Source organism: Microcoleus sp. bin38.metabat.b11b12b14.051 (assembly GCF_013299165.1).
Lineage (GTDB): Bacteria > Cyanobacteriota > Cyanobacteriia > Cyanobacteriales > Microcoleaceae > Microcoleus.
The window spans coordinates 115,343-169,121 of record NZ_JAAFKD010000015.1 but is presented as its reverse complement, the minus strand read 5'-3'; the positions used below and the strand labels follow the sequence as shown (position 1 = coordinate 169,121).

52 protein-coding genes (1 of these 52 only partly in view) are annotated in these 53,779 nt (G+C 45.0%); 19 read left to right on the top strand and 33 right to left on the bottom strand.

Annotation, left to right across the window (positions count from 1 at the left end):
- Positions 1-781: 781 nt before the first annotated feature.
- The 4 genes from QZW47_RS17570 to hsdR all read left to right on the top strand — a co-directional run bounded on the left by QZW47_RS17570 (position 782) and on the right by hsdR (position 6,358).
- Positions 782-1,153 (top strand): GIY-YIG nuclease family protein, encoded by a 372-nt coding sequence (locus QZW47_RS17570; RefSeq protein ID WP_293129110.1) that lies wholly within the window; start codon positions 782-784, stop codon positions 1,151-1,153.
- A gap of 7 nt (positions 1,154-1,160) precedes the next feature.
- On the top strand, positions 1,161-2,378 hold the full coding sequence (locus QZW47_RS17565; protein WP_293129114.1) for a restriction endonuclease subunit S: 1,218 nt from the start codon (positions 1,161-1,163) through the stop codon (positions 2,376-2,378).
- The gene (locus QZW47_RS17560; RefSeq protein WP_293129108.1) at positions 2,375-3,793 is read left to right on the top strand and encodes an ATP-binding protein; all 1,419 of its coding nucleotides are present in this window, start codon (positions 2,375-2,377) and stop codon (positions 3,791-3,793) included. The genes QZW47_RS17565 and QZW47_RS17560 overlap by 4 nt, the downstream gene beginning before the upstream one ends.
- Before the next feature lie 99 nt (positions 3,794-3,892).
- Positions 3,893-6,358 (top strand): EcoAI/FtnUII family type I restriction enzme subunit R, encoded by a 2,466-nt coding sequence (gene hsdR, locus QZW47_RS17555; RefSeq protein WP_293129106.1) that lies wholly within the window; start codon positions 3,893-3,895, stop codon positions 6,356-6,358.
- Between the two features lie 682 nt (positions 6,359-7,040).
- On the opposite strand, the gene QZW47_RS17550 is transcribed toward hsdR, so the two are convergent.
- Positions 7,041-8,033: a Rieske 2Fe-2S domain-containing protein gene (locus QZW47_RS17550; RefSeq protein ID WP_293129104.1), complete on the bottom strand. Its 993-nt coding sequence runs from the start codon at positions 8,031-8,033 to the stop codon at positions 7,041-7,043.
- 52 nt (positions 8,034-8,085) lie between these two features.
- Between QZW47_RS17550 and QZW47_RS17545 the strand changes: the two genes are divergently transcribed.
- Entirely contained in the window at positions 8,086-8,847 is a 762-nt protein-coding gene (locus QZW47_RS17545; RefSeq protein ID WP_293129102.1) for a TetR family transcriptional regulator, read from the top strand.
- A 696-nt stretch (positions 8,848-9,543) separates the two neighbouring features.
- Here the strand turns inward: QZW47_RS17545 and QZW47_RS17540 are convergent.
- The 7 genes from QZW47_RS17540 to QZW47_RS17510 form a co-directional block, all read right to left on the bottom strand.
- Positions 9,544-10,842 carry a response regulator gene (locus QZW47_RS17540; protein ID WP_293129100.1) on the bottom strand — a complete coding sequence of 433 codons (1,299 nt, stop codon included), beginning with the start codon at positions 10,840-10,842 and terminating at the stop codon, positions 9,544-9,546.
- Between the two features lie 176 nt (positions 10,843-11,018).
- A complete protein-coding gene (locus tag QZW47_RS17535; protein ID WP_293129098.1) occupies positions 11,019-13,772 on the bottom strand; it encodes a hybrid sensor histidine kinase/response regulator in 2,754 nt (917 codons plus the stop codon).
- A gap of 81 nt (positions 13,773-13,853) precedes the next feature.
- Positions 13,854-16,100, bottom strand: coding sequence for an ATP-binding protein (locus tag QZW47_RS17530; protein ID WP_293129096.1), 2,247 nt, complete (start codon positions 16,098-16,100; stop codon positions 13,854-13,856).
- On the bottom strand, positions 16,097-17,164 hold the full coding sequence (locus tag QZW47_RS17525; protein WP_293129094.1) for an ABC transporter substrate-binding protein: 1,068 nt from the start codon (positions 17,162-17,164) through the stop codon (positions 16,097-16,099). Before QZW47_RS17525 ends, QZW47_RS17530 begins: the two co-directional genes overlap by 4 nt.
- Positions 17,165-17,394: 230 nt before the next feature.
- Positions 17,395-17,571 (bottom strand): hypothetical protein, encoded by a 177-nt coding sequence (locus QZW47_RS17520; protein WP_293129092.1) that lies wholly within the window; start codon positions 17,569-17,571, stop codon positions 17,395-17,397.
- A 22-nt stretch (positions 17,572-17,593) separates the two neighbouring features.
- Positions 17,594-17,728: a hypothetical protein gene (locus QZW47_RS17515; protein ID WP_293129090.1), complete on the bottom strand. Its 135-nt coding sequence runs from the start codon at positions 17,726-17,728 to the stop codon at positions 17,594-17,596.
- 26 nt (positions 17,729-17,754) lie between these two features.
- Positions 17,755-17,991, bottom strand: coding sequence for an ATP-binding protein (locus QZW47_RS17510; RefSeq protein ID WP_293129088.1), 237 nt, complete (start codon positions 17,989-17,991; stop codon positions 17,755-17,757).
- A gap of 333 nt (positions 17,992-18,324) precedes the next feature.
- Between QZW47_RS17510 and QZW47_RS17505 the strand changes: the two genes are divergently transcribed.
- A complete protein-coding gene (locus QZW47_RS17505; RefSeq protein WP_293129086.1) occupies positions 18,325-18,513 on the top strand; it encodes a hypothetical protein in 189 nt (62 codons plus the stop codon).
- Positions 18,514-18,683: 170 nt separating this feature from the next.
- Positions 18,684-18,821: a hypothetical protein gene (locus tag QZW47_RS17500; protein WP_293129084.1), complete on the top strand. Its 138-nt coding sequence runs from the start codon at positions 18,684-18,686 to the stop codon at positions 18,819-18,821.
- 21 nt (positions 18,822-18,842) lie between these two features.
- On the opposite strand, the gene QZW47_RS17495 is transcribed toward QZW47_RS17500, so the two are convergent.
- Complete coding sequence (locus QZW47_RS17495; RefSeq protein WP_293129081.1) at positions 18,843-19,694, bottom strand: NotI family restriction endonuclease; 852 nt, start codon at positions 19,692-19,694, stop codon at positions 18,843-18,845.
- 5 nt (positions 19,695-19,699) lie between these two features.
- Complete coding sequence (locus QZW47_RS17490) at positions 19,700-20,797, bottom strand: site-specific DNA-methyltransferase (RefSeq protein WP_293129079.1); 1,098 nt, start codon at positions 20,795-20,797, stop codon at positions 19,700-19,702.
- A 303-nt stretch (positions 20,798-21,100) separates the two neighbouring features.
- Between QZW47_RS17490 and QZW47_RS17485 the strand changes: the two genes are divergently transcribed.
- On the top strand, positions 21,101-21,271 hold the full coding sequence (locus QZW47_RS17485; RefSeq protein WP_293129077.1) for a hypothetical protein: 171 nt from the start codon (positions 21,101-21,103) through the stop codon (positions 21,269-21,271).
- Between the two features lie 7 nt (positions 21,272-21,278).
- Here QZW47_RS17485 and QZW47_RS17480 read toward each other — a convergent pair whose 3' ends face one another.
- The 9 genes from QZW47_RS17480 to QZW47_RS17440 form a co-directional block, all read right to left on the bottom strand.
- Positions 21,279-21,941 carry a Na(+)/H(+) antiporter subunit B gene (locus tag QZW47_RS17480; protein ID WP_293129075.1) on the bottom strand — a complete coding sequence of 221 codons (663 nt, stop codon included), beginning with the start codon at positions 21,939-21,941 and terminating at the stop codon, positions 21,279-21,281.
- The gene (locus QZW47_RS17475; protein ID WP_293129073.1) at positions 21,938-22,552 is read right to left on the bottom strand and encodes a DUF4040 domain-containing protein; all 615 of its coding nucleotides are present in this window, start codon (positions 22,550-22,552) and stop codon (positions 21,938-21,940) included. The genes QZW47_RS17480 and QZW47_RS17475 overlap by 4 nt, the downstream gene beginning before the upstream one ends.
- Entirely contained in the window at positions 22,549-22,851 is a 303-nt protein-coding gene (locus QZW47_RS17470) for a monovalent cation/H(+) antiporter subunit G (RefSeq protein ID WP_293129071.1), read from the bottom strand. The genes QZW47_RS17475 and QZW47_RS17470 overlap by 4 nt, the downstream gene beginning before the upstream one ends.
- The gene (locus QZW47_RS17465) at positions 22,848-23,099 is read right to left on the bottom strand and encodes a hypothetical protein (protein WP_293129069.1); all 252 of its coding nucleotides are present in this window, start codon (positions 23,097-23,099) and stop codon (positions 22,848-22,850) included. Before QZW47_RS17465 ends, QZW47_RS17470 begins: the two co-directional genes overlap by 4 nt.
- A complete protein-coding gene (locus tag QZW47_RS17460; protein ID WP_293129067.1) occupies positions 23,096-23,482 on the bottom strand; it encodes a Na+/H+ antiporter subunit E in 387 nt (128 codons plus the stop codon). Before QZW47_RS17460 ends, QZW47_RS17465 begins: the two co-directional genes overlap by 4 nt.
- Positions 23,483-23,621: 139 nt before the next feature.
- Positions 23,622-25,064 (bottom strand): cation:proton antiporter, encoded by a 1,443-nt coding sequence (locus QZW47_RS17455; protein ID WP_293129065.1) that lies wholly within the window; start codon positions 25,062-25,064, stop codon positions 23,622-23,624.
- 9 nt (positions 25,065-25,073) lie between these two features.
- Positions 25,074-25,409 (bottom strand): NADH-quinone oxidoreductase subunit K, encoded by a 336-nt coding sequence (locus QZW47_RS17450; RefSeq protein WP_293129063.1) that lies wholly within the window; start codon positions 25,407-25,409, stop codon positions 25,074-25,076.
- A gap of 249 nt (positions 25,410-25,658) precedes the next feature.
- The gene (locus QZW47_RS17445) at positions 25,659-26,840 is read right to left on the bottom strand and encodes a transposase (RefSeq protein WP_293129061.1); all 1,182 of its coding nucleotides are present in this window, start codon (positions 26,838-26,840) and stop codon (positions 25,659-25,661) included.
- 18 nt (positions 26,841-26,858) lie between these two features.
- Positions 26,859-27,026 (bottom strand): hypothetical protein, encoded by a 168-nt coding sequence (locus QZW47_RS17440; RefSeq protein WP_293129059.1) that lies wholly within the window; start codon positions 27,024-27,026, stop codon positions 26,859-26,861.
- On the opposite strand from QZW47_RS17440, the gene QZW47_RS17435 reads away from it, so the two are divergent.
- Complete coding sequence (locus QZW47_RS17435; protein WP_293129057.1) at positions 27,014-27,139, top strand: hypothetical protein; 126 nt, start codon at positions 27,014-27,016, stop codon at positions 27,137-27,139. The two genes, QZW47_RS17440 and QZW47_RS17435, sit on opposite strands and share 13 nt — an antisense overlap.
- Here the strand turns inward: QZW47_RS17435 and QZW47_RS17430 are convergent.
- The 3 genes from QZW47_RS17430 to QZW47_RS17420 all read right to left on the bottom strand — a co-directional run bounded on the left by QZW47_RS17430 (position 27,136) and on the right by QZW47_RS17420 (position 28,125).
- Complete coding sequence (locus tag QZW47_RS17430) at positions 27,136-27,483, bottom strand: DUF5615 family PIN-like protein (protein WP_293129055.1); 348 nt, start codon at positions 27,481-27,483, stop codon at positions 27,136-27,138. The genes QZW47_RS17435 and QZW47_RS17430 overlap by 4 nt on opposite strands.
- Complete coding sequence (locus QZW47_RS17425) at positions 27,473-27,856, bottom strand: hypothetical protein (protein WP_293129053.1); 384 nt, start codon at positions 27,854-27,856, stop codon at positions 27,473-27,475. The genes QZW47_RS17430 and QZW47_RS17425 overlap by 11 nt, the downstream gene beginning before the upstream one ends.
- A 146-nt stretch (positions 27,857-28,002) precedes the next feature.
- A complete protein-coding gene (locus tag QZW47_RS17420; RefSeq protein WP_293129051.1) occupies positions 28,003-28,125 on the bottom strand; it encodes a hypothetical protein in 123 nt (40 codons plus the stop codon).
- 233 nt (positions 28,126-28,358) lie between these two features.
- Here QZW47_RS17420 and QZW47_RS17415 point away from each other — a divergent pair, with 233 nt between their 5' ends.
- Positions 28,359-28,661 (top strand): DUF433 domain-containing protein, encoded by a 303-nt coding sequence (locus tag QZW47_RS17415; RefSeq protein ID WP_293129049.1) that lies wholly within the window; start codon positions 28,359-28,361, stop codon positions 28,659-28,661.
- Positions 28,658-29,026 (top strand): DUF5615 family PIN-like protein, encoded by a 369-nt coding sequence (locus QZW47_RS17410; protein ID WP_293129047.1) that lies wholly within the window; start codon positions 28,658-28,660, stop codon positions 29,024-29,026. Before QZW47_RS17415 ends, QZW47_RS17410 begins: the two co-directional genes overlap by 4 nt.
- Positions 29,027-29,203: 177 nt before the next feature.
- On the opposite strand, the gene QZW47_RS17405 is transcribed toward QZW47_RS17410, so the two are convergent.
- The 6 genes from QZW47_RS17405 to QZW47_RS17380 form a co-directional block, all read right to left on the bottom strand.
- Positions 29,204-29,509, bottom strand: coding sequence for a hypothetical protein (locus QZW47_RS17405; protein ID WP_293129045.1), 306 nt, complete (start codon positions 29,507-29,509; stop codon positions 29,204-29,206).
- A 148-nt stretch (positions 29,510-29,657) separates the two neighbouring features.
- Entirely contained in the window at positions 29,658-30,362 is a 705-nt protein-coding gene (locus tag QZW47_RS17400; RefSeq protein ID WP_293129043.1) for an MAE_28990/MAE_18760 family HEPN-like nuclease, read from the bottom strand.
- Between the two features lie 84 nt (positions 30,363-30,446).
- On the bottom strand, positions 30,447-30,956 hold the full coding sequence (locus tag QZW47_RS17395; RefSeq protein ID WP_293129041.1) for a DUF262 domain-containing protein: 510 nt from the start codon (positions 30,954-30,956) through the stop codon (positions 30,447-30,449).
- 202 nt (positions 30,957-31,158) lie between these two features.
- On the bottom strand, positions 31,159-31,413 hold the full coding sequence (locus QZW47_RS17390; RefSeq protein ID WP_293129039.1) for a hypothetical protein: 255 nt from the start codon (positions 31,411-31,413) through the stop codon (positions 31,159-31,161).
- Between the two features lie 68 nt (positions 31,414-31,481).
- Positions 31,482-34,619, bottom strand: a complete 3,138-nt coding sequence (locus QZW47_RS17385) for an Hsp70 family protein (protein WP_293129037.1) — start codon at positions 34,617-34,619, stop codon at positions 31,482-31,484.
- Between the two features lie 10 nt (positions 34,620-34,629).
- The gene (locus QZW47_RS17380; protein WP_293129035.1) at positions 34,630-35,004 is read right to left on the bottom strand and encodes a hypothetical protein; all 375 of its coding nucleotides are present in this window, start codon (positions 35,002-35,004) and stop codon (positions 34,630-34,632) included.
- Between the two features lie 165 nt (positions 35,005-35,169).
- Here QZW47_RS17380 and QZW47_RS17375 point away from each other — a divergent pair, with 165 nt between their 5' ends.
- On the top strand, positions 35,170-37,092 hold the full coding sequence (locus QZW47_RS17375; RefSeq protein WP_293129033.1) for an ABC-F family ATP-binding cassette domain-containing protein: 1,923 nt from the start codon (positions 35,170-35,172) through the stop codon (positions 37,090-37,092).
- 82 nt (positions 37,093-37,174) lie between these two features.
- Here QZW47_RS17375 and QZW47_RS17370 read toward each other — a convergent pair whose 3' ends face one another.
- Positions 37,175-37,780 carry an RloB family protein gene (locus tag QZW47_RS17370; RefSeq protein WP_293129031.1) on the bottom strand — a complete coding sequence of 202 codons (606 nt, stop codon included), beginning with the start codon at positions 37,778-37,780 and terminating at the stop codon, positions 37,175-37,177.
- Positions 37,734-39,188: an ATP/GTP-binding protein gene (locus tag QZW47_RS17365; RefSeq protein ID WP_293129029.1), complete on the bottom strand. Its 1,455-nt coding sequence runs from the start codon at positions 39,186-39,188 to the stop codon at positions 37,734-37,736. The genes QZW47_RS17370 and QZW47_RS17365 overlap by 47 nt, the downstream gene beginning before the upstream one ends.
- A gap of 76 nt (positions 39,189-39,264) precedes the next feature.
- Here QZW47_RS17365 and QZW47_RS17360 point away from each other — a divergent pair, with 76 nt between their 5' ends.
- A complete protein-coding gene (locus tag QZW47_RS17360) occupies positions 39,265-39,423 on the top strand; it encodes a hypothetical protein (protein WP_293129027.1) in 159 nt (52 codons plus the stop codon).
- A 51-nt stretch (positions 39,424-39,474) separates the two neighbouring features.
- Here the strand turns inward: QZW47_RS17360 and QZW47_RS17355 are convergent, their stop codons facing one another.
- Both QZW47_RS17355 and QZW47_RS17350 read right to left on the bottom strand, forming a co-directional pair.
- On the bottom strand, positions 39,475-41,478 hold the full coding sequence (locus QZW47_RS17355; protein WP_293129025.1) for an MASE1 domain-containing protein: 2,004 nt from the start codon (positions 41,476-41,478) through the stop codon (positions 39,475-39,477).
- A 345-nt stretch (positions 41,479-41,823) separates the two neighbouring features.
- Positions 41,824-42,027, bottom strand: a complete 204-nt coding sequence (locus QZW47_RS17350; RefSeq protein ID WP_293129024.1) for a hypothetical protein — start codon at positions 42,025-42,027, stop codon at positions 41,824-41,826.
- A 411-nt stretch (positions 42,028-42,438) separates the two neighbouring features.
- On the opposite strand from QZW47_RS17350, the gene QZW47_RS17345 reads away from it, so the two are divergent.
- The 4 genes from QZW47_RS17345 (at position 42,439) to QZW47_RS17330 (ending at position 46,374) form a co-directional block, all read left to right on the top strand.
- Positions 42,439-42,792 (top strand): hypothetical protein, encoded by a 354-nt coding sequence (locus QZW47_RS17345; RefSeq protein WP_293129022.1) that lies wholly within the window; start codon positions 42,439-42,441, stop codon positions 42,790-42,792.
- Positions 42,744-43,574: a hypothetical protein gene (locus QZW47_RS17340; RefSeq protein WP_293129020.1), complete on the top strand. Its 831-nt coding sequence runs from the start codon at positions 42,744-42,746 to the stop codon at positions 43,572-43,574. The genes QZW47_RS17345 and QZW47_RS17340 overlap by 49 nt, the downstream gene beginning before the upstream one ends.
- Before the next feature lie 768 nt (positions 43,575-44,342).
- A complete protein-coding gene (locus QZW47_RS17335; RefSeq protein WP_293129019.1) occupies positions 44,343-45,614 on the top strand; it encodes a hypothetical protein in 1,272 nt (423 codons plus the stop codon).
- A gap of 184 nt (positions 45,615-45,798) precedes the next feature.
- Positions 45,799-46,374, top strand: coding sequence for a TIGR04376 family protein (locus QZW47_RS17330; RefSeq protein WP_293129018.1), 576 nt, complete (start codon positions 45,799-45,801; stop codon positions 46,372-46,374).
- 281 nt (positions 46,375-46,655) lie between these two features.
- Here the strand turns inward: QZW47_RS17330 and QZW47_RS17325 are convergent, their stop codons facing one another.
- A complete protein-coding gene (locus tag QZW47_RS17325) occupies positions 46,656-51,869 on the bottom strand; it encodes an SdrD B-like domain-containing protein (RefSeq protein WP_293129017.1) in 5,214 nt (1,737 codons plus the stop codon).
- A gap of 461 nt (positions 51,870-52,330) precedes the next feature.
- On the opposite strand from QZW47_RS17325, the gene mtnA reads away from it, so the two are divergent.
- Both mtnA and QZW47_RS17315 read left to right on the top strand, forming a co-directional pair.
- Positions 52,331-53,392: an S-methyl-5-thioribose-1-phosphate isomerase gene (mtnA, locus tag QZW47_RS17320; RefSeq protein ID WP_293129016.1), complete on the top strand. Its 1,062-nt coding sequence runs from the start codon at positions 52,331-52,333 to the stop codon at positions 53,390-53,392.
- Positions 53,393-53,396: 4 nt separating this feature from the next.
- A protein-coding gene (locus QZW47_RS17315) for a type IV pilin-like G/H family protein (RefSeq protein ID WP_293129014.1) crosses the window boundary here: on the top strand, positions 53,397-53,779 show its 5' end (the start). The gene runs 517 nt beyond the window's last position; only the first 383 of its 900 coding nucleotides appear in the window; it begins with the start codon at positions 53,397-53,399; the stop codon falls past the right edge of the window.

The window sequence follows — 53,779 nt, the reverse complement described above, 5'->3', positions numbered from 1 at the left end:
TGAGATGAGATGAGATGAGATGAGATGAGATGAGATGAGATGAGATGAGATGAGATGAGATGAGATGAGATGAGATGAGATGAGATGAGATGAGATGAGATGAGATGAGATGAGATGAGATGAGGACTGAGCGAAGTCGAAGTCCGGTTTTTATAGGGGGGATGGCTTCGACTTCGCTCAGCCAGCTAGAGATGAGTTCAGTTCATTAGAGATCGGGATTAACAACAAAAGATAAGATAAGATGAGATGAGATGAGATGAGGACTGAGCGAAGTCGAAGTCCGGTTTTTACAGGAGGGATGGCTTCGGCTTCGCTCAGCCAGCTAGAGATGAGTTCAGTTCATTAGAGATCGGGATTAACAACAAAAGATAAGATGAGATGAGATGAGATGAGATGAGATGAGATGAGGACTGAGCGAAGTCGAAGTCCGGTTTTTACAGGGGGGATGGCTTCGACTTCGCTCAGCCAGCTAGAGATGAGTTCAGTTCATTAGAGATCGGGATTAACAACAAAAGATAAGATGAGATGAGATGAGATGAGATGAGGACTGAGCGAAGTCGAAGTCCGGTTTTTACAGGAGGGATGGCTTCGGCTTCGCTCAGCCAGCTAGAGATGAGCTCAGCCAGCTAGAGATGAGCTCAGCCAGCTAGAGATGAGCTCAGCCAGCTAGAGATGAGCTCAGCCAGCTAGAGATGAGCTCATCCAGCTAGAGCTCAGGATTAACAATAAAAGATGAGGACTGAGCGAAGTCGAAGTCCGGTGTTGAGAGGAGGTTATAACCATGCCCTATATGTATATTCTGGAATGTGCTGATAGCTCCTTCTATACGGGAAGTACAAAAGATTTACCAGGTCGTTTGTGGCAGCATCAAAATGGTTTGGGTGCAAATCATACGCAAAAACGACTGCCTGTAAAATTGGTCTATGCTGAGTATTTTGATCATGTAGCGGATGCTTTTTATCGTGAAAAGCAGGTTCAGGGTTGGAATCGAAGGAAAAAAATTGCTCTGATGGAGAGTAACTGGGATCGCCTTCATATTTTGGCAGAGTGTCAGAATGATTCGCATTATAAAAATGCTGGTTTTGACTCCGATTCGGCAAGCTCAGGGCAAGTCGCTCAACCAGCTAATAAACCTGAACTAGGAGAGGATTAAAAAGGTGATGAAAGAATGGAGAAACTTACAATTAGGTGATATTGCTGTAATCAGTTACGGATATACAGCAAAAGCTTCTGTTGAAAATTTTGGCTCAAAGTTTCTCAGAATTACTGATATTCAAAAGGATAGGGTTAACTGGTCTAGAGTTCCATACTGCCCAATTAGTGAAGATGATTTAAAAAAATATAGACTTATCGATCAAGATATTGTTTTTGCACGAACTGGAGCAACAACTGGCAAAAGCTATTTAGTCTGCAATCCACCAGAATCTGTAGCTGCATCTTACTTGATTCGACTAAGAGTACAAGATCCTACTATTTTAGCTAAATTTATTTCTAAGTATTTCCAGACTAGCGAATATTGGGACAGTGTATCTTCTGGCATCTCTGGTAGTGCTCAAGGGGGATTTAACGCTTCTAAGTTATCAGCATTAGTCATTAATATCCCTCCACTTCCAGAACAAAAACGGATTGTGGCGATTTTGGATGAGGCGTTTGAGGCGATCGATCGCGCGATCGCCAACACCGAAAAAAACTTAGCCAACGCCCGCGAACTCTTTGAAAGCTATCTGAACAACGTCTTTACCCAGAAAGGCGATGGGTGGGTAGAGAAGAAGTTAGAGGATATTTGCAGTATCACATCTAAACTCATTGATCCTCGCCAAGCAGAGTTCCTTGACCTACCACACGTTGGTGCAGGTAACATGATTTCCCTGACTGGCGAACTAATAGAGGTTAAAACTGCAAGGGAAGAAAAACTGAAATCAGGTAAATTTATTTTTGATGAAAATATGATTTTATATAGCAAAATTCGCCCTTACTTGATGAAAGCTTGTAGACCAGAATTTAGTGGGCTTTGTAGTGCAGATGTTTATCCATTATTACCTAATGATGGGCAACTAAACCGAGACTTCTTATTCCATCTTCTAATGAGTAGAAATTTTACAAAATATGCAATTGCAGGCTCAGATCGAGCAGGAATGCCGAAAGTGAACCGAGATCATCTTTTTCGATATAGCACATGGATTCCTAGTCTTTCACAACAAGTAAATATTGCACAAAAAATTGACGAGATAGCCACTGAAACCCAACGCCTCGAAGCCATCTACCGCCAAAAACTCGCCGCCCTCAAAGAACTCAAACAATCCATCCTCCAAAAAGCCTTTACAGGCGAACTCACCGCAGACACCCCGAAAACTGCTGAGGAGGAAATTGCCGCATGATTACCCTTGAAACCCTTGAACAATGGCTCGTTGTACCCACAGAGACAGAAAATCTTGAATTTAAAGAAGCCAAACTACAGTTTGATTCAACTAAGCTGCTGAAATATTGCGTAGCGCTGGCGAATGAAGGAGGTGGTTATATCGTTTTGGGCGTTACCGATAAGCGACCTCGCCAAGTAGTAGGTTCCCAAGCTTGGTCAACAGCAGAACATCTGAACAGTATTAAAGCGAAAATAGTTAATGAACTCAGATTTCGGGTTGAAGTAACAGAATTACAACATCAAAAAGGTCGAGTGCTAGTTTTTAAAGTGCCAACCCGTCCCGTCGGGCAACCATTAGCCTTTGATGGAGCCTACCTCATGAGAGCGGGAGAGGAGCTAGTGCCGATGACACCAGATGTACTCAAGACTATTTTTGCGGAAGACCAACAAGATTGGTTTTCTCAACCCGCCCGATGTAACGCTAGCCCTGACGATGTAATCGCTCTCCTAGATACTCAAACCTACTTTGAACTGCTAGAAATTCCCTATCCGACTAGCCGCGATGCTGTGTTAGAAAGATTGCAGACCCAAGAATTAATCAAACACACAACACAGTGTTGGACAATTAGCAATCTAGCCGCCATCCTTTTGGCAAAAAAACTGGAAGCCTTTTGCCCTGCATTGGCTCGTAAAGCACCCCGTGTCGTCATCTACGAAGGTATGAATAAGCTACAAACCCGTGACGATAAGACAGACAATCGAGGCTATGCCGTTGGCTTTGCGGGGTTAGTGGATTTTGTCCACTCAGCAGCACCGCAAAATCGCTTTATCGAGGAAGTTGTGCGAGAAGAAGTGAAGATGTTCCCGGAACAGGCTTTAAGAGAACTTATTGCTAATGCGCTGGTACATCAGGACTTTCTAGCAACAGGTACTTCAGTGATGATTGAGATGTATAGCGATCGCATAGAGATATCTAATCCTGGCATCCCGCCCATTAAGGTAGAGCGATTTATTGACGAATATCGCTCTCGCAACGAACAACTCGCCGATCTAATGCGACGTTTCGGTATATGTGAAGAAAAAGGCAGCGGCATTGACAAAGTTGTCAGCGCAGCAGAGGTGTTTCAACTACCCGCACCAGATTTTAGAGTAGGTGACACACGCACCACGGCAGTGCTGTTTGCTCATCAAGATTTCGCCGACATGAGCAAAACAGACCGAATTCGAGCTTGCTACCAGCATTGCTGTCTGCTGTATGTCAGCAATCAACGGATGTCTAACCAAACCCTGCGGGATCGATTTCGTCTCAGTGAGTCACAAACAGCAACCGTTTCTCTGATTATCAAAGCTACCAAAGAAGCTGGCTTGATCGAGACAGATGAATCAGAATCAACCTCTACCCGTTATGCTCGCTACCTGCCTTTTTGGGCATAAAAGTGCTTTAAAGCAAACCGAGATAGATGAATCTCAAAACCTGAAACCCTTGCAGCACAAACAAAAAAGTGTTTTAACGCAAACCGAGATGACCTAACCATGAACGAAGCTGAAACCCGCGCCGAACTAATTGACCCCGCCCTCAAAGCCGCAGGCTGGGGAGTTGTCCCCGACAGCTACATCCGTCGGGAAGTTACGATCGCCCCCGGTCGCCTAGTGGGTGATGGGAAACGAGGAAAGCGGAAGTATGCTGATTACGTTCTGGTGTATCGCAATCAAAAGCTAGCCGTCATCGAAGCCAAAAAACAGGATTCACCAGACACCGAAGGTGTGGGACAGGCGAAGCTATACGCTGAAAAGTTGCAAACCCGTTTCACCTACTCCACCAACGGCACCGGCATCTACCAAATCGATATGCACACTGGGGCAGAAAGCTACATCAGCCAGTATCCCAGCCCCGATGAACTGTGGGATGCTACTTTTGCCCAAACCAACGAGTGGCGCGATCGATTTTCTGCCATCCCCTTCGAGGATAAAAGCGGCACTTGGGAGGCGCGATACTACCAACACAATGCGATCAACAAAGTCTTAGAGGCGATCGCATCCGGGGGCGATCGTATTCTGTTAACAATGGCAACCGGAACGGGGAAAACCTTCGTCGCCTTTCAACTCGCCTGGAAAATATTCCACAGCCGATGGAACCTCAGCCACCGACCAACGGTTGCTGAGCGAAATCGAACCACCCGCCGCCCTCGAATTTTGTTTTTAGCCGATCGGAATATTCTCGCCAACCAAGCCTTTAACGCCTTCTCCGCCTTCCCCGAAGATGCTCTCGTCCGTATCGACCCCGACAGCATCCGCAAACGAGGCAGAGTTCCCAAAAATGGCAGCGTCTTTTTTACCATCTTTCAAACCTTCATGACTGGGAATGTTGATTTCGACTCCGCTCAATCAACAGAAAATCAAGCTCAATCAACAGAAAATCAAGCTCAATCAACACAAGAGATGAAAGCTCAATCAACACAAGAGATGAGAGCTGAGCGAAGCCGAAGCTCGGTAAAATACAACTTCAGCGACTATCCGCCTGACTTCTTCGACTTCATCATTATCGATGAATGTCACCGAGGCGGAGCGAATGACGAAAGCAACTGGCGCGGCATCCTAGAATACTTCTCGCCCGCCGTACAGCTAGGACTCACCGCCACCCCCAGAAGAAACAATAACGCCGACACCTATGCTTATTTTGGCGAACCTGTTTACACCTACGCCCTCAAAGACGGCATCAACGATGGATTTCTCACCCCCTTCAAAGTCAAGCAATTTGAAACCACACTTGATGAATATACCTATACATCGGACGATATTTTAATAGAAGGGCAAGCAGAAGAAAACAGACGTTACACCGAAGCCGATTTTAACCGCATCATCGAGATTGAAGAACGAGAAAAATATCGCGTCAGGCTGTTGATGGAAAGCATCGACCAAAATCAGAAAACCCTGGTTTTTTGTGCCAGCCAAGACCACGCGCTCGCAGTTCGAGACTTGATAAACCAGATGAAAATTAGCACCGCTCCAAATTACTGCGTTCGCGTCACCGCTGATGATGGCAAACTTGGCGAACAGCACTTGAGCACTTTTCAGGACAACGAGAAAAACATCCCCACCATTCTCACCACCTCCCAAAAACTATCAACTGGAGTTGATGCGCGGAACGTTCGCAATATCGTGTTAATGCGACCCATCAATTCTATGATTGAATTCAAACAGATTATCGGTCGCGGTACGCGGCTTTTTGAAGGAAAAGACTATTTCACGATTTACGATTTCGTAGAAGCCTATCAGCATTTTAATGACCCCGAATGGGATGGCGAACCGGAAACCCCGACACCGATTATCGCCAGAGAAACACGCCCCCGTTCAAACCGAGATGACGGAGAAATAGACAATTTTGGGGTGAGGGAACCAACCCGCCCTCAAAAAGTCAAAATTCAACTTGCAGACGGTAAAGAGCGCACCATACAGCACACAATGGCGACTACTTTCTGGAGTCCAGACGGCAAGCCTATATCAGCCGCAGAGTTTATCGAGCGCCTGTTTGGGGAAATCCCAGAACTATTTAAAAATGAAGACGAATTAAGAGCAATCTGGAGCCGCCCCGACACTCGCAAAGCTTTGCTGGACGGACTTGCAGACAAAGGTTACGGTAACGAACAACTTACCCAAATTAGTCGCCTGATCGACGCTGAAAACAGCGACCTTTATGACGTGCTAAGCTATATTGCCTATGCTGCTAAACCCGTTAGCCGTCGAGAGCGAGTTATCGCTCACAAGGCATTGATTTTCTCGCGTTATTTCGGAAAACAGCAAGAATTTATCGACTTTGTGCTGGATCAATATATCAAAGAAGGTGTCGGAGAACTCGATCGCTCGAAATTATCTCCACTACTGGAATTAAAGTATCATACTGTTGGCGATGCTCAGCAAGAACTAGGGAGCATTCGGCATATAATTGAAGTATTTACTGGGTTTCAGCAGTATTTGTATGCACAGGACAGGGCAGCTTGATTCGACAGATGGCTAGCCCTCGGATACAGTAGCCGATCACAGTATTTGTGTATTTCGATAGGCTGGGTTTAAGGTAACGCGATCGCCAAAACGATAAAACGATCGCTCTCAATGGCAAAAAAACCTTAATTGAACCGTATTGGGAATAATCGCTATTTCACCCATTTTGATAATTGAATTGAGGTGAAAGGGCACATTGTTAGGCTGTTGGAATTGCCTGATAATTTAATATTTACGCCTTGAGAACGCGCTCAATGGCTATTGGCTGCATCTCATACCATTTATAAAAAGTTGTGCTAGACAATAATTTTGTGGCTTGTTTGCTTAACTCGATGTGTAAGGTGCGTCACTCGCTTGAAAAAATCGATTAAATTTCAATACGGTTCACGATCGACTGCCCTGGGGGTAAAACCCTATGAAAAATAGATACGGAGATTGCTTTCCTTCGGATCGCTTCGCTAACGTTCCTCTCGAAGGACAGTCTTAAGTAAACCGTATTGGATTAAATTTAGGGATTTATTGAGCGATACACCCTACAAATACTGTTGCAAAAGTTTAAAAAAATGGTATCAGTTTTGTATGTCTAGTGCAAACTTCGCAAGCAATCGCGAGCTTCGCCCGTGCGATCGCAGTGTAAAAAAAATGAGTGAATATCAATATCTGGTGAAACAGTCGCCGAAATTTACTTAGAAAGGTTGGGTTCAACGACATTCGGAAAGCTGACAAAATTACGCCGCACCCAGTCCATCCCCACTTCGTTGTCGAGTTTAATTTTCTGTGGCGTATCCGCATAAATCTTGCCCAGAATATCTGCATCTTGCTCGACAATAACTTTAGCAAGATTGAGAAAATTTTGCTTCAGCAAGCTAAAGACTGGATGCTTCGCTTCACCAAACATCAATACATAGGTGCGCGTATGGGTTTCAGATTCTGGCACAAAAATATGACATTGCTTGGCTTTTCCTATCGCTATTTGACTGTGCAATACCACCAGCGAAGGAAAGAAGTTTTCCAAATGCGCTGAGAGTGTTTGTGGCAATGCCAATAGTGCCGGATTTTTCAGAATGTCTTGCAAACCTGGCTTTTTGCGCGGCATTTCGTAGTGCGCGTGAGAATGATGCCCGTCATCGACAAACTTTTGAAACTGCACTTCTTCAATCTCAAACATCGGTCGGTGGGTGCCGTTTTGGTGATTGTAATCGTGCATATTGAGCAGCATAGGCAACAGCTTGGTTTTGACGCTGACATCCGCTGTGTAGCCAATAAACTCAAATTCAGCCGCAAACTCATTCAATATCGTCGGGATGGGAATTTTCGGCTCGTATCCCCCATAAGACCAGATGAAATCTCCCTGAATTATCAGGTCTAATGGTTTCAGTTGAGGCAGTGTTTTCTTGTTCGATCCTGGTAAAACGGTGCAGCCTGCGGCATCAAACTTCAGGGCATGAAACGGACAAACAACCGCACTTGTGCGATCGCCCTGAGTTTCGCACCATCCTTCTGACAGCATCGCGCCCATGTGCGGGCAGGCATTTGGCAAGGCGTGGATGTCTCCAGCCGCGTCTAGCCACATCACGTAGTCGGTACCGTACAAAGACATTTTTCGGGGTTGATTCACTGTCAGCATCGATTTGTGCGCTAACAACCAGGGCGCACCGGGAAGCATAGACTGCATAAGGTTCTCCGCATTAGGTAAAATTGTGAAATATCCGTCGTGTTTCTAGAATATGACAGAACATTCACATTCGTCAAGAAATCTGCGCCGTCAGCCCAAACAGCAGCGAGGGAAAGAGCGGGTTGACAAAATTCTGGACGCAGCGGCAGCAGTATTTGACGAAATCGGCTATGCAGCGGCCACGACGCATCTGATTGCGGCAAAAGCAGGAACAGCGATCGGCTCTCTGTATCAATTCTTTCCCGATAAGGCCGCCATTTTTAAGGCGATGGAGTTGCGGCATATCGATCGCGTCAAGCGTTTTTGGGAGCAGACAAATACGCCGGAAATTGTCCAGTTACCGCTGGGCGAAATGATTCACGCGATCGCCTCTGCGGCGGCAGACTTATTTGAACACCCCGTGTCGCGCGTGGTTTTTGTGCAATTTTACACGACACGCCAAATTTTCCAGTCGATCGATGAAAGCATGACTCAGGAAGCGATTAACTTCATGGCAAGCCTATTGCAGCAGCGGAATTTGGCCTTGAGTCAAGGGCAGTGCAGTCTGTTGGCAGAGGTGTGCGTCCACAGCAGCAATGCGGTAATGCTGGCAGCACTGCGGACGCCCAATCTGCAACACCGCCAGCGGTTAATGGACGAGATTGAACCCTTGCTGGTGTCGTATTTAGAGCCATATGTTGGGGATGCTCAGTTCAAAGATGTAATGAAAGTAATGATATGCCCCCATTGTCGATCGGCGCAGCTATCGAAAAATGGGTATCGTAGGGGAAAACAGTGCTATCGCTGTAAGGACTGTGGGAAACAATTTGTCTAGAATGTCGGGCGATAGATCGCACACAACCCAATACGATTGGATTAACGCTTTGTTCGGATTTCAAACTTATGGGAACGTAATCGCGACGGGCGAGACGCCCATCCCACAATTTTTTGGGGTTGTGGGATGGGCGTCTCGCCCGTCCCAAAATTTGGTTAAAAGGAATGAGGCAAAAGGTATAGTCAGGAACTCAGGTCTAAAGACACGCTCGCTTGCAAGAGTAATCGAGTAAGCTATTCTGACGGGCCTAAGACTTTTGAGGTCTACGTTATTTGGGTCACGATACCGGAGAATGCGACGCTAGTTTTCCGCTCTATCGAAGCGTGGTTAAACAGTCTTAAAGTCACTCTCGTCAGTGCTGCTAGCCGGAAAAAGCCCTCATAACATTGACCGACAAGCGAACATTACCCCGCAAGGGATGCCCAACAAAGGCAACCATTATGCGATCGCGGATTGTGAAGCTTGAAATGGTAATTGTCCCATTGAGAGTACATTACAAAAGTACACAAGAGCCAAGCAATTCCCTTGCGCGGTGATGGAAAGATTCACGGTGGTTAAAACCACCCGTGTCGTTTCCCACGAGCGGGATCAAGCCACGCTCGTTTCCCACTTACCGAGTTTTTTTATGAAGTTTCAATCTCAGCCGAATTACTTTCAACCGATCGCAATTTCCATGCCCTCAGTATCAAGATTCCCCTAAGCAACTTGAGGGATTCTTTGCTCGACGGGAATCTGCACCACAAACTCGCTGCCACGGCCCGGTTGAGAATAACAATCAATCTTGCCACGATGTCTTTCAGTAACGATTTGATGGCTGATAGACAGTCCCAATCCGGTGCCTTTCCCAACCGATTTGGTGGTGAAAAAGGGATCGAAAAGTTGCGATCGCACTTCATCACAAATGCCAGTGCCGTTATCGGAAATTGCGATCGTCACCCAGTTAGTATCTGCACTGAAGGTGTGGATCGCAATCGTGGGATTAGGTAATTTGGGTATTGTCCTGATGCCCTCTTCCAACGCATCAATCGCATTGCTGAGCAAATTCATAAATACTTGATTGAGTTGACTGGGGTAGCATTCTACCATTGGCAACTGTCCATAGTCTTTGATGACTTGAATGGTGCGACGATCCGGGCTGGCTTTGAGGCGATGCTGCAAAATTAGTAAGGTGCTGTCGATACCTTCGTGAATATCGACAGGTTTGACTTGCGCTTCATCCAGCCGGGAGAAATTGCGGAGAGAAAGGACGAGTTGGCAGATGCGATCGCTCCCTAATTGCATAGAATTGAGCAGCTTGGGCAAATCTTCTTGCAGATAATCCACATCCACATCCTCCATCCAAGCTTGAATTTTGGGATGGGGCTGGGGATAGCATTCTCGGTACAACTCCAGAAAAGTCATCAAATCTTGAATGTGTTCTTTGGCGGGTTGGATGTTGGCAGAGATGAAATTGACGGGATTGTTGATTTCGTGGGCTACACCAGCCACTAATTGGCCCAGGGATGACATTTTTTCGCTTTGTACCAGATGCACTTGGGCCTTTTTGAGATCGTTTAGCGCTCTTGAAAGTTCGATCGTGCGTTGTTCAACTTTCTTTTGGGCATCGCGCAGTTTCATGTGAACGCGAATCCTTGCCAGGGCTTCTTCCTGCTGGATGGGCTTGGTAATGTAATCGACGGCACCCACGCTTAACCCTTTCACTTTATCTGTCGAATCTGACAGGGCTGTCATAAAAATTACGGGAATATTGGAGGTAGCAGCATTGGCTTTGAGTCGCTCACAGGTTTCAAACCCATCAATTCCCGGCATCATCACATCCAGGAGAATCAGATCGGGATGGTAAGATTGGAGTCGTTGGAGGGCAGCTTCGCCACTTTTGGCGATCGCCACTCGGTATCCGATCTCGCTCAATATATCAAATAAAACCTGAATATTGGTAGGGTTATCATCCACCACGAGAATGGTTCCGATTGGGGTTGCGGTTTCTACTGACACTGGTTAACTCCTGAAAAAAATACAAATTAAAAACAACTTTAAAATCTTGATGAGCGGGTTTTTTGCATTTTGATACCCTTGGGTAAAAATACTACACAATAATTGTTGAATTCATTGGCTCAAATTAACTTAATGTTACATTATTTTTATTTTACAAGTATTGATTGCGTGTGGCCTTAGTAAAAATACGGTTGCAATAAATTGAGAATCGCTTCGTCGTCAAACCTCTGACTCAGTTCTAGCATTTTGTTGGCAAAAGGTACATATTGCCGATCGAGTTCCTTGAGGCGATCGGCTTCCTGTTGAATATCCGCCATAAAACCGTCTTGGGCTGCCCGGTAAAGAGCTGTCATTTGGGCTGCTGGTGGTACAATCCAATCGGCAGTCTGGGAATCTATGACAGATGATTCAAAAATTTCTGGTACAGCTTCATAAATCCACTGCAACTCTAAGTGACGCTGCAACTCGCTTAGCAATCCGGTAAAGTCGATCGGCTTGGGGAAAAAACTATTGCAACCGGCATCCATCGCTTGCTGCATATCCACCTGAGACAGGCTGGCTGAGGAAGCAATAATGGGAGTCTGGGCAAAATCCGGCAGTTGGCGCAGGCGGCGAGTCATTTCCAACCCATCCATCTGAGACATGATCACATCGGTAATAATCAAATCTGGACGCATTTGGATGGCGATATCCAGTCCCGTCTGTCCGTCATCGGCTTCCGCTAGCTTGAAGCCAAGCGGTTGCAGCATCCCGACGATCACGGCACGGTTTTCTTGGCGATCGTCAATTACTAAAATTTTACGCGGTTCGCCCTGATAGCCGATAATCTTTTGATTCGCTGTCTCGGGCTGATTCAGCCAATCGGCAGGGGTGGCGAAATCAACCTCAAACCAGAAGCTACTGCCTTTGTCAAGGGTGCTGCTGACTTGAATGGTGCTGCCCATCACCTGCACGATTTGCTGACTGATCGACAATCCTAATCCAGTTCCTTGGCTGTTGCGATCGCGTTTTCCGGCTTGCTCGAAGGGTAAAAAGATTGATACCAGTTTTTCCGGCGCAATGCCAATGCCTGAGTCTTCTACTTGGAAACGAATGCGGGTAAATGGGCTGTTTTCCTGTTCCCGATTCCCGACTTCCTCAACCGTAAATGTCACGTTACCAGAGTCGGTAAATTTGACCGCATTACTCAGCAAGTTTAGCAATACTTGTCGCAGGCGTTTGTCGTCAGCATGGATGGCGGTGGGTAAATTGCGATCGGGTTTGTACTGGAAACCAACACCTTTTTGCTCGGCTTTGATCCGGCACATTTCCACAGTGGTGGTAAGGAAGTTTGCCAAATGGACATCCTGAAGATAGAGATCCATTTTCTGCGCTTCCAGTTTGGACAGATCCAGAATGTCATTAATCAGTGTCAACAAATGAGAAGCGCACTGGTGAATCACGTCCAAGCCCTGATGTTGCTTGTCGTTAGTGGCGGAGTCGCGCTGGAGGATTTGGGCATAGCCGAGGATGCCGTTGAGGGGGGTTCTTAGTTCGTGGTTCATGTTGGCAAGGAAGGTACTTTTGGTGCGGTTGGCGACTTCGGCGGCTAATGCGGCTTGTTTGAGTTCAGCGGTACGTTCTTCTACCCGTTCTTCTAGATTAGTATTACTTTTTTCTAAAGCGGTGAAGGATGCACGCAATTGCTGTGCCATGTGGTTAAAGGAGTTGGCAAGAGTGTTCAAATCCTCAATATTTCCTTCTTTAACTGTCTGTTTCCAGTCACCGGATGCGATCGCCCGACTTGCCTGATTTAAACGCAGGATAGGACGCGCAATCCAGCGAGAAGTTAAGATCCCAATCCCCGTGGCGATTACCAGCGCTCCAAAACAAAGCAGAATGGTAGTTCGCGTATTGGCATCGATCTGTCCCATGAAAGTGATTTCTGGCACACTCGTTACCACGAGCCAATCTAATCCGTAGGCATCTTGCCAGGGGATAACCGTCACATAGTTATTTCCCCCTTGCAGGCTCAATTGGATATTTTTTGGCTCTTTGATGGTTTGGAAATCGCCAATCCGTTGCTGAAGCTGTTGGGCAATTTCGCGAATTTTTGGATCTGGACTGTCGATCGCCTTAAGCCGTTTAATCGCTTTCTGTTTATGGTCTACCGTAAAGGGTTGGACTTCGCTAGAGTTGGCAATCAACATACCATTTCGCTCTACTATCAGCACTTGCCCTGAGTCTCCCACGTCTAGATTTCGCAAGAATTCACTCAATTTGAGAAGGTGAATATCGGCTCCCACCATGCCAAGCAATTGATTATTCCGATCGTAAATTGGACGACCGGCTGATGCGGCAATGTAAGGATACTTCTCAATATAGACAGTATAAATTTGAGACCAGATCGGTCGATTTTTGTGGATTGGCTCCGTGTACCAGGGGGAACTAAAGTTATCGAAATCGTAGGTATTCACCACTTGCGTCGGTTCGCCTCGATCGTTGGTTGTATAGGTTTTCACCTTTCCTGGAGAGCGCTCCCAGTCATCGATCGTAATCGTTTGACCATCAAAGCGAGCAGCGCCAGTTCCACCACCTGTTGTCAATGCAATACCAATGTAGCTCAAGTCATAGGCTTGCATTTGGTGCCAGAAGTATTTGCCAACGGTTTGCCGATCGCGCACATCGATTAATCCCAGGCGAATAGCATTGGCATTGATCTGGATAACTTGGTGGGGAATTGCCAGGTAAGCATCCAAATGGTGATCCACCGCGCTGCTGGTGCGATTCATTAACTGTTCTGCGAGATCGTGAACTGCTTTTTGACCATTTTTGAATGATAGGTATCCTACCAGTCCCACCGCGCCAAAAATTTGCAACACGAAAGGTACAATCAGGACAAGTTGTAGTGGAAATCTTAGGACTTGACTGGACGATCGATTGGTCTTCATGTATATATATTTGACCTAAAAACTGGTTGATTATGTTCTAATTAAAATTTCAAGTTAAAAGTTAAATTTCCCATAGCTTTACTACAAATGCGGTTCCACCAAATTGAGAATGGCTTCATCGTCAAACCTCTGACTCAGTTCTAGCATTTTGTTGGCAAAGGGCGCATATTGCCGATCGACTTGTTTGAGGCGATCGGCTTCCTGTTGAATATCCGCCATAAAACCGTCTTTTGCTGCCTGATAGAGAGCTTTTAGTTCCGTGGCTGGTGGTACAATCCAATCGGCAGTCTGGGAATCTATGACAGATGATTCAAGAATTTCTGGTACAGCTTCATAAATCCAGTGCAACTCTAAGTGACGCTGCAACTCGCTTAGCAATCCGGTAAAGTCGATCGGCTTGGGGAAAAAACTATTGCAACCGGCATCCATCGCTTGCTGCATATCCACCTGAGACAGGCTGGCTGAGGAAGCAATAATGGGAGTCTGGGCAAAATCCGGCAGTTGGCGCAGGCGGCGAGTCATTTCCAACCCATCCATCTGAGACATGATCACATCGGTAATAATCAAATCTGGACGCATTTGGATGGCGATATCCAGTCCCGTCTGTCCGTCATCGGCTTCCGCTAGCTTGAAGCCAAGCGGTTGCAGCATCCCGACGATCACGGCACGGTTTTCTTGGCGATCGTCAATTACTAAAATTTTACGCGGTTCGCCCTGATAGCCGATAATCTTTTCATGTGCTGTCTGAGGCTGATTGAGCGAATTAGCCGCGGCGGGTAAATCCACCTCAAACCAGAAAGTGCTGCCTTTACCTGGTATGCTGTTAACTTGAATCGTACTGCCCATCACCTGCACGATTTGCTGGCTGATTGCTAGTCCTAATCCAGTCCCTTCGCTGTTGCGATCGCGTTTTCCTGCTTGCTCGAAGGGTAAAAAGATGGATGCCAATTTTTCCGGGGCTATGCCAATCCCTGAGTCTTCTACTTGGAAACGCAGGCGAGTTAATTTGGTATTTTCCTGTTCGATATTCCCGACTTCCTCCACAGTAAATGTCACGTTACCAGAGTCGGTAAATTTGACTGCATTACTCAGCAAGTTTAGCAATACTTGCCGCAAACGTTTGTCGTCAGCATGGATGGCGGTGGGTAAATTGCGATCGGGTTCGTAATGGAATGCAATACCTTTTTGCTCGGCTTTGAGGCGGCACATTTCCACGGTGGTGGTGAGGAAGTTTGCCAGATGGAAGTCTTGGGGGTAGAGATCCATTTTCTGCACTTCCAGTTTGGACAGATCCAGAATGTCATTAATCAGTGTCAACAAGTGAGAGCCGCACTGATGGATTATGCCCAAGCCTTTTTGTTGCTTGGTGGTGCTGGTGGGGTCGTGTTGGAGGATTTGGGCATAGCCTAAAATGCCGTTGAGGGGGGTTCTCAGTTCGTGGTTCATGTTAGCGAGGAAGGTGCTTTTGGTGCGGTTGGCGACTTCGGCGGCTTCTTTTGCCAGTTGCAATGCTGCTTCTATTTGTTTGCGCTGGGCAATTTCTGCTTCTAGTTGCTGATAGGCTTGAATTCGTGTAGTCACAGCGTCTTGAATTGTCTGAGCAAGAAATTGGATTTCGTTATCGGACAATCCACTAGGTATGACGAAATAGTCAGTGCTTTGACTTTCAGTGACGGCTTTATTTAATCGCTGGAGTGGTTGCAAGATCGATCGCTGAATCATCGCAGCCATCAATGCGAGAATTACCGACATCCCAATGATTAAAGTAACTGTAGATGCTGAGAACGTCTGCCATGCTTGTTGTTGCAGTTGTTCAACGTCGAGAATTGCGATCGTCAATCCCCGGCGATCGATCGAACCAAACAACGTGCTGCTAAAAGGCAAAATTTCGACCAATGCAGGCTTGCCATCTACAGCAGTGCGGAGGCTGATATCTGTGCCTGTTAGAGAAGCTTGTTCTAGCACCTGTGCCAATTCTGGATGAATCGAGGCATAGGAAGGATTTTGCAATTCTGCTCCGCTGCGAGCGAGGGTTTCTCCATCAGGAGTGACGATCGCCACTTCCACCACAGTGGGTAGTGTGGCATAGTTCTGGACAACGCGCTTGATAATGCTGGTATTCCCCAATTCGATTAAACCTTCTGTCGAAAATCCGACACCTTGGGTAATTGATTGAGCGCGTTGTTTTAGCTCTTGTTCCAGCTTTGATTCAATCAGAAAGTAGTTGAATCCCAACGTGGTTAAACCTACTGTGGCGAGGGAAATAGCAAAACTTGTCAGCAGTTGACGGGATAAGTAGTTTTTGGAGGATTTGGATTGGCGATTCATGGCTTCCATACCTCCATTGCTTTGCTGACAAGTGAGCCATCAATCTTCACATCTTGCCGAATCACCCTACCGTGACGCGGATCTGCTTTTAGCAGTTGGATAATTTGGGTTTTTGCCGAACTTAGCCGACCATTTGTCTGGAACATCCGCTGATTCATGGCAATATCTCCTTTTTTCAGCCCAGCATAATCACTGGCAAAGGATGCACTGCTTTGTCCAAGTTTTTTTGCTACCACTTCAAATACTTGATTCGGCTTGGTTTCAACAGCGTGCATCACATCAAACCAAGCCAAAATAAACTGCGTTAGTTCTGCTTGTTTCGCTTTCACTGTTCTGTCATTGGACATGAAAATATCAATCACCAGGCTGTCCACTTGTTTGGTGGTATAAATCACATTACCATTGATAGTTTTAGCCGTTTCTCCGAGCAGTGGTTGCCACAGAATGGCGGCGTCTATGTCTTCTGAACTAAGTTTTTGGGCTGCTACTTCATTAGAATAATCAAGAATCTGCACATCAGCAGGTTTGATTTGATGAGCCTTCAATGCTTCTAACAAAATTAAATGATTGACAGTTCCCAGCTTGGCGCCGACTCGTTTTCCTCGCAAATTTTCTAGTGAGTTAATTTCTGGTTTGGCGACAATTCCATCAGAACCAGCAGAAATATTGGTCGTCATTAAAACCACAGGCTGTCGATTATCTGCATCGACTTGCATCACATCCCAAACAGAAATAAATGCTGCATCTAATCGGTCGCTCATCACCGCGCGACTAGAATCTTGTTGGTTATCAAATCGCACAAATTCCACCTTGAGTCCTCGTTGTTTGAAGAGTTCTGAGGCTTGAGCGTAAAGTACAACATCAAATCCCACCCAGCTTGTGATTCCTACCCGCAAAGGCTTCAGCGATTGGTTGTGTCCGAAAGTACAGGCATTCAGGACAAATGTCAGGGTAAGTGCGATCGCACATAAACTGAAAAAGGTTGGTTTGATGCCTAATTTTGGCTTTGGTGCTGGGAGTTGGCGATCGGCTCGATCGCTATTTGTGAAGGGCAGGTATCTCACAATTCGCACAGCGCCGAATATCTGGAATACAAAAGCAATAATTACGCTAAGCTTTAGTCGAAGCCTTATAATTTTACTGAATAATGGATGGGGATTCATCTTTTTTAATTTAAAAATGGGGTTGATTGTGCTATAATTTAAGGCTAAAAATTTTTATTTGCCTTAGCATTACTAAACATACGTTTGCAGAAATTTGACAATCCCTTGGTTGTCAAACCTCTGACTCAGTTCTAGCATTTTGCTGGCAAAAGGTCTATAGAACCCATTTGAGATATATTCTGCGTAAATCTCAGAAACCGGGTTTCTCTGGGTATTTCTGCTTCCCAACCCAAAAACTCGTAGAAACCCGGTTTCTTGCCCCGGACGTAAATCTCAGAAACCGGGTTAATCTCGGTATTTATCGTCACCCAACCCAAAAACTCAAAGATGTCAAATGGGTTCTATATTGCCGATCGCCCTTCTGTTGTTGGTGGCTGATGTGGAGAGATTCGGATAAAGGGCGCGACGCATGGGTGGCGGCAATTCGGGCGATGAATGTGCGTGCGGTGCGAAGGTTTTAGACAAAGCCCTCGGCTACTGGTACATTGTTATCACGCATCAACATTAATTAGCTGTTGAGATGAAGCAACTGTTTTCGGCTTGGCTTTCAGAGGTATTGCGATCGCAAACTCTGCACCGTTACCGGGAGTTGAATTTACCTCCAGAGTCCCACCATGTGTGTCAACCACAATGGCGTAAGCAATTACCAATCCTAAACCTGTGCTTTTACCAACTGCCTTACTGGTAAACTGATGGTCGAAGATTTTCTCTTTTACTTCATCACTCATACCTATACCATTTCTTATTTATGGCATAATTTATTGTGGTGTCAACTGTTAATATAACTGCTCAACAACTGCTATTTTGTTGACTATTGACTGCGGCAACTGCCAGGATGAAGATGCGAGAATTATTTCAGATTTTTGACGAATTTATCAAATTGTTTCTACGTGACTGCCATAGCAAATAATTGTTTTATCTATGCTCTTGACTGCAAATACTATTAATTTTACAACAGTATGATTGGCTTGATAGTTTCATATTTTCCATAACCAGCCCTAATCACTCGTCGATACCAACCAATAACTTTTATGAGTTAAACTCGATGCTGGAAATCCTATATGGACTCAAAATTAATTATGATTATTACCTATCGTAATTCATTTTTTTCGCATTGTCGCATGGTATTTACAAAAATTGATGGGAGTTGTCGGCGAGATGAATTGAGAAGTTGCGATCGCTCTTTTGATCTAATGCGATCGAGAAATTGGCTCTTCTGGGCGATCGCAGATATTAGTCGATCGACCTAATGGTTGTAGAATTAGGAGCTATCTGCGATCGGGCGTGGCGGTGGTGGCGGTAGCGAGATAGCAAGTGGTTCAGGTGCTGTCTGGAGAGATTGGCGCCAAGGGCGGGCGGATGATGTAGTCTAAATGTCGATCGCTACAATCTTACCCTATGGAGCGATCGGTGCAGAGAGATGATGAATGTCGATCGATCTTGCGATGAAAAGAGCGTGGGAATTGGGGGAATGCGTGTGTGTGCGATCGATCGCGTTGACTACTGGAATGGAACTCAGTGGAATTATCATCCGGTGCAGCGCCTTATGAGTTCCTGATAGTTTATACACATATTTCATCTATACTGGAACAAAAAGTGTTGACTGAGAGAGTTTTCCTTGAAGAGCCAGAAGAATTTGTTCTAGCTCAACTCTTGCTTCAACTTGAAGACCGAGACACATACCAATCCCGTCCGCGTCTGTGCTTAGTCTCGATTGCATAACCAGCCTATATGATTCATCTGATTGCTTATTCATCAGATATGCGTGAAAGTGCATTGAATCACCGATGGCAGCCGGATTTTTGAGATGGGAAAAGTTAAACTCCCGTTCCATATAAGCGAGAAGTTTGTCCTGAATGACCAAAACAAGTTTCTTGTTGATATGCTCGAATGTTTGAATTTTATGATGCATCTGTACTAAAGTTGTTTTTGCGGTCATTTTCCAATTCATACCATAGGGCTTATTAGACTTCTCAGCTTCATCATTTCTGTCAATGCCAAATTCTTTAAGTAAACGTTGCCGTTCTGGCCATACCGTGCCAGTAGTATCAATAGTTTGAAGCTCGATTCCCACAAAGTCTTTAACTTTGCCATCTTTAGTAGAAACTAGAAAGTAATCTACGCTTCCACCTGGAATAGAAATCTCCGGGACTATATGTAGCTCATTTCCGGGTTCATGAGTAGTGAGCAAATGAAAGCAGTCAGTAAAAATCTGGCGTCTATCGATCAGTCGAGTTGGACAAATAAGTATTGGTTCTAGAGGTCGCCCGTAGAGAACTGTGCACGTACCTATTGATATGTCTGGATCGCTTTTCCTAACCTTGTAACACTTTTTACCTAGAAAAGGACACTGCTGTTTTTCAACAATTTGCTGCCAATTTTCACTGCGTTTTCCTGTGGAGTGCCCGAATAGTTCATTAACTTTATTCATAGGAGTCATGCACACCTTTCTCGTGATAATTTGAGATACTGGGGTGAAAGGTCTATACCGACAGATTTTCTGCCGAGATTTCGGGCTACAACGAGTGTTGTACCTGTACCACAAAAAGGATCGAGGATGATACCGCCCTCTGGACAGGTAGCGAGAATCGGAATCAGGCAAAGGTCTTCTGGGTATGGAGCGAAGTGTGCATACCTCTTCTGAGTATCTTCAGGAATAATGTCCCAAACATCAGCGGGTTTACTTCCTTTCGGATGATAACGAAGAAAATAAAAACCCTTATTCCGAAGTTCCTTGGCTCGTCCAGAAACTTTTTCACTATCAGAGTGCGTCGCACGTTGTTGTCCACGAATTACCATCCGAAAATCGGAGATTCGCCCAACAGCAATGTCGGCGAGCATTTTCTCAAGCGCCTCAAAAGCTTCTACCTTCTCCTTTTGATTCAAAGAGGTAGATAGTTCGATCTGGCGCTTATATCGCACGCCAGAAACCCCAGTAGCAGAAACGACCGCTCCATTTACGACTTTTGCCTCCCGTGGCTTTGATCTAATGGCATCTGCGTTGTAGTAATACTTCGGCTGCTTCACAAAGTGAAATACATTTTCGTGAACATTACCAAGACGGTCTTTTGTGTTATCCATACCGCTCTTTACTTTGTTCCAAATAATGCTATTACGAAGAATCCAACCTTGTTTTTCAGTAAGTTCAAATGCAATATGCCACGGAATCCCCAGCAGACTTTTATTCTGATAAGAATCACCAATATTTAGCCAAAATGACCCTTTATTTTTGAGGACTCGTTTGATTTCGATAACAATATCTGCTAGGTTTCTTACATAATCACGGTAATCTTTTTCTAGACCAATTCCTCCATTTTCGTACTCGCGCTTTCCCCAATAAGGGGGAGAAGTCATCACAAAATCAATACATGAGTCTGGTAATTGATGCAGTATTTTAAGTGCGTTTCCTAGCATTAAAAGAGGCTGGATATCTGGTTCTTTGGTATATTGCTCAAAAGATATTCGATACTCACTTGATACTATCTTGTCTGAATTGTTTGAAGACACCGAGTTTGGCTCTTCTGTGTATGTCAATACTTGATTTTCACTTCGCATTAGCTATTTGCTTCTTGGTCTGGGTATGCGGACAAACATTGGGTGCATCTCACTTTTGAAGAGGGCGAAGCATGACCGCATATAAGTTATTAGTTACAATCCCATATTGACTGCGGTCATGCTTCGCCCCTACAAACATATTTGCCTTCATTGAGATGCACCCCAAACATTTATTAAACAGATTTTTTTCATATATCTACTGGATCTTACTATATAGATAGGTAAATTGCAGGCTATTTTCCACATTTTAAGCGGATATTACTGAAAAGCTGTCCGTCTAAGATGGCTATAATTCTGAATTTGGCCGATCGCCCTTGCGACACAAATCGATCGCACAACAGCTATCCCCTAACAGTAGCTCAGTCTCTTCAAAGTGCGATCGCCATAACAACAGAACAACAGAACAACAGCAGCCCAAACATAGAACCACTGTTTCCCTCCAAAATCCCCTAGAAATCCATCACAACAAACCGCGGTAGCGAATAAAAATCAATACCACCGCCCATGAGCCCAAAGCCACCTTTACAGCCACCAAAATATTCAACAGAGGAACCACACCACCACTCACCAAAGCCCCAAATTGTCCGTGCGGCAATTCGTACCCACACAAAGTGATCGCAGATAACACCACAAACACCAATACTGAAATCTTCTCCCAAGTTGCTGCGTGCGATCGCTCATAAATCCGCTGCATCCACTCGGATGAGGAAGTAATCGCCACCAAACCGATCGCAGTTCCCCCCGCTACACCGGCCGCAAAACCGCCTCCGGGAGTCAAATGGCCCCGCAGTGACAATTCAATACTCACCAAAGCCGAAATAGTCGCTCCTAAACGGGCTAACACAATCGAAGGTTGATCGGTAAACTGATATATTGTGCAGGATGGTCTTTCGGTGGCTAATAGAAAATTAGCGCCCATAATGGCGATCGTAAATACCACCACTTCAAAAATCGTGTCATAAAGGCGATTGCGGAAAATAATCGCCGATACTACATTCGGAATTCCACTATCCTTGACAATCAATTCTACGATCGCCAAACCTGATAAACCTGACGATGGATTGGCTAAAAATAGCATTTTAATGTAAAGCACTATCCCCGCCGCAATGTAAACCCATTTCATTGATTATCCTCCGCTAAATCCGTAGCATTTTTGTAAGTCAGACTGGTATTTATTGATGAAATCTCGGCTTGCATGATGTCATAAAGCCGTTGAATTCTCGTCACAGTTCGATAATGTTTGGTTTCAGCCTCACCTGCTGCATCGCTATCTAGCACAGGCACACAACTTGCATGAATTTCTTTTTCCATCAAGGCGCGATGTAAAGCCTCCTGACAGGTGAAAGGTACTACCTCAATGCGGAGATAATACTTGCTAAAAATTCGGCGAAAATCCTTCATCAATGAGTTAAAATCGCGGGGACTCTCTACTGTCAGCTCTACCTTCAAAACATCGCCATCCGACTCGACTGTCTCCTCTTCCAACACGCCCAAACGCATCACCAAGGACGATCGCACCGCCACTGCATATAGCGTGATTGCCAGCATCGTACCCATCAAGGCTTCCGTCAAAGCCACATCTGCCGCCCCAAAAACGGAATATATCAATGCGGCTATTGCGCCTAATATGCCGCGAATGACTAGGGCATAGTAGGGATTAACCTGAACTACTACCATACAAGCAGCCAAGGGCAACAGTGCAGTTAAGATATAGATATAGCTATCGTCATTCATAATGTCTCTGTGGGGAACTCCGTCTGATTTTCTGCCTCTTCACTCGAACAGTGTGCTATCACATATCCCAGCATGGTATTCCAAATTGCTAAGGAAAGAATTGCCAAAGTTAGCAGTGGCCATCTACTAGGTATTTTGATCAGCAGCCCGATCACGATTAGGATCGAACCCAAGGTATCTGCAACCGAAAGACTGTGTAACTTAAATAATACCGATCGCTTGCCGATTAGGTGAGAAGTCCCCCAAAACCAGAAGACTATTCCTACGCCGATAAACAGATAACTCAACAGATCAATCATAGGTCATCCAATCGTTTTATGATGTGTGCCAGCAGCATTAATCCTGCATTTCCAACTGTGAGGATAATCGCCCCCACCGCCCCAATCATCCAATCATCGCGCAAGACAGATATGAACAAAGTCATAATTCCTGCCTTGGTGGAAATACTGCCCAAGGCTAGCATTTTCTGCCAAACATTATCATCTTCCCATGCTTCGTACATGGGGATGAGCATTGCTGCAATCATCGCAATCAAGAACCAATTCATGGATTTTCCCTCCCCGGCAGAATCCGGTGGACTTCGTAGCAGCCTTCTTGGTTGTATGTCACCACAATTGTTTTGGGGGTAAAGGTAATCAGGAATACATCCAAAAATATCATGATTGGCGATCGTTTCATTTTGGCCCGTTCCAGAATCATGTCTTCTCCGTTATGGGGACGGATGATAATTTCAACGGCTTCAATGTATGCTATTGGAATCGCAATCAGGATTTTTTTGAGCATACTGAGCCATTCCTTTATGCTTTCCGGGGGTGTATTGCCGCGGGGTAGGAGAAATGCGATTACTATACCAATGATGATATTTTGTACGGTGAAATCCGCTGTCAGCAAAAACCAAATTGTCAATCGCAATATGAAACTTCCAATCATCTTTTTTCCTTCTGAGATTTATTGCCTAAATCTTTGATGTGCGAAAACCGCAGATATCAGGCAGATAAACGGAGATAGTTTTTACTTTTACCAAATATCTCCTGCATACCTTTACTGCGAGCGATCGCATTTTTTTGATTTAAGTGTTGGTTCCTGTAGCTAATGCCATCCAAAATAGTACGATCAAGGTTAGAGTCATGACACCTACTAGATGATCGAATTTCTCAATTGCACGCGGCAGCTTGATCGCCAACCGTTTAATAATTAAAACATAAATCAGCCACCCAATCGCGATCGTGCCCACTGCTTTGATGATACTTTCAATGCTATAAGCATCTAAGTAGACTATGTTTGCGACAATTAGCCCGCCAATTAACAGGATGACGGCGGGCCACAAACCGGGCTTGACTTCTTGTTTTTCTCCGCGAGGTATAAAGATGAATTTGGCGAAGCATATAGCAGTACCTACGGCGGCTATATTCATGGCGATGACTTGCCAAGGTAAGAGATTTTTTCCCGTCAACACTTTTGTCCCAAAGCCTGCCAACAAGGGAAAGCCGGAAATCGAGAGACTGGCGATAACTAAGGCAATCCACAGGGTAGGATCGATCGCCTTTGATTGTAGTTCCTTGAGGCTGCGACTTGGTAAGGAACCGGCAAGTAAGAAGAGACTAGATTTAACTAAACCGTGAGCGAGCGCATAAAATCCGCCGACTGCCGGTGCTGCTAGAATAAAGCCTAACTGGGAAATTGTGCTCCAAGCCAGCATCCGTTTGGTATCTTTTTCAAAGATGGCATAGGATATTCCCATTAAAGCTGTTCCTACACCAAAAATCCTGACGATTGTATCAATATCCTCCGAAACCAAAGCACAGCGCAACAAAGGTAAGATACTTGCTTTGATGACTATTCCTGAGAGTAGGGCAGATACTGGGGTTTCTGATTCTGAGTGAGTTAGCGGCAGCCAGAATCCCGATACAAAAATCCCGCCTTTGAGCAACAATCCCAGAAAAATCAGGGCTAAAGCTTCTGGTGGCGCACCTTTTAAACCGTCAAACAGAAAGGAATTATGTTTTTGATAGACTAGCACTGCGCCCACTAGATAAAATAGCATGGCGGTGTTGCTGACAAATAGATAGCGCAAGGCTACCCATAAAGAGCGATCGGTGCGAGGATAGGCAATTAACAGAAAAGCTGCAATCCCGCTGACTTCTAAGGCTACATATAAACTGATAAAATCTACACAGATAAAGGTAGCATCTATACTGCCATGCAGAATAATCATCTGGGAGTAAAAGAAGGCTGATTTACCGCTGTGCCAACAGTAGAAAATCACGGCAGCAGTTACTATGGCATTTGTCAAGATAAAGTAAGCGCCTAACTGATCTGCGACTACTTCAACGCCGAAATTATCTAGTAACTTGAGTTTGAGGGGCGACTTTTCGAGAAATAGTTGTAGCGCATAGCCGGCCGAAACAAAGGTGACTGCTAAGGCTAGATATTTGTCAAGCTTGGGAAGTAGATAAATGACGAACCCGATAAAAAATGGTATGGTCAGCCAAGCGATCGTAATAATATTCATGGATTGGGTTTACGGGGTGTTATTTTTCTCGATCTCGCTGGCTTCCAATGTGGGATTATCCCGTGCTAGCTTCATTACACCCACCAGCATCAGGGCTTGAATCGAAAAGCCGATGACGATCGCAGTTAAGATGATTCCTTGGGGGACTGGATCGGCGAAAGCTCTATTTTTGACATCTCCCATAATTGGCGTGAACAAGCCATTGAGGGATGCCACGACGACATAATAGGCAATTACACCGGTACTCATCACGTCCATAGAGACGATCTTCATCACCAGGTTCTTTTTAAGGATGATACCAAAAAAACCGCACAATACTGTGCCAAATACGAAGGCTTCTAACACGGAAATTTTTGTTGCTTGAGGTTTGGTGATAATGATACATTACTTGGGCACTACTAAAAAAGTAGAATGAGTCGATCGATTTTAGATTTTAGATTTTAGATTTTAGATTGACTCGGCAACTAATAGGAGCAGGGTTGGGAAGCTATCGTAAAGTTATGTTACTTTTTGGTAGTGGTATTAAATGGGAGTACAGAGTTTGACACTCCCCAGCTGTCGAGGCGTGGGGATTCTTGGATCAGCCAGTCGAACTTATCTCTGTTTGATCACCACCAATGAGTAGAGGTCGTTCTGTCCCCAAGCGTTAATTTCGGTGTGCCCCACCGTATTTAAAATGATTCCTGCCTGTTTCAGCCCGAGGGCCAAAATGTTCAGCGCGGCATTGTGATCGCGGTCTAATACCGCACCGCATCCACAGATATGTGTCCTGACCGACAACGACTTTTTGACTCTATTTCCACAAGCTGAGCAATCTTGAGAAGTGTACTGAGGATTAACAGTAATTACTGTTTTGCCGTACACTTTCCCAAAGTATTGTAACCACTGAGCAAACTGACTCCAAGCTGCATCGCTAATCGATTTGGCGAGCTTATGGTTCTTTACCATGTTCCGGACCTGCAAATCTTCGTAAGCTACAAAATCGTTAGATTTTACTACGTACAACGCCGTCTTTATGGCGAAGTCTTTACGCTGCCTACTAACTTTGAGGTGTCTTCTCCCTAACTTGTTAATCGCTTTTTTGCGATTACTGGAACCTTTCTTCTTCCTAGAGACTTTTCGCTGCGCTCGCTTTAAAGCTTTTTCGCTTTTTCGCAGGGGGCGAGGATTCGGGACGGCCTCGCTATTGCTATCGGTATAGAAATGGTTTAATCCAACATCTATTCCAATGGCTTTACCTGTTGGGCTAATTTCCTCCGTTCGTTCTACGTTGATGCAAAACTGAACATAGTAGCCATCAGCCCGACGTACAACCCTAACTCGCTTGATTTCACTCGAAGCGTAGAAGTGTAGATCCCGACTACCAACGAGTTTGAAAGTACCCGCAGTAAAACCATCCGTAAATGTCAAGCATCTTTTGTCGGTAGAAAGCTTCCATCCTGATGTCTTATATTCTACTGAGCGAGTATGTTTCTTGAACTGCGGATATCCTTTCTTTCCAGGCTTCTTCGCTTTACAATTAGCGAAGAAACGTTGAACAGCAAAAATGACACGTTCAGCCGAAGCTTGGCGTGCCATTGAGTTAAGTTTTCTTGCCCATTCAAACTCTTTTGCCATCACGGCGCATTGTTTGTAGAGGTCAACTAGCTTAACTCCTTGATTGTCAATCCAGTACCTAAGAGCTTTGTTTCGGACAAACTGAGCAGTCCTGATCATGTCGTCGATGATCTGATACTGCTTTGCTTTGCCTTTTAACTTGTACTCTAGTGTTATCATAGAATTAGCTTATCGTATTTATACGGCTTTGTGCGTATAAATACGATAAATCTTTACAGTACATGAATAAATTAAAGCCGTCAAGCGAAGGACGGGGCTTTTACCCAGTTCTTCGGTAACTGGGGCGATCGCGCGCGATCGCAGTTTGATGCAACCGAATGCGAGTACAATAAATGTCGATCGCACCTGTGGAAACTCAACGGGATGCGATCGGACAACTTTTGGGAATGGGTTTAACGGTAGGGAAAGTGGCTCAAATGCTATCGCTGTCAGGGGTAGATGTGGAGAGAGTAGATTAATAACTCCATTGATTGAGAACAACAAACTGATTTTTGAGGTCATATTCTGCTGTTTCTAAATTATCAATTGCCTTGACTATCGCCTGATAACTCATGTTCTTGGAAGCCTCGGAATCTTGATAAACTGCCAAAATTCCTGAATGTTTTGGGTTTGCTTGATGCAATTGGTGAAAGTCATCACAATTCCGTGTCAGCAGCACTCTCTCATTTTGCCTCGCAGCATCTAGCACAACTGAATCTGGACGATTCATTAAATCCAGTGTATTGACTGTAGCTACATCGTGACCGACGGATTGAAGAAGATTGACCAAATACTTTGCTTGAGAATCTTCATCAAGCAGCATTCGTAGACTCAAGTTGAACTCCTTTTGCTTCCAATCGATAGCGTTCCTCGTCTGCTTCTAATTTTATGAGTTCTTGGTGACTCTGACAATAATTGATTGTTTCATAGATAGCAGACAGCGGTAAATCCCAATTTTCGGCAGCTTGTTCGGGTGACATCCCATTAGCAGTCATGTCTCGCCAAATAGTCGATGCCAGTAATTTACGCCCCTTAATGTAAAGTTGTTTGCGCCAAGCATGGGGACGTGCAGTTAAATATTGCCAATTCTCGATTTCCGGGGTATTTTGTAGTGATTGAACGATCGCACTTAGCAGGGCAAGGCGATCGCTGACTGAGAGTTGGCAGACTGTTTCCTGAAGCTGTTGCAGGGACATAAAAAATACTCCAACAAAGGTTGGTATCTGAATTATAGTATAAGGAAGCGCGATCGCGACTATTTGACTACGGATAGTTTGAGCGGTAGATAGAATTTCTTGACGGCGAATCGGGTTGAAACTGCGATCGATCGCCCGTTTACTGATTAGATCGCCACCATCGTACCACGATCGCCTGTCTCGACTTGAGGGCGCACTTGAGATTCATAAATCTCATCGCCGGCTTTGGCAAATTCTTCTTTGCTGTAGCGGGGTTCGTGGACTATCATCGGTTTGAGATCGTTTCAACGGTTGTTCTTTAATGTTGGCCTGGGCGATCGAGGTTTTCATTCAGCCTCCTCAATCTGTCTGTATAGTCATTTAAGCAAACAGTTTCTGTAATTTACAGGTTTAACACCGAGAGCTTATAGAGCGAATTGAGCGATCGCCCGATCGGCGACACAAATCATCGCGCACCTGTTATCCTGTAACAATAGCTCAGTCTTTTGAAAAGGCGATCGCCATGACAACAGCAGTCTCGATCGACATTGGTACACTGATCGCACGCACCCCCGGACTGCACGGCGGATGTCCTCACATCGTCGGCAAAGGTGTCACCGTTCGGCGAATTGTCACTTGGTACAAACGCGGACTTAACGCTGAAGAAATTTGCGATCGCGTCGGACATCTCACCCTCGCCGAAATCTACGCCGCACTCACCTACTACCATGCCAATACCGCAGAAATCGAAGCCGATTTGCTCCATCAAGCATCAGAGGCTAAGCGTCTAGAAGCTCTGCACAACAAGTCGGGTCAAAAAGCATGAGTGAAATCCGGCTTTATCTAGATGAAGACTCGCAAGATCAGTCTCTACTGCGAGCATTACGAGCGCGTCAAGTTGATGTCACAACCGTCAACGAAACTCAAACAGAAGGGTTAATAGACGAAGAACAACTTCGGTTAGCTGCGACTCAAAGTAGAGTCTTGTACAGTCACAATATTGGAGACTTTTGCCAGTTACATAACGAGTTCCTCGCCAGAGAAGAATCTCATGCTGGCATTGCACTGCTTTCACAAGAATATTCTGTCGGTGAGCAAGTTCGAGCTATTCTGGAACTAACTGCTAATAAAACAGCAGAGGAAATGGTGAACCAGCTAGAGTTTTTGGGTAAATATTTGAAAAACGGCTAGTGTAAGTCACTGCGCCTAGAGCCAACGATCAATGATTTCACTGGCGTCAACTTCAAAAGCTGCTGTCTCAATGTCGATCGTTTATTTGGGAATTATCCGTGCTTTATTTCTAATTTTACCGCAGATTATTTTTGTTTGTCAATTGAGTATCGATCGGCGCTAAGGATGGTTTTATTTTTAGCAGCTTGTAGCACTTTTAGCAGGTATTGTGATGATATTTTGTACGTCAACAACTCCCGCTCGACGGACATGGCGAGAACCAATGCGGACAATCCAGATTTGAGCATCTGGATGACGGGCTTCGAGGCGATCGCAAGCAGCGATTTCACTGGCGTCAACTTCAAAAGCTGCTGTCTGAATGTCGATCGCCACAATCTTACCACGATCGCCTGTCTCGACTTGAGGGCGCACTTGAGATTCATAAATCTCATCGCCGGCTTTGGCAAATTCTTCTTTGCTGTAGCGGGGTTCGTGGACTATCATCGGTTTGAGATCGTTTCAACGGTTGGTCTTTGATGTTGGCCTGGGCGATCGAGGTTTTCATTCAGCCTCCTCAATTTTGCTCTTAATATATATCGATAGCTTTGTTTCTCAGTGCATTTCCTATGGGTTCATCATAGCACTCTATCAGCTAGATTCTGTATTTCTTCTTTTCAATGTAATCATCAATATTATTCAGCATATGAGTTAAATATTTTACCAATTTATCTTTATCGTCAACTAACTTGCTCCAAAGTATTTGACTCGAAGCATCACTAAAAGAAACATTCCCATGTGCCAAATCGCATCGTATCTTAACCACAAAATTCAGAATTTCATCTATTTCTCTACTCGGAACTCCTAAATTTCCAAAAAACCCGTACATATCTATAAGCTCTTTAATAGTTTTAGCATCCAAATTTCCCGATATGGGAATATTAGATGGATCTAACGAAACTATCTCATCATCCAAAACCGATTTAATTAATTCCTGAAGATTGTCAGCTACACTATCCTTTTTGACAGATGAGTCTCTGAAACTTTTACTTTTATCGTTCAGCAACCACAATCTCTTTATTTTCGGACTTAAATCTTTGTAAGTTAATCCATCGATTAAAATAACATCATGAATTGCAGTTATACCATTTCTAATAGAAGATTCAACGAGATTGTATAATAGCAAATAACAATGAGACTGCAAGATTTTTTGAATCTCGCTATCAACAATATATTCACCTGATGGGAAAACGATCGATTTAGCAGACAATGCACTAATGCCTTCAATTTTATCTACTAACTCAAAATATTTCTGGATTTCTGCCACTCGCCTGTTAAAGTCTCTGATAAACTCTTTCATAAGCTGTGACTTAAAAGCTTGTCCTTATCATAATATTTCTTAAATCCACTTAAAAAAGTTATCTGCACAAAATTCAATATGTTCTCAAGAGTTGATGCGATAAAACACTTCATTTATTACTCTCTCATCAGCTTTGTCTGAGAGAAAGATTGTTCGGAGTGAAGTATATTTAAACTTTCTTTGGCGTGAAGGTGCGAGATCCTTAAAATAGGAACCATTTAGAGAGTCTAATGTCTTGAGGTTGCTCAGTTGTAACTGATTTGTCAGGAAAGCTGCCAAAGTCATCACCCTCTGAGCTCCATCAACAATCGCTACTTTTCCAGTTTCTTTGATTTCTGCGACAATTATGGCAGCAATAGGCACAGCAAGAATAATGGATTCAATGAATCGAGATTGATGATTAATATCCCATCTCAAGTTTCTGTGAAATTCAGGGATATAAATCTCACTGAACCCAGCATCATCTTGTTTCAGGTATTTATCGACTATGAATTCGATGGTGTATTCTGTGGTATGGTAGTCAATCTTTTGCCTTATTTCGTCAATCTGCTCTTCGGCGATATTGATGATGTCTTGCCTAATTGCTTGAGACATAAGCACCTGCGTCTATATAACAAGGACATACAAAGATACTCCAACTTTTGTTGGTATCTATGGCTCTCCTGATGTTGTGGTTATAAGGCAGATTTATCAATCCTCAAACTATTGCCCTATAAGGCTTTCAATTGAATCTTTTGAGGAAGCTATCAGTTACCCCCCACTTTTTCACCATAAGTCCAGGAGAGCCGTATCTATATTATAGTACATTGCGAAGAGTTCTCCAGTTTGCGTAATCAGTTTTAGGGGTTGCTTGATTTTGCTTAACTCGCTCTAGCAATCCAGAGATTGCCAAAAGTTCTTGAGTTGCAGCTTCGCTTTCAGTATTTGCTAAGTAAGCGGCAAAATCAGTAAGTACCTGTAATCGTTCCGGTGATAGTTGCTTGAGTAAGTCGTTAAGTTGGCGGTGTAACTCTGTCACAGATATCAAATCTGCTGAGGAGCGATCGTTCATTTGGGAATTATCCGTGCTTTATTTGTAATTTTACCGCAGATTATTTCTGTTTGTCAATTGAGTATCCATTAATTATCAGAACTTCGTGGTGCTATTGTTGATCTCTGTTTTAAGCTTTGATCTAGATTGGTATAGGATACCGATATTCCTTGTTTACTGTCTTTATCTACCGCTTCAATGTCCAAGAAACTGTTTGCATCAATACCAAACGTTATTTCTATCCTGGGAGTGCCAGAAGGCGCTGGGGCAATACCATCTAAGCGAAAAGAACCTAAATAGATTATATTTGGCCCATGTGAGGAATCTCCTTGTACTACTTGAACATCTATACTTGTCTGATTATCAGATATAGTTGTAAATGACTCACTCTTCTTAGTTGGGATACAAGTACACTGACGAATAATAATAGATACTTCCCCACTTGCAGTCTTCACGCCCAAATATCCAGATGTCACATCTAGCTGTAACACATCTTTTACTGACCCACTAAGTAGTCCTGCATAAATGGCAGCACCCATAACTACTGCTGTTTCTGAAAAGGGAATTTTAACTATTTGTTTATTCGTTATTTGTCGAATTTGCTCCTCCATTCCTGCTATGAAAGAAGAAGATCCAGTCAGGAATACTTTTTTGATAGTATCTTTAGAGATTTTAGCTTCAAGTAACGTATTTTCTAGTAAAACACGAAAGTATTTGAGAAGTGTTTGCTGTTCTCTGCTACTGATTAAAAAGCATTTTCCCAAAACACTTAAAACTTCAAAAACTCCATCTCCTATCTCCAAAATAGACGCAACAATATGCCCTTCACTTACATCAAAGATTAAAATTGTTTCATTATCCTTTACGTTGATTCCATAAGAAAGAGCAGCTAGAGTAGATGAGTTCTTGACTCCCCGACATTTTAAATCTGCAAGACTAGCCACATCTTGTACTGCCTTACGCTGAAGAAGTGTGAAACAAGAAGGAACTGATATTACAACTTCTCTTATCTGCCAACCTAAATACTGAGTGGCATGATTAACAATATTACGCAGTCCGTTAGCCACTATTTCTTCAGGTTTAAGATTTTGATTTAGACAGGGGCAACTTATTAAAGGGAAACCATCTTTCCCTTTGATAACATTATAGGAAACATCTAAACCTTCTTGCCTAATCTCATCGTAATGTCGTCCTATTAGGTTCAGAATACCTTCAAATATATTTGCTTGATTACCCAGTGCTTGGTCTTTTACTTCCTGCCCTACTAACCATTCACCATTTGGAGTACAAGCGATGATATCAGGAGTTTTAAGCTTTCCTTGGCTATTTGGAATCACAGATACATGAAAATCTTTAATGACAGCAACTGAAAAACCACTAGCATCAAGCTGGATGCCAACTACGGAAAATGAAGAATCTGTTGTCACACGAGATGAAATACATCTCAAATCGAGCTGTTTAGCTTGCTGCTGATATTCAGTTTCCTTCTGCATTAAAAACGGCTTTTCAACACGGCTAATTTGTTCTTGGGTAAGTCCCAGAATTTGCTGAAACTTCCTCAAAGTTTCGCGAAAATGTTCGCTCAATGGGTATTCCACTTGAATCGCCTTGGAAAATTCTTGCTCGTAACGTAGCAGCTTTTTTTTATATTCAGCTTTTTGACGCTTCTGCTCCAATTCTAATTTCTGTCGCTGTTGAGCTTCTTGTTGCTGTTTGAGTTGGTCCTGATATTTTGCTTCTAACGGCTTACAAATTGGTTGTTCAATCTGGGTAATATCTTCATCTTTAAGCCCTAACTGTTGTTGAAAATGCTTTAAACCATCTATAACGTAATGATTTGGTGGATATTCTGCTTGAATTGCCTTAGTAAACTCCTGCTCGTAGCGACGAAGTTTATTTTCGTATTCTGCCCGTTCCTTTTCCTTTTGCTGTCGCTCGGCTGCTTCCCTTAGCTGTTCCTGATGTCTGAGTTCTGCTTGCTGACTCAGAGGTTGTTCAACACGAGCAATATCTTCATCTGTAAGTTTTAAAGACTGTTGCAATTTCTCTAAGCTTCGACGAGTTTGCTGGCTGAAGGGGAATTCTCGTTGGATTGTATCGATCAACGTCTGCTCATACTGAACCAGGTTTTGTTGATAGGCTGCTGACTGCTGAATAAACTTCGCTTCAACTTCTTGCTGAATAGGTAGAATGTTTTCATCTCTCAGCCCAAGCATCTGCTGAAGCATATTCAAGTCTTCATGGGCAAACTCACTTAGTGGATATTCATGCTCTGCTTCTGCAATCAACGTTTCCCGGTACTGTTGCAGATTTGCCAGTCGCTCTTGATAAGGACGCAATACCTCAACTTCAATTTCAGTTGCTTCTTCAAGTGTTAGCCCTAGCTGATGCCTCAATGTATTTAAAACTGCCCGCCCTGCGGGTCGAATCGTACCTGCATTGGCATACCGTGAAGCGATTTTTCGATATTTCAGCTTGGGGTCAGTAACCCGTGCCTTAGCAAGAACAATTTCAAACCCCTTGTCTTTCAATACGATAATTTTGGGGGTCATCTTGGGAGCTGTTTCCCGTACCTTGCTGGCAGCGTATTCATGCAACTCCAGCATTGAAATAAACCCGTCACTATTTATATCACCTGCCCCGGTTTCAATGCCCTCCACCAGATAGCGGGTGTAAATTGACAAATCCGATCCCTGCTGCTCAAATGAATATTGAGTTGAACTGGAGGAGGTGAGTACGACCCGCCCTTCTGCACCCAACTGAGTCTGCAAGTCAACCGAACCATCATCCTTTGCCTGTAATGCCGGATCAAACGCTCCGCTAAAACAACAATCCAGGATAATTGCCTGCCGTTTGGCACGGCTATTGTTCATGATGTCGTGGACAAAACTTGTGGGGACAGCCGTTGACCGAATTAAATCGCCCTTGGCGTTTTTCCGAGTGCTCCGACTGGCAAAATATAGCCTGCCAGCATCATCCTTAATCCCATGTCCAGAGAAGAACAGTAAAACCAGATCGTCCTTTGTACGACCGTCAAACAACGTCTCAATTTCAAACTGCATTATGTGAGATTGAGGGTTAGCAAGTGTTTTCACCTCATCAAACCCACCCATTTCTGGGTCTTGCAAGACTCGCCGTAGGGCTTCAATGTCCTTTACGGCCGCAGGTAACAGATTTAACCCCGGCTCATACTGGCTGACCCCAATCAACAATGCAACTTTTGTCATGTCTGCCTGCCTATGTCGCCACAAAATCTTGGGCTGCTTTGATGGCAGCTTCTAACTCTTCCCTACTGTGGGCTTTCACCGTCAGTTTTTTGCCATTAGCTTCTACAGTAAGCTCAATCGGCTTACCACCAAGGCGATCGCCCAGAAACCCCATTAGTTTTTGAACATTAGTAACACTAACCTCAGCCGTTAGCAAGCCCACCAACATCCCCCCGATCGCTTTGTTGCCTTCTGGTGGATTGGGGTCTAGTACACGATCAACCCCAACTTCGTCCATTTGCTTCAGTTCAGCCATGAATCGTTGTGCCTGTTCGTCTCGTTCTTCTGAGTTCAGGTCAGGGTCATTGAAGGCGATCGTAAATTTAATACTAAGTTTCTCAGACATAATGCTACGGTTAGTTTTTAATTTTATTTACTCAATTATCTTGATTATATCCGGCAACAGCAGTTTCCCCAGCAGCAATCAGCACCTAAATTTTCGCCACTAGCATAAATAAGCTTAAATCACCATCAGCGCTAAACTAGGTTAGGTAAATGACTGTTTATACTGATGACTATTTTTACTCTGCGATCGATCAAAAAAGACTTCGGCATCAAGGAACTCTTGACAAATGCCAGTTTCAGCCTCGATGAAGGCGATAAAGTCGGACTCATCGGCACTAATGGTTCGGGTAAATCCACGCTACTGAAGATGATTGCGGGTATGGAGTCGATCGACTCTGGCGATCGCTGGGTCAATCCAGGGTCTACAATTGTCTATCTCCCGCAACAGCCCGATTTAGACGAAAACCATACGGTTTTAGAGCAAGTATTTGCCGACAGCGGCGAACAAATGGCTTTGGTGCGGGAATACGAGGAAATTTCGGATCAACTTTCCCACGGTAAAGGCGATACGGACAAGTTGATGTCGCGCTTATCTACCGTGTCGGCGCGCATCGACGAGGTGGGCGCGTGGGATTTGGAAACTAAGGCGAAATTGATTTTGACCAAGTTGGGGATTGAGGATTTTCATGCGAAAATCGCCGACTTGTCGGGCGGCTACCGCAAGCGCATTGCTTTAGCAACGGCGCTACTATCGGAACCTGACGTGTTGTTGATGGATGAACCGACAAACCACTTGGACGCCCTGTCTGTGGAGTGGTTGCAGAACTATTTGAACGGCTATCGCGGTGCGCTGCTGCTGATTACGCACGATCGCTATTTTCTCGATCGCGTGACCAATCGCATTCTGGAGATCGATCGCGCCGACCTATACAATTATGCTGGCAATTACGCTTATTATTTGGAGAAAAAAGCGTTAGCCGAAGAATCCGCCGCCAGCACTCAGCGCAAATTTTCGGGAGTATTGCGACGTGAGTTGGAATGGCTCAAGAAGGGGCCGAAAGCCCGCAGTACCAAGCAAAAAGCTCGGATCGATCGCATTAAGGATATGCGCGCCGAGGAGTTCAAAACAGCCAACGGTAAAGTCGAGATTGCTACAGCGGGGCGACGGATTGGCAAGAAAGTCATTGAGTTGTTGAATATTCGTAAAGCTTATGGCGATCGCACTTTAATCAAAGATTTTACCTACAATTTCACTCCCGAAGACAGAATTGGAATTATTGGCTGTAACGGCGCGGGAAAATCCACGCTGATGGATATCATTACCGGACGCATCCAGCCGGATTCCGGTACTGTGGAAATTGGCACAACCATTCATATCGGTTATTTTGACCAGCATTCAGAGGATTTGACACCGAATGAAGACCAGCGGGTGATTGAATACCTCAAAAGTGTAGCGGAATTGGTGCAAACGGCGGATGGGGAAATCATTACCGCTTCTCAAATGCTGGAGAAGTTTTTGTTTCCGCCCAACCAACAGTATGCACCGATTAACAAGCTTTCGGGCGGCGAAAAGCGTCGGTTATTCCTGCTGAAAGTGCTGATGAGTGCGCCCAACGTACTGATTCTCGACGAACCGACAAACGACCTAGACGTGCAGACTCTGGCGGTTTTGGAGGACTATCTGGAAGACTTTAACGGCTGTGTAATTGTAGTATCGCACGATCGCTATTTTCTCGATCGGACGATCGACATGGTGTTCGCCTTGGAACCCGGCGGCAATTTGCGCTTGTATCCCGGCAATTACTCGGTATATTTAGACTACAAGAAAGCCGAAGAAGCCAAGGAACTCAAAGCACAAAAAGACAAAGAAAAGCTTGCACGCACTCCTGAATCTAACAATTCAAAAGCCAAAGCTTCTACTACAAAATCAACCAAAGTTTCGTTCAACGATCAGCGGGAATATCAGCAGTTAGAGGCTCAAATTCCGAAGCTGGAAGCTGAGAAACAAGAAATTGAGAAGATTTTGTCCAACAATGCTCCCAGCGGGTTTGCGGAGGTGAAGAAGTTATCGGATCGTTTGGCTAAATTGACCCAGGATATCGATCGCGCGACTGAGCGGTGGTTGGAGTTGGCGGAACGAGTCGGTTAAGACCATTTTTAATTTTAGATTGGAGATTTTGGCGGAGCGTAACTTTAATAAGTTATTATCCGCCAAAATTAACTAATTTTTACTATTGTTTCAATGCCTTGAGAAGCATCTGAATAACTCGATAAACGTGGGAACCGGGCGTCGGTGGCCAGTGCTGTTGAGGATGGGGATGTAAATTATTGGCACGTTTAACAGCATCCTCAATATAGTCCTTAAACGAATCTAAATCAAGATTGCTCTTATTATAGCATCCCAACTTATTTCGCAACCTTGCTTCAACATCTTTGCAGGTTGTATCATTAGGATCTAAGTCATCAAAATGTAAATATAACCAAGCCTCAAAGCAAGGATTACTAATACCTAGTTGATAATTTTTCTGTTTGGCTTCACGACAGATAGCACTGATATTTTTTACTCCCCATCGATCCACATCAAATATTAGCCATAGAGTATCCTCTGGAGTCATATTATATTTTTGTGCAAATTCATCTAATCGATCCAAAACATATTGAGGGGCAGACTTATTATCTTCGCCCGTTGGCAATATTTCTATCTTGATACGAGAGTCACGAAACATCGAGAAATATTGCTTTTCAGTTTCCCTACCCTCTGTAGCAATAACAAAAAGTGTGGCATCTCGATTATTGTACTGACGATCTAGGAGCTTGGTTCGATTGCGTTTTTTCATGTTTGCTATCATGTTTGTCAGATAACTCTGTTTCACAATCCAGCCATCCTAAACTACGGATATCTCCAAAGAATGGAATAGCTCCAAATCTACCATTTAAATAGCCTTTTTCGATTTGAACATCTGGTCTAATTTTAAACTCTGCTAGCGAACAAATATGTGATGCACCTTGCTCATTTTTTTCAACAAACCAGATTTCGTCTCTCCGCATAATATCTAAGTCTAGAAGGTTCGTATCATGAGTTGTAAATATTAGTTGGCTCTGACTATTTTTTTGTCTACAATTCAAGGCTATTTCTATAAATTTTCGTGACAAAAGAGGATGAAGACGGCGGTCTAACTCATCCAGTAAAATCACTATTTCAGGATTTTCTTGTAAAGCAAATAGTGCCGGAATTAAGTTAATTAAACGCTGCGTACCTTCGGATTCTTCTTCCATTGAAAAGTCTACAAGATGACCGTTCTCATGACGATGTTGAGTCCTAAGTTGAATGAGGCTTAGCTTACCTTCTACTCCATACTTGAGGAAATATCGTTGACCTGTGAGATTTTCAAGCATTGCAATAGAATTTTCATTGGCATCAGCAAATTTTTGAATGATTTTCTCCTTGATACTATCTGGCATACCTGGAAAATGGCGATCAAAGTCCAAGTCAACTTCTTCTTTTCCTATAGAATCAATACCAGTGCCTGCAAATTTCAAAAAGCTACTTATAAACTTAGTAAATTGTTCGTTATTTAAAATAGTAAATTCTAGAGCTTCATAGTGAGATTCGGCTGGGATAATAACTAGGACATCTCTGAACCAATCCACAACAGGCTTGACAGTCTGAACATTGCGATCTACAGCTTCTGTTAAAAAAAGTTGATTTGGGCGTGTTCCCTGTGTAATAAAGTCGAGAAACTGTTCTTGTTTTTTGCTCCTACCTTTGAGGGCAGATCCATACTCTACTTTAGTTTCTTTGTTTTCAGAAGTGAGCCGTTCAAAAAAAGGTACTTCCCGTTTTTTGCCTGCGGGGGTTATGTAAAGCCATTCTTCAATTATTTGGGTAGCATTTAACTTAAATCCATAGGAATAAAGATTCCCGTGATGAGTGAAAATAAATTCAAACTTGCTAGGTTTTTTACTGTTATTACCTAATTTAAATGGAGTAACTAGAATAGCCTGACTACTACGTGTTCCTTCTACAATCAAATCCTTGGCGAAATCAATTGCTTTAATTAGGTTAGATTTGCCTGCTGCATTGGCGCCATAAATAGCAGAGATAGGCAAAAGTGACCGTCCCTTACCTGCTGTATCTACAGCCAGATGGTCTGCATGATGTTGGTCACTGCTAACAGCTACCATACTGAAAGTTGTTTCTTCCCTGAAGGACAGGAAGTTCTCTATGGTTACTTGGACTAACATAGCTATTTCACTGACTTAGGGGGTTTGATGATGGTTACTATAACAATTTACTCAATAGTGCCACAAAATCAGAGTTATGGAGATTTTTACTCCTAAATCGTTGTTTTGTGTAACAAATTTAGAGCTGAGGGATGATTGGTACACACTCAAACTCAAAAAAATGGAAGAGTTTGTTTTGACTTGTAAGTCGATCGCCCTTCCTCACTTCCTCGCGCGCGATCGCACTTGGGTGTAATCTGGGATAGGATGCAAGTGCGATCGACCTACTGATCGCTCATTCGGACAACTACAGGCATTCTAGTTGCACCGCCAAAACTTTTTGCTGCACCGGTAGCTCAATCACAAATTCTGTCCCCTTGGAGATCTCGGAAACGCATTTCAAACGTCCGCGATGTTTTTCTGTAACAATCTGATAGCTAATCGACAATCCTAGCCCCGTACCTTGTCCGACGGGTTTTGTGGTAAAAAACGGGTCGAAGATGCGTTCTTGGACTGATGGGGATATGCCAGTGCCATTATCTTTAATCGCAATCTTAACCCATTGAGAGTCTATAATTTCAGTGGCGATCGCGATCGTCGGCATAAAACCCGGATTCCCGCGAGCTTGACTAATCAAAGCATCAATGGCGTTGTTGAGGATATTCATCAACACCTGATTGAGTTGGCCTGCGTAGCATTCCACCTTCGGCAAGATGCCGTAGTGCTTGAGGATCTGAATCTGGGGGCGATCGGCTTTGCGATTGAGCCGGCTTTGCAAAACGATCAGAGTGCTGTCAATTCCTTCATGAATATTCACAGCCTTCATGTCTGACTCATCGAGACGCGAAAAGTTGCGGAGCGTCAGTACAATCTCTCGGATGCGCTCAGCACCCATTTTCATGGAAATCAGCAATTTAGGCAAGTCTTCGATCAGGAAATCCAGCTCAATTTCCTCTGTTAACTGTTGAATCTGCGGATTGGTATCGCTATATTGCTGTCGGTACAGCTCGATTAACTTTAAAAGTGATTGAGAGTGTTCTCTTGCATGATCGATATTGCCGTAAATAAAGCTGACTGGATTGTTGATTTCGTGAGCGACTCCCGCCACCAATTGTCCCAGACTTGACATTTTTTCGGTTTGAATCAGTTGCGCTTGAGCGTTTTTCAAATCTTGCAACGTTCGCTCCAAAGTCATTTTTTGCTGTTGCAGAGAAGTAATTAGTTTAGTCTTGTCAACTTCCGATTGTCGCAGCGCAATTTCAGCTTGCTGGCGTTCGGCAATTTCCACTTGCAGTATTTCATTAGTTTCTGTCATGGCGAGCGTGCGTTCTTCCACTCGCATTTCCAGTGTTTCATTTGCCACAGTCAGCCCGATTTCTGCTTGTTTTTGCTCCCCTAAAATGGCAGATAACAGTAGTGTAGAAACTGCGACGACTCCCATAAAAGTTTGCAACAATATTAATGATTCGTTCAAGGATGCACGCAGGAAAGAACTGGTGCCATTCACCGTACCCCACAGCGCAAAACTCGATACTAAGGCAATTGCCAGAGTTGCACCGTGCTGTCCAAACCGAAATGCCGCCCACCACAGGCAAGGCACCATGATATATTGTACGGGATAGTTATCCCAAAAAGCAAGTTTGCCAGTACCCATCAACAGGCTCAAGAGCAGCAATCCTTCAATCGATTTCTGGCGCTGCCAAAGCATCGGGGGTAATCGCTGCCAAACCAACAGCATGGGCAAAAACACTAAAATACTGATGGCATTTCCCGTCCACCAAGTCAACCACATAAACCCGTAATTAGTCCATTGGGAAATTCCGCCCAAGCAGATGGTTGTCACTCCTATCGTGGCATTTAATCCGGTGCAGATAGCAACAATCAGCACAAATTTTAGTACGGAGTTAGCTGAAGCAAAAGGTGCGGAGTTAGGGATGAAGCGCCGGATCAGTCTACTTCCTAATTGCGCCTCTCCAGGGGCTCCCAAGGAGCAAATCGAGCAGACGACTATCGAGATACAGAGGTTGTGATTGCCTTCAGAGTAGCCGGGAATTGCAGCTATAAAATCTGCCAGCCAAATTACGGGGGAAATCTTGAATCCTCCCCAAAGGATGGCACTCCAAGCGATCGCGGAAGGAAACCAAACGGCTGTAATCCCGGGTGGAATCGGCAGGGCTACTGCCATGCCTAGTTTTGCCGCACCGTAGTAAATTATGCCGATCGCGCTGACAATTGCCAGCCACTTTAATCTGGTGGTTAAATTTAATTTTTGCGTTTGGCGATCTAAGTATTTTCTCGGATATAGTTTCATGATTTCAAACAAATAATATAAAAAATCTGAGAGTTTTCGCTTAGTTTTTATCCCAGGTAGCACTCAAATGAATGGGAAAGCGATATTTTATTTAAGGACTGGTTAGGTGCAATATACTTACGTATATCGGTGATGATGCGGACAAATTTGATTCTAGCGAGCGCAGACAGTTGCAAAACAGTTCGCAGTAGATTAATCAGTGCCATGCTTGGTATTCTGTTGGATCGAAAAGTCTCAATTACACGTTACTCGATTCCCTGGCATCTGGTGAAAAATGGGTAGGTTAGAGCAGTGTGCAAAGTATTTCGATTTGTATTGCGTCATATCATGTGCGGTCAATTACCATCACAAAAATGGTTTGTAGTTTGCCCGAAAGTCCGTAGCCGGAGAGCGGACGCGAGCGTCCAAACGATCGAACAAACAGATCGCGCGTGCGGTTAATCCAGCGGACAGGATATCGCTGGTTGGCTCAAAACTGGCATCGATCGCGCGCCAGACCACCGTCCGCTCTTTTGTGGCGATCGCACAGCTCTCGATGCCTGTTGACATAAAATTATGTGTATGATATTAAAATAAGTACCGAATGTTTAAAAAAAATTAATGTAAAAATTCAATCTAAAAATTCACAATGGCGATCGAGCCTTTTGATTCAGTTGACAGTTAACTTGGGAGGGCGACCTCTGCCTGGTAAGGAAAAGGATTAAAGTGACGAACAGTCTGATTTTAATTTATCGCTTACAGGGATTTGCTTTCAAGCAATTCTTTATGGTAAAATTTCGTCATATAATTTTGATTCATCGCACCAACCCAGACAAATTTGAACGCAGAAACTAGATTGATTAAATTCATTGAGTGATTTCGGTTGAATTTTGCCAAACAGAAACCAGATTATTTGGTGCATCCTCTGCGGCCCACTATTAACAGAAATAATTTTACTTCGACGAGGACTAGCAGCGTCCGATGAACAAAAATCGACTAACAGCTAATGTCATTACCGGCTTAGTAACCTTAGCCTTAACTATTGTCCTGTCGAGTTATCGCCCAGTCGTTGCTCAAAATACTGCTGAAAATTCCCCAGCACCAAAGACAACCACCGCGCTTCAAGAATCCGCAGCCAAACCCGCAGAGATTGCCAAACCTTCACTCAAAAGCCCTCCCAGCACTGACAAGCCGACGGAAGTTTCCCTGGGTTTCTCTGTCCTCAACCTCGGTAGGATAAATCAAGCCGATGAAACTTTCGATATTAGCGGTTTCTTGTATGCAGCTTGGCAAGACAAACAGCCTTTGACCCGAATACGATTGGCGATCGAGTAGTTCGCTACACTCCCGAACAAATATGGGAACCAGCCTTAACAATTTTCAACTCTCAGTCAGCCACCAAAAGAGGTGCGGTGCAATTAAGCGCGCAACCCGACGGCACTGTCACTTATTTAGAACTGGTTAATGCAACGGTATCATCAACATTTGATTTGAGAAAGTTTCCCTTTGACTCCCAAACTGCCATGATGATCTGGGAACCTTTGTCTTCTGATAGCAAAGGTATCGTGTTTAAAGAAAATCCTACGGCGACTGGATATAGCAAAGATTCCTACGTTTCTTTGTCTGAATGGAAAATTCTCGGCATCAACCCCGCAGTCACTATCCAGAAAGCGGAAAACGAAGATAAAACTTATCCGCGATATACTTTTGCAATCAAACTGAAGCGTAATTATCAATTTTATATATTTAAGGTATTTGTGCCGCTGCTGCTAATTACGATGATTTCTTGGACGACTTTTTGGATCGATCCGAATACGGCTTTTGTCCCTCAGATGAATGTCGGCATTACCAGCATTCTTACGGCAATTACTTTTAATTTCACGGTGGCTAACTCTTTGCCGAGAGTGCCTTACATGACTTTGATGGACGCATACATATTTATCTGTTATATCTTTTTCTTCTCGTCAATTATGGCTACTGTAGTTTCACATTTCTGGCTCAAAAATCACAAAAATCCGGAACTCTCTATTGAGCTGCTGTGCAAATTGCGCTGGATATTCCCCTCAGCTTTTATCCTCGCTCAAGCTACCGCAATGACTATTTTCTTGGTAAGGTAAATCAAGCAATTCTAGAGTTGGCTGTTTTCTAGGAAAATTCGATCGCACTCAATATGTATAAATAAAAATTATATTATGGAAAAAACAATTTTTTTATTGTCATGTTACGAATCGTGTCTTAAAAAAAATTCCAAAAATTAATGAGAATAATTCTGATTAAGCCGACGTTTTTGCGAGCTTTGACACTTTATTACTGAATTGTGATGAAGCTATGGTACTATTAAAGTTATAGAATCTGGAGCTAGTTATTGCTATTAAGCAAACAAGCATATAAATTTAAGAGAGCTAAAAGTATGAAACCCTTATCCAGTCAGGAAACCAACGACCAACGGCGAGAGAAACCAGGTTTTTTGCGAGACAGTAAAAGTAAAGTTTTGTGTCAAAACCCGCCGCACCATAGGGCGTGGGGGGTTGACAAAAGCGGCAAAATGCGATGCAAAAGTGAGACGAAGCAAGACTAACAGCAGAGGAGTGAAAAAAGCTTACAACCGGTGACACAAAAGTCGATCGGGCTACAAGCAATCCCAGCGAAAAAAATGCAACGGCAAGCTGGCGCTTCAAACCCTGATGCAGTATATCATTTCCCAATCTCAAATCTCACGGGTGCCATCGAAAATGTTGTAAGTTCGCCCCGGACTAAAAATATGATGGCGGGTGAGATACAATTGACCTGTTCTGACCAAAGAATTGGTAAATATTAGAAGTATCCTGTAGAAGTCTGAAGTTGAGAACCTCAGGGTTGTCGGGGAGCGGGAGTAACATAAAACTATGCCTCAAAAAGTAATCGCCAAACAGATGTCTTTGGAATCATCGTCAGAGCCGATCGCCGTGAGCGCGACAGTCGAAACCGTGCCAGCCGAAGCAGTGGCAGTAGAGTCCTACGCCGATCGGTTGATGGACGAATTGTTTGAAGGAGTCGATCGAGCATTCGACGGCAACGGCACGCAGCCACCGGAACCCGTGGCGCCAGAATTTGTGGCGCTCAAGTCAATCTCGGTACCTCAAATAGTATTGTCGCAGTTGGCGCCAGAGCCTCAGCAAAGCGGCGCAAAAGACGTAGCAGCGATCGCCCGCCAAGTCGCCCTAGAAACAACCAAAAAACAACAGTCGAAACAATCATTCGACAAAATATTGCTCGGAGCAGCCTGTGGATCGCTGCTGCTCGTCTTGGGATTGTGGCTGGCAAGTAGGTCGGGACTCGTGCGCTTGCCCTCCGCCGGCATCCCGCAGGCGCCTGCTGCAAATAGCAAAAACCCACCAGACACCCAATTTGTCGAATACGTGCAACGCTCCCTAGTGGCGATCGAACAAAAGAAAGGGCCCCAGACTAACTCGCAACTTGCCGGAGTTCCCGAAACCGCCACCCCCGGAACACTGCCGAGCATTGCAATTTCCGGCGCGCCACCGGCAACCGCAGGTCTTTCGACAGCAGTCAACCGAATTGCTAATGCCCTAGAACAAGCCGCCTCCGCCCCCGGAGCACCAGCACCGCAAGTCGTAGTCATCCCGCCTCCGGCTCAGGTGACTGTGGCTCAGGCTCCCGCTGCTCCGGCTCAGGTGACTGTGACTCAGGCTCCGGCTGCTCCGGCTCAGGTGACTGTGACTCAGGCTGCTCCTCAAACGGCCTCGGTTTCCCCATCGCCTGCGGCCCCAGCTTCCGGTAGAGCGATCGCCGCGGCAGGCAGTCGCACTCCCCTCGCCACTTCCGGGTCCTCCTCGGAGTCTGTGCAGCCGAAGATTTTGGCTCGCGAAACCGAACCAGCACCAGCGCCGGCCGCTGGGCAATCCGCGCCCGCGCCCCAGCAGCAATCAACACCGGCTGCTGCTACCGCGTCGATTTCCGCCCACACGCTGGTGGGAATTTTGGAGTTGGGCAATCGATCGGCTGCTTTGTTTGAAGTAGACGGTGTAGCCCGCCGAATTTATGTCGGCGAAAGCATCGGCGCTAGCGGTTGGACTCTGGCAGAAATCAAAAATCAAGAAGCAGTTATCCGCAAGGGTGGAGACGTGCGATCGGTTTTTGTCGGACAGAAGTTTTAATTAGTTAGTTGACAGTTGACTGTTGACTGTTAACGGTTGACAGTTGACAGTTGACAGTTGCATTACCCTGAGCGTAGTCGAAGGATCAGTTAACCAATAACCAATAACCAATAACTAATAACCAATAACCAATAACCAATAACCAATAACCAATAACCAATAACCAATATAGGAATTATAAAAAATGGGCTTATTTGACGATTTCAGCCGCTTTCTCGAAACCAGATTAGAAGAATTTTTGCGGAGCAATCCCCATCTAGAATTGCAGGCAATAGAAGAACAACTCAAGGAACAAGAAGAAGACACCCTGCGACTGATTCTGGAAATTCAGAAACAAGAGAAAACACTACAAGCAGAAATTCTGTCCGCCGCCCAAGAAATTCAGCGCTGGAACGATCGAGCAAAAAAAGCCTCTTCAGCTCAAAGGCTCGACTTAGCTCAAGCAGCCCAAGAGCGCCAAGCCGCTTTGCTGCGTCAGGGAAATCAGCGTTGGGGACAAATGCAAGGCTGCAAAGAACGTATTGAAAAAGCTAAAGAATTGTACCGCCAAATTCAATCGCGGCGCAAAGAAGTCCGAGCCAAAGCAGCCGAAGCTGCAACTCGCACTACAACTAAAACAGAGCCGAATTGGGATACCAAGGGTTGGAATCAGAGTTCTAATTATACCAGTTTTAAGGCCGCAGACCCTCTCGAAGAAAAGTTTCAAAACTGGGAAGCTCAGGAAGAACTCGATCGCATGAAGCGCAATATGGGTCGATAGTTACGAAAGCCGGCCAATTCGCTAGGCGGGACTCACCCGCAACTCGGATGTTCTGTGGAAATATTTCTCATATTACTTGTGGTAACTACGGAATTATTTAACCACAGAGAACGCAGAGAGCGCAGAGGAAGAGGAGAGAAATTCATTATTCCGATGCTACCGGATTTGAGATCGACCCGCCAATGTCTCAGACTTGATATTAAATACAATTATCCGATTGTAGGGACGATTGATCGATCGTCCCTACAATATTCTAGCTTAGTTGATGGAGCGCGATCGCACTACAGAACCGCAAAATCTGTAGCCGTAATCAGGCTCGTCGGCACATTGCCCAGAGTTGCCAAAAGTTGACCGGAACTGGTAACTCGGATCAGAGTAGAACTATTTTCCGCCACAATGCTCAGTTGTGAGAAATTCAGACCGCCAATTAAGCTGATCGAATCCAGACCATCTTGAAAGTCTAAAATAGTCTCGGTGCCGAGGTCAAGACCTAAAATAAATCGATCGTTCCCAGTACCTCCAATCAGAGTATCATTCCCCTCATCTCCAAACAACCAATCATCGCCAGCACCGCCCAGCAAACTGTCCTCATCCTTGCCGCCGTAAATAGTATCGTTTCCAGCATCGCCGTTAACAGTATCCTGACCTTCATTGCCAAACAGCAAATCATTGCCCGAACCTCCGCAGATTTGGTCTTTTCCGCCAGCAGAACCGACAGGAAGACGGCTGCCAATATCCCCGTACACAGTATCATCCCCGTCGCCTCCGCAGACAGTATCGCTGCCCTGGTCGCCAAACAGCAAATCATTTCCCAACTCGCCCACAATTACGTCGTTGCCCTTACCAGCGCGTACAGTATCATTACCGTCACCGCCTGCGATCGTATCTTGACCTTCCTGACCGCTGAGAAAATCATTTCCTGCCAAACCGAACAGTAAATCGTTGCCATTGAAATCCGGGTCGAACGGGTTAAGAGTTCCCCCGTAGATAGTATCATTACCCTGGTCGCCAATTAAAGTATCGCTATTCTGGTCGCCAAAAATAACGTCATCATCTTTGCCACCGTAAACAACATCGTCATTCTTGCCGGCAAAGATTAAATCATTTCCAGCAACCCCATTGAGGTAATCATTGCCCTCATTGCCAAATAGCGTGTCCTTATCTACATTCGGGCCAACGGGGAAATCGCTGTTAAGTCCCCCGTAAATATTATCATTACCCCGGAACCCGACCAACAAATCATTGCCGTTAAAGCCGTTGATTTCGTCATTGTTATTAGTGCCGAGAATAATGTCATTGCCGTTAGTACCGTTGCGGGTATTCGTCACAGAACCGGGGCCGCGAATACTGCTAAGGCTGGGTAAAACAATTTGCGAACAAATGCAGTCAGCATCTTCTCCCGCTGGCGGTGGTGTTGGTGTTGGTGGTGTTGGTGTTGGTGCTTGCCCTAAAAAATTCCCAAAGTTAATATTGCTGGTATTAGTGCCACTGCTGACAGCAACAATATCAGCGGGATTGGCAGTAGTTCGAGTCCAACCAGGTTGATTAACTTCCCGAACTCGATAAGTTCCTGGGCCTAAATTAGCGAAACTATAGCCACCCAAGCTATCAGTTGAAGTATTAACTTCTCCAGCACCTAAACTGTCGTCACCGTTAGCATCAAGAAAGACTTGCCAGTTCGGCAATAGCGGTTCTTGAGCATCCAAAACCCCATTGTTATTGAGGTCATTAAACTTGCTGCCGGAAATGCTAATATTTTGGAAATTGCCGAAGTTAATTCCACTACGACTTTCGCCACTGCGGAGATTAATCGGTGCCGGATTCGTAGTAGTTTGCGTCCAACCAGTCCGCTGCACTTCCCGCACATTGTAAGTGCCTGCATTGAGGTTGGTGAAACTGTAATTACCAGAAGAGTCAGTGGTAACAGTAATTTCGCCCGAATCTAAAGAGTTGTTCCCGTTAGCATCAAGGAAAACTAGCACTCCCGAAACACCAGTTTCCCCCGCATCCTGAGTACCGTTGCCGTTGTCATCGTTGAATTTAATACCGCTGATGCTGCTTTGTTGGACGGGAGTAGGAGTGGTAACAGGAGTCGGAGCAGGAGCGGGAGTCGGAGCGGGAGTCGGAGTAGTAACGGGAGTCGGAGTTGGAGTCGGAGTCGGAACAGGTATCGTTTGGTTGCCAAAATTGACTGTAGCAAGAGTAGTTCGACCTGCTGGGATCGTTACTATAGCTGGGTTAGGAGTGGTTGGGCGACTGCCAGGTGGCACAACTTCCCGAACATTGTAAGTGCCACCTGGCACTAGCGGGAAAGCGAAAGCGCCATCGGGAGAAGTACCCGTAGTGACAGAAGTTTCACCCGCGTTGAGAATGCCGTCGTTGTTGGTATCGAGGAAAATCGTTACTCCAGGGACACCAAATTCTCCGGCTCCTGGAATGCCGTTGCCGTCAATGTCGTTAAATTTGTTACCAGTAATGAGGCTGAGAGTGGGGGGTATCGCTTGGTTGCCGAAATTGACTATAGCAGGAGCAGTTACACCTGCTGCCAGCGTGGCTGTAACTGGGTTGGAAGTTGTTGGGCGACTGCCTGGGGGTACAATTTCGCGAATATTGTAAGTGCCAGGGGACAAGTTGGGGAAAGTGAAACTGCCATCGGGAGAAGTACCCGTGATGACGGAAGTTTCGCCAGCATCGAGGATGGTGTTGTTGTTGGTGTCGAGGAAAATGGTTACTCCCGGGACACCAAGTTCTCCGGCTGTTTGAGTGCCGTTGCCGTCGATGTCGTTGAATTTAATCCCGGTGATTGTTCTGAGCCCTACAACGGGTATCGCTTGGTTGCCGAAATTCACTATAGCAGGAGCAGTTACACCTGCTGCCAGCGTGGCTGTAACTGGGTTGGAAGTTGTTGGGCGACTGCCTGGGGGTACAATTTCGCGAATATTGTAAGTGCCAGGGGACAAGTTGGGGAAAGTGAAACTGCCATCGGGAGAAGTACCCGTGATGACGGAAGTTTCGCCAGCATCGAGGATGGTGTTGTTGTTGGTGTCGAGGAAAATGGTTACTCCCGGGACACCAAGTTCTCCGGCTGTTTGAGTGCCGTTGCCGTCGATGTCGTTGAATTTAATCCCGGTGATTGTTCTGAGCCCTACAACGGGTATCGCTTGGTTGCCGAAATTCACTATAGCAGGAGCAGTTACACCTGCTGCCAGCGTGGCTGTAACTGGGTTGGAAGTTGTTGGGCGACTGCCTGGGGGTACAATTTCGCGAATATTGTAAGTGCCAGGGGACAAGTTGGGGAAAGTGAAACTGCCATCGGGAGAAGTACCCGTGATGACGGAAGTTTCGCCAGCATCGAGGATGGTGTTGTTGTTGGTGTCGAGGAAAATGGTTACTCCCGGGACACCAAGTTCTCCGGCTGTTTGAGTGCCGTTGCCGTCAAGGTCGTTGAATTTAATCCCGGTGATTGTTCTGAGCCCTACAACGGGAACAGGCTGTGCGGAAAATTCAGAGGTGTTGCCGGCTGCGTCAATTGCTGTGGCAGTGATTAATTGACCGGGAGCCACTGCTACGGGGAAAATTTGATTGAAAGTGGCGTTGCCGGCGGCATCAGTCGTTACTGTGGCAGAGCCGATTAAGTTTTGACCTTGGGTACCGGGGGGGGTGTTCGCGAAAAATTGCAGGGTGTAATTGGCGCTGGGAATGCTGTTGAATGTTCCCGCGACGGTGACGTTGCTGGCGCCGACGTTGGCGGTGGTGAGTACGGGGAAGTTTTGGAGGAGGTTTGCTCCGATGTCGGGATCGCCTGCATCGTTGGCGGTGATGCCGTTGTTGCCGAGATCGATGCCTATGCCGGCGTTGGCAAAGATCGAGTTGTTTTGGATGCGGTTGCCGGTGCCAGCGATAATATTTACTCCCGAACCGAGGTTGCTCGCGATCGTATTTCCTTGACCTATTAATGTACCGCCGATCACATTATTGCTTGCACCATCAGGAATCAATACCCCGGTAACATTGGGCAGCGCAGTCGTACCATCGACAGCAACGCCGATGAAGTTGCCGAACAAGGAGTTGCCGACAGTGGCGGCGCCAGTAAGAACGACACCGTTACCGTTGCTGTTGCCGGAAATAATGTTTCGAGTCGCTGGGAGCGTTCCACCAATGGTATTGTTGCTTGCACCTCCCCCAATGACTACGCCAACATTAGTATTAGGGACAGCGGTGGTGCCATCAAAATTAGTGCCGATGAAGTTGCCTGTCACAAGGTTGTTCGTGGAACCCTGATTGAGAATGGCAATACCGATATTGTTGTTGCCGGAAATCACATTTCCGGTAACAGTGTTGTTCAGTACGCTATTGATCGTGACTCCGCTGGCGTTGGGTAAGGCAGCGGTGCCTGCGGCGTTCGTGCCGACGTAGTTTCCCAGCACTCGGTTGCTTCCCGCAGGACTGCCAACGATGATGATGCCATCAGCACCATTGCCGGAAATCACGTTGCGATCGCCCGGTGCAATCCCCCCAATAGTATTAATGCTGCCACCATTCTGAACGGCGACGCCAAATAAGGCATTGGGCAAAGCTGCGGTACCTGTGGCATTTGTACCGATGTAGTTACCCGCTACGGTGTTGCCGTCGCTTTCGAGGGAGATGCCAGTGTTGCCGAAGCGGTTAATTATCAATCCCCGCAAGGTGCTGCCACCGCCACCGGCCAAGACTCGAAAACCGCTGACAGCACCTGCACCCGCTCCATTGATTTCGATCAGCGGGGTGCCGGCGAATCCCGGTTGGGTAGTGCCGTTGATGATTGTACGAACGTTAATGTTTGGTAAGATCGACAGTGGCGCGATCGTCTGTACGCCTGCACCGGGAATGTTGAAGTTAATATTATGCGGTGGTGCAGCCGCAGCATTTGCTTGAGTAATCGCATCTCGTAGCGAACCCGCCCCAGCATCATTGGTATTAGTAACCACAAACGTAGCCAAAGCGTGCGAGTAACTTGCCATTACCTCCGGCTCGATCGCCAATCCCGCCTCAATCACTCCAGTAGCGTATTCAAGTAACCAATTTCCGCCTTTTTGGGCACTCCCGGTAATATCAGCAGAAGCAGCAATATTAGCTTTTGTTAACTTGCTCAGCTTTTGTACAAAAGCTTCTCCTTTTTCGCCCGCCGCTACGTTACATCCGTATAGCAGAATTTCCCATCGATTTTGAATTGAATTGACAGACGACGAAAACCACCGTTTCAAACAGTCGCGATAGGTTTCTAAATTGTCGGAATTAAGGCTAGTTTTCCCTAGCTGCAAACTTCCCGGTTCCCCGTGAGAAATAATGTGAACGCTTTCTATACCTTTGCGACTTTGCAGCGCTTCGGCAATTTGTTCGATGCCGTCTCGCGCCCGATCGACTAAAATCACCTCTATCCCCGGTTTCACACCGGCAGCCAGACTTTGCCAATCTTCAACCGCTGAATCTACGAATACTATTTGTAAGTTTTTCATAATTACCTTTCCCCATGCACCTAAGTAGGTTTTCAAGATGTTGTCTCCGTGCGATCGCCCGAACTTCCTGCCTCCGACACTCAACCAAGTAAAAACTTGACAATTATCTGATTTTGTGATTTTTTTTGAGATAAAAACTTAGTCGATCGCACTTTTTCATTCTCAACTTAAAAAAGGCTGACCCCACGTACAACTAGCTTGTTCCCGATTCCCGAAATTATTCAAAAAACGTAAGTATTATTTATACAACTTAATGTTAATTTTTTTACTCAGTACAAATTTCCGAAAAAGAATGCAAATCTACGCAAGTTCCAAACCCAGAGAGTAGTAAGTATCCAGCAATTATTCAATCTCAAATCGCGGGAGTAGGGTTTTGGCAAATCCAGCGTCTGCCTCATAACATAGAGGAATAGGCGCCTTCATGGCATCATAGAAACTTGTCCCTCACATCACCGAAATCGATGACAGCTCAAAACTCCCCAGTTTCCCCCGTCACCTGGAAAGAAGACCGAGTGCTGCTAATTGAGCAAAACCGACTGCCGAAAGAATACGTTACAGTCGAAATTACCAGCTCTCAAGATATGGCTGAGGCGATTAAAACTATGATCGTTCGAGGTGCTCCGGCGATCGGGGTAGCAGCAGCTTACGGGATGTATTTGGGGGCGCGAGAAATCGAAACGGGCGATCGCACGGAATTTCTCGCTAAACTAGAACAAGTTGGTGAATTATTGCGATCGACTCGTCCCACAGCCGTTAATTTGTTTTGGGCAATATCCCGAATGCTCAAAACAGCAAATCAAACTAGCGGTTCTGTCGAACAAGTCCAAAAAACATTGTTAGAAATGGCTATAACCATTCAAGCAGAAGACTTGCAAACTTGTAAAGATATCGGCGACCAAGGTTTAAAAGTTCTGCCCGCAACACCCGAAAAATTGAACTTGCTGACTCACTGCAATGCCGGTGCATTAGCCACAGCAGGCTACGGTACAGCATTAGGTGTATTTCGTTCCGCTTGGCGAGAAGGCAGACTCGGCAGAGTTTTTGCAGACGAAACTCGCCCCCGTCTCCAAGGTGCCAAACTCACCACTTGGGAATGCGTGCAAGAAGGAATTCCCGTCACATTAATAGCCGACAATATGGCCGCACACTGCATGAAACTCGGCATGATTCACGCAGTAGTTGTCGGTGCAGACAGAATCGCTGCTAACGGCGACGCCGCCAATAAAATTGGCACTTACAGTTTAGCAATTGTTGCCAAAGCTCACAACGTCCCCTTCTTTGTTGCCGCTCCTTTGTCCACAATTGATTTTGAACTTTCCGATGGCAGCCAAATCCCCATCGAAGAACGCGATCCAATTGAAATGTATCAAGTTGGAACTACGCGAATTTGTCCAGAAAAAGTAGAATTTTACAATCCAGCTTTTGACGTAACTCCGGCAGCATTAATCTCGGGAATTATCACCGAACACGGCACGGTTGCTCCTGGGAATTTGAAAAAGTTTCAAGCCAAACAATTAGTTTAATTGTATGTTTCTCAACCGCTCAATTTACCAGCGAGTTCGGAATTTTAGCAGGATTGATAGCCACCGCAACTGGCAGAGTAGAGTTGTGTTGACAACTCTGATCCTGCCAGTTTTTTTGATTGCAGCCGCCGAGGCTCAACTTCCAAATGCCATGACGAAATCTCCGGCAGAAATCATTAAATCTATGGAATCTCCAGCCAGAAATATTGTTGACGCCATGAACAAAGCTCAGCACGCCTACTATCTAGAAAATGCTGGTTTTACAAGTTCTGTTGCCAATCTAGCTATTGGCACCCCAGCTCAAACTAATAATTACAGCTATTCAATTAGCATGGGTAACAAAGCTGTATTTAATTATGGGATATCGCGGCAACCCAATCTCACAAG

Coding starts and splice junctions, on each gene's coding strand:
- QZW47_RS17570 (WP_293129110.1), top strand. CDS start 782: ATGCCCTATATGTATATTCTGGAATGTGCTGATAGCTCCTTCTATACG.
- QZW47_RS17565 (WP_293129114.1), top strand. CDS start 1,161: ATGAAAGAATGGAGAAACTTACAATTAGGTGATATTGCTGTAATCAGT.
- QZW47_RS17560 (WP_293129108.1), top strand. CDS start 2,375: ATGATTACCCTTGAAACCCTTGAACAATGGCTCGTTGTACCCACAGAG.
- hsdR (WP_293129106.1), top strand. CDS start 3,893: ATGAACGAAGCTGAAACCCGCGCCGAACTAATTGACCCCGCCCTCAAA.
- QZW47_RS17550 (WP_293129104.1), bottom strand. CDS start 8,033: ATGCAGTCTATGCTTCCCGGTGCGCCCTGGTTGTTAGCGCACAAATCG.
- QZW47_RS17545 (WP_293129102.1), top strand. CDS start 8,086: ATGACAGAACATTCACATTCGTCAAGAAATCTGCGCCGTCAGCCCAAA.
- QZW47_RS17535 (WP_293129098.1), bottom strand. CDS start 13,772: ATGAAGACCAATCGATCGTCCAGTCAAGTCCTAAGATTTCCACTACAA.
- QZW47_RS17530 (WP_293129096.1), bottom strand. CDS start 16,100: ATGAATCGCCAATCCAAATCCTCCAAAAACTACTTATCCCGTCAACTG.
- QZW47_RS17510 (WP_293129088.1), bottom strand. CDS start 17,991: ATGAGTGATGAAGTAAAAGAGAAAATCTTCGACCATCAGTTTACCAGT.
- QZW47_RS17505 (WP_293129086.1), top strand. CDS start 18,325: ATGGACTCAAAATTAATTATGATTATTACCTATCGTAATTCATTTTTT.
- QZW47_RS17500 (WP_293129084.1), top strand. CDS start 18,684: ATGATGAATGTCGATCGATCTTGCGATGAAAAGAGCGTGGGAATTGGG.
- QZW47_RS17495 (WP_293129081.1), bottom strand. CDS start 19,694: ATGAATAAAGTTAATGAACTATTCGGGCACTCCACAGGAAAACGCAGT.
- QZW47_RS17485 (WP_293129077.1), top strand. CDS start 21,101: ATGGCTATAATTCTGAATTTGGCCGATCGCCCTTGCGACACAAATCGA.
- QZW47_RS17480 (WP_293129075.1), bottom strand. CDS start 21,941: ATGAAATGGGTTTACATTGCGGCGGGGATAGTGCTTTACATTAAAATG.
- QZW47_RS17475 (WP_293129073.1), bottom strand. CDS start 22,552: ATGAATGACGATAGCTATATCTATATCTTAACTGCACTGTTGCCCTTG.
- QZW47_RS17470 (WP_293129071.1), bottom strand. CDS start 22,851: ATGATTGATCTGTTGAGTTATCTGTTTATCGGCGTAGGAATAGTCTTC.
- QZW47_RS17465 (WP_293129069.1), bottom strand. CDS start 23,099: ATGAATTGGTTCTTGATTGCGATGATTGCAGCAATGCTCATCCCCATG.
- QZW47_RS17460 (WP_293129067.1), bottom strand. CDS start 23,482: ATGATTGGAAGTTTCATATTGCGATTGACAATTTGGTTTTTGCTGACA.
- QZW47_RS17455 (WP_293129065.1), bottom strand. CDS start 25,064: ATGAATATTATTACGATCGCTTGGCTGACCATACCATTTTTTATCGGG.
- QZW47_RS17445 (WP_293129061.1), bottom strand. CDS start 26,840: ATGATAACACTAGAGTACAAGTTAAAAGGCAAAGCAAAGCAGTATCAG.
- QZW47_RS17435 (WP_293129057.1), top strand. CDS start 27,014: ATGTCGATCGCACCTGTGGAAACTCAACGGGATGCGATCGGACAACTT.
- QZW47_RS17430 (WP_293129055.1), bottom strand. CDS start 27,483: ATGCTGCTTGATGAAGATTCTCAAGCAAAGTATTTGGTCAATCTTCTT.
- QZW47_RS17425 (WP_293129053.1), bottom strand. CDS start 27,856: ATGTCCCTGCAACAGCTTCAGGAAACAGTCTGCCAACTCTCAGTCAGC.
- QZW47_RS17420 (WP_293129051.1), bottom strand. CDS start 28,125: ATGATAGTCCACGAACCCCGCTACAGCAAAGAAGAATTTGCCAAAGCC.
- QZW47_RS17415 (WP_293129049.1), top strand. CDS start 28,359: ATGACAACAGCAGTCTCGATCGACATTGGTACACTGATCGCACGCACC.
- QZW47_RS17410 (WP_293129047.1), top strand. CDS start 28,658: ATGAGTGAAATCCGGCTTTATCTAGATGAAGACTCGCAAGATCAGTCT.
- QZW47_RS17405 (WP_293129045.1), bottom strand. CDS start 29,509: ATGATAGTCCACGAACCCCGCTACAGCAAAGAAGAATTTGCCAAAGCC.
- QZW47_RS17400 (WP_293129043.1), bottom strand. CDS start 30,362: ATGAAAGAGTTTATCAGAGACTTTAACAGGCGAGTGGCAGAAATCCAG.
- QZW47_RS17395 (WP_293129041.1), bottom strand. CDS start 30,956: ATGTCTCAAGCAATTAGGCAAGACATCATCAATATCGCCGAAGAGCAG.
- QZW47_RS17390 (WP_293129039.1), bottom strand. CDS start 31,413: ATGAACGATCGCTCCTCAGCAGATTTGATATCTGTGACAGAGTTACAC.
- QZW47_RS17385 (WP_293129037.1), bottom strand. CDS start 34,619: ATGACAAAAGTTGCATTGTTGATTGGGGTCAGCCAGTATGAGCCGGGG.
- QZW47_RS17380 (WP_293129035.1), bottom strand. CDS start 35,004: ATGTCTGAGAAACTTAGTATTAAATTTACGATCGCCTTCAATGACCCT.
- QZW47_RS17375 (WP_293129033.1), top strand. CDS start 35,170: ATGACTATTTTTACTCTGCGATCGATCAAAAAAGACTTCGGCATCAAG.
- QZW47_RS17370 (WP_293129031.1), bottom strand. CDS start 37,780: ATGAAAAAACGCAATCGAACCAAGCTCCTAGATCGTCAGTACAATAAT.
- QZW47_RS17365 (WP_293129029.1), bottom strand. CDS start 39,188: ATGTTAGTCCAAGTAACCATAGAGAACTTCCTGTCCTTCAGGGAAGAA.
- QZW47_RS17360 (WP_293129027.1), top strand. CDS start 39,265: ATGGAGATTTTTACTCCTAAATCGTTGTTTTGTGTAACAAATTTAGAG.
- QZW47_RS17355 (WP_293129025.1), bottom strand. CDS start 41,478: ATGAAACTATATCCGAGAAAATACTTAGATCGCCAAACGCAAAAATTA.
- QZW47_RS17350 (WP_293129024.1), bottom strand. CDS start 42,027: ATGTCAACAGGCATCGAGAGCTGTGCGATCGCCACAAAAGAGCGGACG.
- QZW47_RS17345 (WP_293129022.1), top strand. CDS start 42,439: ATGAACAAAAATCGACTAACAGCTAATGTCATTACCGGCTTAGTAACC.
- QZW47_RS17335 (WP_293129019.1), top strand. CDS start 44,343: ATGCCTCAAAAAGTAATCGCCAAACAGATGTCTTTGGAATCATCGTCA.
- QZW47_RS17330 (WP_293129018.1), top strand. CDS start 45,799: ATGGGCTTATTTGACGATTTCAGCCGCTTTCTCGAAACCAGATTAGAA.
- QZW47_RS17325 (WP_293129017.1), bottom strand. CDS start 51,869: ATGAAAAACTTACAAATAGTATTCGTAGATTCAGCGGTTGAAGATTGG.
- mtnA (WP_293129016.1), top strand. CDS start 52,331: ATGACAGCTCAAAACTCCCCAGTTTCCCCCGTCACCTGGAAAGAAGAC.